This is a genomic window from Shewanella livingstonensis (genome assembly GCF_003855395.1).
Classification (GTDB): domain Bacteria; phylum Pseudomonadota; class Gammaproteobacteria; order Enterobacterales; family Shewanellaceae; genus Shewanella; species Shewanella livingstonensis.
This window is the reverse complement of sequence record NZ_CP034015.1, coordinates 576713-627500: the sequence shown is the minus strand read 5'-3', so window position 1 is coordinate 627500 and position 50788 is coordinate 576713. Positions and strand designations below refer to the sequence as shown.

The 50788-nt window shown below is 42.9% G+C and carries 35 protein-coding genes, 3 tRNA genes and 5 rRNA genes (2 of these 43 cut by a window edge); 7 read left to right on the top strand and 36 right to left on the bottom strand.

Features of this window, described 5'->3' with window-relative positions; all coding sequences use genetic code 11:
- A 16S ribosomal RNA gene (locus EGC82_RS02880) occupies positions 1-299 on the bottom strand; it reaches 1244 nt to the left of the window's first position.
- Positions 300-2866: 2567 nt separating this feature from the next.
- Between EGC82_RS02880 and EGC82_RS02875 the strand changes: the two genes are divergently transcribed.
- The gene (locus EGC82_RS02875; protein ID WP_124729412.1) at positions 2867-3838 is read left to right on the top strand and encodes an IS1595 family transposase; all 972 of its coding nucleotides are present in this window, start codon (positions 2867-2869) and stop codon (positions 3836-3838) included.
- A gap of 88 nt (positions 3839-3926) precedes the next feature.
- Here the strand turns inward: EGC82_RS02875 and rrf (EGC82_RS02870) are convergent.
- From rrf (EGC82_RS02870) to EGC82_RS02830, 9 genes are all read right to left on the bottom strand, one after another.
- Positions 3927-4042: ribosomal RNA gene (gene rrf, locus EGC82_RS02870) — 5S ribosomal RNA — on the bottom strand.
- Between the two features lie 36 nt (positions 4043-4078).
- Positions 4079-4154: transfer RNA gene (locus EGC82_RS02865), tRNA-Thr, on the bottom strand.
- A 30-nt stretch (positions 4155-4184) separates the two neighbouring features.
- A 5S ribosomal RNA gene (rrf, locus tag EGC82_RS02860) occupies positions 4185-4300 on the bottom strand.
- Positions 4301-4447: 147 nt separating this feature from the next.
- A 23S ribosomal RNA gene (locus EGC82_RS02855) occupies positions 4448-7352 on the bottom strand.
- Positions 7353-7715: 363 nt separating this feature from the next.
- Positions 7716-7791 (bottom strand) — tRNA-Ala (locus EGC82_RS02850).
- A 150-nt stretch (positions 7792-7941) separates the two neighbouring features.
- Positions 7942-8018 (bottom strand) — tRNA-Ile (locus EGC82_RS02845).
- Positions 8019-8233: 215 nt separating this feature from the next.
- Positions 8234-9776 (bottom strand): 16S ribosomal RNA (locus EGC82_RS02840).
- The 16S, 23S and 5S rRNA genes sit together here with 3 tRNA genes alongside, the layout of an rRNA operon.
- 629 nt (positions 9777-10405) lie before the next feature.
- Positions 10406-13126: a preprotein translocase subunit SecA gene (secA, locus tag EGC82_RS02835; protein ID WP_124729411.1), complete on the bottom strand. Its 2721-nt coding sequence runs from the start codon at positions 13124-13126 to the stop codon at positions 10406-10408.
- Positions 13127-13184: 58 nt separating this feature from the next.
- The gene (locus EGC82_RS02830; RefSeq protein ID WP_124729410.1) at positions 13185-14084 is read right to left on the bottom strand and encodes a M23 family metallopeptidase; all 900 of its coding nucleotides are present in this window, start codon (positions 14082-14084) and stop codon (positions 13185-13187) included.
- Positions 14085-14111: 27 nt separating this feature from the next.
- On the opposite strand from EGC82_RS02830, the gene EGC82_RS02825 reads away from it, so the two are divergent.
- Positions 14112-14564 (top strand): DUF721 domain-containing protein, encoded by a 453-nt coding sequence (locus EGC82_RS02825; RefSeq protein WP_124729409.1) that lies wholly within the window; start codon positions 14112-14114, stop codon positions 14562-14564.
- Between the two features lie 4 nt (positions 14565-14568).
- On the opposite strand, the gene lpxC is transcribed toward EGC82_RS02825, so the two are convergent.
- From lpxC to mraZ, 15 genes are all read right to left on the bottom strand, one after another.
- Entirely contained in the window at positions 14569-15489 is a 921-nt protein-coding gene (gene lpxC / locus EGC82_RS02820) for a UDP-3-O-acyl-N-acetylglucosamine deacetylase (RefSeq protein ID WP_124729408.1), read from the bottom strand.
- A 211-nt stretch (positions 15490-15700) separates the two neighbouring features.
- On the bottom strand, positions 15701-16867 hold the full coding sequence (gene ftsZ / locus EGC82_RS02815) for a cell division protein FtsZ (protein WP_124729407.1): 1167 nt from the start codon (positions 16865-16867) through the stop codon (positions 15701-15703).
- A gap of 26 nt (positions 16868-16893) precedes the next feature.
- On the bottom strand, positions 16894-18129 hold the full coding sequence (ftsA, locus tag EGC82_RS02810; RefSeq protein WP_011639211.1) for a cell division protein FtsA: 1236 nt from the start codon (positions 18127-18129) through the stop codon (positions 16894-16896).
- A complete protein-coding gene (locus EGC82_RS02805) occupies positions 18126-18896 on the bottom strand; it encodes a cell division protein FtsQ/DivIB (RefSeq protein WP_124729406.1) in 771 nt (256 codons plus the stop codon). The genes ftsA and EGC82_RS02805 overlap by 4 nt, the downstream gene beginning before the upstream one ends.
- A 124-nt stretch (positions 18897-19020) precedes the next feature.
- Positions 19021-20475: a UDP-N-acetylmuramate--L-alanine ligase gene (gene murC / locus EGC82_RS02800; RefSeq protein ID WP_124729405.1), complete on the bottom strand. Its 1455-nt coding sequence runs from the start codon at positions 20473-20475 to the stop codon at positions 19021-19023.
- Between the two features lies 1 nt (position 20476).
- Positions 20477-21580, bottom strand: a complete 1104-nt coding sequence (gene murG, locus EGC82_RS02795) for an undecaprenyldiphospho-muramoylpentapeptide beta-N-acetylglucosaminyltransferase (protein WP_124729404.1) — start codon at positions 21578-21580, stop codon at positions 20477-20479.
- Positions 21580-22794, bottom strand: coding sequence for a cell division protein FtsW (ftsW, locus tag EGC82_RS02790; RefSeq protein WP_124729403.1), 1215 nt, complete (start codon positions 22792-22794; stop codon positions 21580-21582). The genes murG and ftsW overlap by 1 nt, the downstream gene beginning before the upstream one ends.
- Complete coding sequence (murD, locus tag EGC82_RS02785; RefSeq protein ID WP_124729402.1) at positions 22784-24106, bottom strand: UDP-N-acetylmuramoyl-L-alanine--D-glutamate ligase; 1323 nt, start codon at positions 24104-24106, stop codon at positions 22784-22786. Before murD ends, ftsW begins: the two co-directional genes overlap by 11 nt.
- A 22-nt stretch (positions 24107-24128) precedes the next feature.
- Positions 24129-25211, bottom strand: a complete 1083-nt coding sequence (gene mraY, locus EGC82_RS02780; protein WP_124729401.1) for a phospho-N-acetylmuramoyl-pentapeptide-transferase — start codon at positions 25209-25211, stop codon at positions 24129-24131.
- On the bottom strand, positions 25212-26600 hold the full coding sequence (locus EGC82_RS02775; RefSeq protein ID WP_124729400.1) for a UDP-N-acetylmuramoyl-tripeptide--D-alanyl-D-alanine ligase: 1389 nt from the start codon (positions 26598-26600) through the stop codon (positions 25212-25214).
- Positions 26597-28087, bottom strand: a complete 1491-nt coding sequence (gene murE / locus EGC82_RS02770; protein WP_124729399.1) for a UDP-N-acetylmuramoyl-L-alanyl-D-glutamate--2,6-diaminopimelate ligase — start codon at positions 28085-28087, stop codon at positions 26597-26599. Before murE ends, EGC82_RS02775 begins: the two co-directional genes overlap by 4 nt.
- On the bottom strand, positions 28074-29822 hold the full coding sequence (locus EGC82_RS02765) for a penicillin-binding transpeptidase domain-containing protein (RefSeq protein WP_124729398.1): 1749 nt from the start codon (positions 29820-29822) through the stop codon (positions 28074-28076). The genes murE and EGC82_RS02765 overlap by 14 nt, the downstream gene beginning before the upstream one ends.
- An 11-nt stretch (positions 29823-29833) precedes the next feature.
- On the bottom strand, positions 29834-30148 hold the full coding sequence (gene ftsL / locus EGC82_RS02760; RefSeq protein WP_124729397.1) for a cell division protein FtsL: 315 nt from the start codon (positions 30146-30148) through the stop codon (positions 29834-29836).
- 14 nt (positions 30149-30162) lie between these two features.
- Positions 30163-31104 carry a 16S rRNA (cytosine(1402)-N(4))-methyltransferase RsmH gene (gene rsmH / locus EGC82_RS02755; protein ID WP_124729396.1) on the bottom strand — a complete coding sequence of 314 codons (942 nt, stop codon included), beginning with the start codon at positions 31102-31104 and terminating at the stop codon, positions 30163-30165.
- 25 nt (positions 31105-31129) lie between these two features.
- Positions 31130-31588 carry a division/cell wall cluster transcriptional repressor MraZ gene (gene mraZ / locus EGC82_RS02750; RefSeq protein ID WP_124729395.1) on the bottom strand — a complete coding sequence of 153 codons (459 nt, stop codon included), beginning with the start codon at positions 31586-31588 and terminating at the stop codon, positions 31130-31132.
- Between the two features lie 896 nt (positions 31589-32484).
- Here mraZ and EGC82_RS02745 point away from each other — a divergent pair.
- Positions 32485-32805, top strand: coding sequence for a hypothetical protein (locus EGC82_RS02745; protein ID WP_124729394.1), 321 nt, complete (start codon positions 32485-32487; stop codon positions 32803-32805).
- 11 nt (positions 32806-32816) lie between these two features.
- On the opposite strand, the gene glpK is transcribed toward EGC82_RS02745, so the two are convergent.
- The 6 genes from glpK to leuA form a co-directional block, all read right to left on the bottom strand.
- Positions 32817-34313, bottom strand: a complete 1497-nt coding sequence (glpK, locus tag EGC82_RS02740) for a glycerol kinase GlpK (protein ID WP_124729393.1) — start codon at positions 34311-34313, stop codon at positions 32817-32819.
- A 202-nt stretch (positions 34314-34515) separates the two neighbouring features.
- Positions 34516-35868 carry an outer membrane protein transport protein gene (locus EGC82_RS02735; protein ID WP_124729392.1) on the bottom strand — a complete coding sequence of 451 codons (1353 nt, stop codon included), beginning with the start codon at positions 35866-35868 and terminating at the stop codon, positions 34516-34518.
- 478 nt (positions 35869-36346) lie between these two features.
- Positions 36347-36952, bottom strand: a complete 606-nt coding sequence (gene leuD / locus EGC82_RS02730; protein ID WP_124729391.1) for a 3-isopropylmalate dehydratase small subunit — start codon at positions 36950-36952, stop codon at positions 36347-36349.
- A gap of 19 nt (positions 36953-36971) precedes the next feature.
- The gene (gene leuC / locus EGC82_RS02725) at positions 36972-38372 is read right to left on the bottom strand and encodes a 3-isopropylmalate dehydratase large subunit (RefSeq protein ID WP_164839188.1); all 1401 of its coding nucleotides are present in this window, start codon (positions 38370-38372) and stop codon (positions 36972-36974) included.
- 11 nt (positions 38373-38383) lie between these two features.
- Positions 38384-39478, bottom strand: a complete 1095-nt coding sequence (gene leuB, locus EGC82_RS02720; protein ID WP_124729389.1) for a 3-isopropylmalate dehydrogenase — start codon at positions 39476-39478, stop codon at positions 38384-38386.
- Complete coding sequence (gene leuA, locus EGC82_RS02715) at positions 39475-41043, bottom strand: 2-isopropylmalate synthase (RefSeq protein WP_124729388.1); 1569 nt, start codon at positions 41041-41043, stop codon at positions 39475-39477. Before leuA ends, leuB begins: the two co-directional genes overlap by 4 nt.
- 523 nt (positions 41044-41566) lie before the next feature.
- Here leuA and EGC82_RS02710 point away from each other — a divergent pair.
- Complete coding sequence (locus EGC82_RS02710; RefSeq protein WP_124729387.1) at positions 41567-43414, top strand: hypothetical protein; 1848 nt, start codon at positions 41567-41569, stop codon at positions 43412-43414.
- A gap of 4 nt (positions 43415-43418) precedes the next feature.
- On the opposite strand, the gene recQ is transcribed toward EGC82_RS02710, so the two are convergent.
- On the bottom strand, positions 43419-45266 hold the full coding sequence (gene recQ, locus EGC82_RS02705) for a DNA helicase RecQ (RefSeq protein ID WP_164839080.1): 1848 nt from the start codon (positions 45264-45266) through the stop codon (positions 43419-43421).
- Between the two features lie 200 nt (positions 45267-45466).
- On the opposite strand from recQ, the gene EGC82_RS02700 reads away from it, so the two are divergent.
- Entirely contained in the window at positions 45467-45931 is a 465-nt protein-coding gene (locus tag EGC82_RS02700; protein WP_124729386.1) for a thioesterase family protein, read from the top strand.
- A gap of 124 nt (positions 45932-46055) precedes the next feature.
- Positions 46056-46964, top strand: coding sequence for an EamA family transporter RarD (rarD, locus tag EGC82_RS02695; protein ID WP_124729385.1), 909 nt, complete (start codon positions 46056-46058; stop codon positions 46962-46964).
- Between the two features lie 313 nt (positions 46965-47277).
- Here rarD and argA read toward each other — a convergent pair whose 3' ends face one another.
- The 4 genes from argA to radC form a co-directional block, all read right to left on the bottom strand.
- A complete protein-coding gene (gene argA / locus EGC82_RS02690) occupies positions 47278-48597 on the bottom strand; it encodes an amino-acid N-acetyltransferase (protein ID WP_124729384.1) in 1320 nt (439 codons plus the stop codon).
- A 490-nt stretch (positions 48598-49087) separates the two neighbouring features.
- On the bottom strand, positions 49088-49261 hold the full coding sequence (gene rpmG, locus EGC82_RS02685; RefSeq protein ID WP_011494790.1) for a 50S ribosomal protein L33: 174 nt from the start codon (positions 49259-49261) through the stop codon (positions 49088-49090).
- 6 nt (positions 49262-49267) lie between these two features.
- Positions 49268-49504, bottom strand: a complete 237-nt coding sequence (gene rpmB, locus EGC82_RS02680; RefSeq protein ID WP_124729383.1) for a 50S ribosomal protein L28 — start codon at positions 49502-49504, stop codon at positions 49268-49270.
- A 121-nt stretch (positions 49505-49625) separates the two neighbouring features.
- Positions 49626-50303 (bottom strand): RadC family protein, encoded by a 678-nt coding sequence (gene radC / locus EGC82_RS02675; RefSeq protein WP_124729382.1) that lies wholly within the window; start codon positions 50301-50303, stop codon positions 49626-49628.
- A 208-nt stretch (positions 50304-50511) separates the two neighbouring features.
- Between radC and coaBC the strand changes: the two genes are divergently transcribed.
- A protein-coding gene (coaBC, locus tag EGC82_RS02670; RefSeq protein WP_208646920.1) for a bifunctional phosphopantothenoylcysteine decarboxylase/phosphopantothenate--cysteine ligase CoaBC crosses the window boundary here: on the top strand, positions 50512-50788 show its 5' portion. Its footprint extends 926 nt past the window's final position; the window shows 277 of its 1203 coding nt (coding positions 1-277); its start codon is at positions 50512-50514; the stop codon falls past the right edge of the window.

Sequence of the window (50788 nt, the reverse complement as noted above, 5' to 3'; positions counted from 1 at the left end):
CTCAGAACAGCTAGGGATCGTCGCCTTGGTGAGCCATTACCTCACCAACTAGCTAATCCCACCTAGGTTCATCCAATCGCGGAAGGCCCGAAGGTCCCCTCCTTTCCCCCGTAGGGCGTATGCGGTATTAGCAGTCGTTTCCAACTGTTATCCCCCTCGACTGGGCAGATCCCTAGGCATTACTCACCCGTCCGCCGCTCGTCACCTCAGAAGCAAGCTCCCTTGTGTTACCGCTCGACTTGCATGTGTTAGGCCTGCCGCCAGCGTTCAATCTGAGCCATGATCAAACTCTTCAATTAAAGTTCTTTTGACACATCCCCTTAAGAATGTATCGGCTCAATGAATTCTGATTTTGTTTTCTAAATCCCGAAGAACCTAGATAACGTTTGTACATATTACTATGAACACTCATCGTTGCATTGAGTTTAAATTTTTTGATTGCCAACATTCCGAAGAACAGAAGACAATTTCGAATAACTCAATACCTGTGAATGTCCACACAGATTTCTTGTTTAGATTGTTAAAGAACGTGATGTCGATTTTTCAGACATCGCCATAAGACGCTAGGTCGTTGGCTTGGGGTGCGTATTCTACGCTTTCCCGTGTCGGCGTCAAGTGTTTTTTCAAACTTTCTTTTCGCCTTGAATTCAGTGTTATTAACCACTTAACTCAACCCAACTCGGTGACCGCTTTCGCTGTCTGCCGTGTCAGTGGATGCGCATTATAGGCAACACAAGATTTTGTGCAAGGCCTTTTTTGACGTATTTATTAATTAGTTTTTATACTCTACTTAACACCATCTTAGGAACACCTTACCCACAGGTTTATCCACAATCATGCATCAACTAATCTGAATTTAACCCATATTAAGATTGGATAATCCTGTTAAAACTCGAGCTTAACTCATTAAAATTATCTAAAAAAACATCATAACATTAAAGGAATAGCCTAAGCCTAATGAAAAATGGATCACAAAACATGTTGAAAGCCTTCCGAACTATAATAGCTGCACCACTTTTGTGTTATTTACTTGGTTAAATAAATTGATTAACAGAGACAACTATTGAATATTGCGACCATATACCTCGATAAGGGTGCAGTAGGCTTTATTATTTTTCCCAATGAAAGCGTTAGCATCATAATTTATTAAGTAACATAGGTTTTGATAGTAACAACCAACTCTAAAACTATATTCAACTCTAATCGTAAGTTTGTGGTGGGACGAATCGAACTATATAGAGATAAATTCGATAGTAAAGACTCCCAATGAGCACTAACCGGTTCTACACTTGAATATAATGACGGAAAATGAGAAATTGGCACTATTAGCAATAAACTCTTCTATGTGATTACGAAATTTAATCTTTAATCGGTAAGCTGACAAATTAAAGCTTTAATAGGATTTGCATTATGTGGACATATCTTCAGAAACTAGATAATAAAGTATATTTAAGAGGAACTTTTAATTTATCCTCATAAACAGATACAGATGGTCATTCAAGATAAATGGAAATACACACTACATTAGTGAATCATACGATATGGAGTTTAGGATGAAAGCTATTGTTAAGAAGGGTGGCAAGGTAAACTCGAAAAATATCTAAAATTTTTCTATGCTTGAACATATATCTCTTCTCTATCTAGACTCATAATGAACAAGGCTCATTAAACTTAATACTTCCCTCTATGATTTAGCTATCAAGAATAGACCGTTAATTTCATTTTCTTTCGGTTAGACATGACTGATACGATAAATTAATACCAACAGTAGCACCGAGAATATCCAGCAAATAAAGATAAACATTATCGACGCTCACAAGTGTCATCAATATTGAAATTATAGTATTGGTTACAGCGTATTTAGCCTTTGGGTTGTGGTTTAAATACTTTACAACAGGAATTTATCCCATAATAAGTCGTCATGATATTGTTACTTAACTTTTGGCTTCATCTATCAATAGATTACCGAAATGAACTATTGCTAAGTACACTGAGTGCCTGAGAGTTAATGTAGGTAAAAATTCTCAAGGTCAATTGACGAATTTAAAGAGATGACTATCGAAATGATGCTCTTGCTTGAGTAAAGCGAACTTGGTGCTGTAATGCTATCTTCTATTAACTGGTTAATAGATGCCGCCAGAACTAGCCTGAATAACGCGATCAAAAGCTAACACTCCGACCATTCTAATGTATTCAATTAAAGTAGGATGTTGAATGATTTTTAAGCTTACTCATTTTCATCGCTAATTATAGGAATTGGCAATATAGAATGATTTTATCGACTAAAACCTTCTATTTTTTATAAGATAGAGGGTTATTCAATTTATTGTTACTGATGCACAGATTTTTGGCATGGTTGTTTACAGATACATAGGTTCGTCACGCTAGAGATGACAGCATGATAACTTAGGTAAATTTACACATAACTAATAAACAACTCGATAATAACGGGCAGTTTCATGACTATTCCAAGTCTGTTATACACCTTGAAATAATCTACTACTAACATAAATAAACGAAGTGTTTATTCTCCAGGATGTATCATACGTTTTTTATCTCGAAGGGGCGCATGTATTAATGGCTCGCACTGCCAGTCATGTTTTCACGCAGTTTATTGCCTCAAATTACAGACTTAAAAAGTTCGTTATGTAATAACAACATGTTTCACAACGCGAGCAAGTCAATTAGGCGCCTAGAAATGATCTACTTTTTTATCTTCGTAAGAGACGCATGGGCAGAACGGCCACACTGCAGTCATATTTCAATCTAGTTTGCACTGGTTGGAATCATCTATGTTTCAGGCGCTGTTGTAGGTAAATGTTGTCTATACTTAATGAGTGAAGCTAACTGATTGAGGGTAAAGGAAATGAAAGCAAAATTATTTGTGAGTAAACTTAACCAGATAACAAAAGCACTTATCTTTATGACTCCAGCTCAGAGAGAGGTAGTTCACCAGTCAATTCAAGCATTAGATACCGAAATCCCTATAGATGAGCTGTTCCAACCACTTTTTGATTCAAAATCGCAGTGTCCACACTGCGATTCAAGCCAGTTCAAAAAGTGGGGGAAAGCAGGTGGAGTACAACGATATCGCTGCAATAGCTGCAGTAAAACGTTTAACAACAAGACTAATACCCCGCTAGCTAGGCTGCATAAGAGCTGCATTTGGGTCGAGTATGCCCACTGTATGGCGTTGCGGTTAACGCTGAGGCAGGCGGCTAGAGTCTGTGGTATTAATCTTAAAACAGCCTTTTTATGGCGACATCGATTTCTTCAGGCTCAGGCAGGGAAAAATGATGACAAACTATCGGGCATTATCGAGGTTGATGAATTCTTTCTTGCCTATTCTGAAAAAGGTAATAAAACACTCGGTTCAGGTCAAAAAGCCAGAAAGCGCGGTGGTGATATTGATAAACGTACTAAAGAAGGCCAAGTTGCGGTGCTTCTTTCCATTGACCGCAGTAAACACATGATAGCGCCAATTTTATCTGCTGATACGTCTTCAGAAATATCCATTAATCTTACTGAAAACATTGAAGAAAATTCAGTGCTTTGCAGCGATGGTGCATGGGCATATGTGAAGATAGCCAAACTAAAGCACTGTGACCATAAGCGATTGATAAATGGGAAAATCAGAGTGATGGATAATATTTATCACATTCAGACTGTCAATGGTGCAATAGCGAATTTTAAAGCCTGGGTAAACGGAAGTATGAAGGGAGTAGCTACAAAATATTTATCGAATTATCTCGCTTGGTTTAAGGAAAGCAGCGCAAAGCTAAATAAACGGCAAATACTGTTGTCCGCTTACGGTAGACAACAGTATTATGGAACATAGCCATGTTTCAATATGCTTAAATTACAGACGTAAAAAAGCCCGCTATATAATAGCGGGCTGTTTTACGACTCTTGCAAGTCAATTATGCGCCTGGAAATGACCTACTCTCGCATGGGGAGACCCCACACTACCATCGGCGATACTGTGTTTCACTTCTGAGTTCGGAATGGGATCAGGTGGTGCCACAGCTCTATGGTTTCCAGACAAACTTTTTTCTAGGACATTACACTAGATTATTCTTGGTGCTGATACCCAGAATCGAACTGGGGACCTCATCCTTACCAAGGATGCGCTCTACCAACTGAGCCATATCAGCAAAACTATCTACTACTTGAGCTTATTAGGCGCCTGGAAATGACCTACTCTCGCATGGGGAGACCCCACACTACCATCGGCGATACTGTGTTTCACTTCTGAGTTCGGAATGGGATCAGGTGGTGCCACAGCTCTATGGTTTCCAGACAAATTTGCATATCTAACACACTAACTCTTCATTAGGCATTAAATAATAATTCGGAAAGCTGATTGCTTCTATCTTACTTTGAGTCTCTTCACACCGTTTAAGCGCTTCATTCTAACACTAAGGTCAGTAAAACCCATCTGGGTTGTATGGTTAAGCCTCACGGGTCATTAGTACAAGTTAGCTCAACGCCTCACAACGCTTACACACCTTGCCTATCAACGTAGTAGTCTCCTACGGCCCTTTAGAGAGCTTAAAGCTCTAGGGATGACTCATCTTGGGGCTCGCTTCCCGCTTAGATGCTTTCAGCGGTTATCGATTCCGAACGTAGCTACCGGGCAATGCCATTGGCATGACAACCCGAACACCAGCGGTTCGTCCACTCCGGTCCTCTCGTACTAGGAGCAGCTCCCCTCAATCATCCAACGCCCACGGCAGATAGGGACCGAACTGTCTCACGACGTTCTGAACCCAGCTCGCGTACCACTTTAAATGGCGAACAGCCATACCCTTGGGACCGACTTCAGCCCCAGGATGTGATGAGCCGACATCGAGGTGCCAAACACCGCCGTCGATATGAACTCTTGGGCGGTATCAGCCTGTTATCCCCGGAGTACCTTTTATCCGTTGAGCGATGGCCCTTCCATTCAGAACCACCGGATCACTATGACCTACTTTCGTACCTGCTCGACGTGTATGTCTCGCAGTTAAGCTGGCTTATGCCATTGCACTAACCGTACGATGTCCGACCGTACTTAGCCAACCTTCGTGCTCCTCCGTTACTCTTTGGGAGGAGACCGCCCCAGTCAAACTACCCACCAGGCACTGTCCTCAACCCCGATAAGGGGCCAGAGTTAGAACATCAAAACTACAAGGGTGGTATTTCAAGATTGACTCCACTCAGACTAGCGTCCAAGCTTCAAAGTCTCCCACCTATCCTACACATGTAGGTTCAATGTTCAGTGCCAAGCTATAGTAAAGGTTCACGGGGTCTTTCCGTCTAGCCGCGGGTATACGGCATCTTCACCGCAATTTCAACTTCACTGAGTCTCGGCTGGAGACAGCGTGGCCATCATTACGCCATTCGTGCAGGTCGGAACTTACCCGACAAGGAATTTCGCTACCTTAGGACCGTTATAGTTACGGCCGCCGTTTACCGGGGCTTCGATCATGAGCTTCTCCGAAGATAACCCAATCAATTAACCTTCCGGCACCGGGCAGGCGTCACACCGTATACGTCATCTTGCGATTTTGCACAGTGCTGTGTTTTTGATAAACAGTTGCAGCCACCTGGTATCTGCGACTGCCGTCAGCTTAGGGAGCAAGTCCCATCACCAACAGCAGCGTACCTTCTCCCGAAGTTACGGTACCATTTTGCCTAGTTCCTTCAGCCGAGTTCTCTCAAGCGCCTTGGTATTCTCTACCCGACCACCTGTGTCGGTTTGGGGTACGATTCCTACTAACCTGAAGCTTAGAAGATTTTCCTGGAAGCATGGCATCAACTACTTCATCACCTTAGTGACTCGTCATCAGCTCTCAGCCTGTACATTAAAGTACGATTTCCCGGATTTGCCTAAGAAATCAACCTACCACCTTAAACGCGGACTACCAACGCCGCGCTAGCCTAGCCTTCTCCGTCTCTCCATCGCAGTTAGCAGAAGTACAGAAATATTAATCTGTTTCCCATCGACTACGCCTTTCGGCCTCGCCTTAGGAGTCGACTCACCCTGCCCCGATTAACGTTGGACAGGAACCCTTGGTCTTTCGGCGAGGGAGTTTTTCACTCCCTTTATCGTTACTCATGTCAGCATTCGCACTTCTGATACCTCCAGCGTGGGTTACCCCTTCACCTTCAACGGCTTACAGAACGCTCCTCTACCGCGCACTTCTAATGAAATGCACCCGTAGCTTCGGTGACTAGCTTAGCCCCGTTAAATCTTCCGCGCAGGCCGACTCGACTAGTGAGCTATTACGCTTTCTTTAAATGATGGCTGCTTCTAAGCCAACATCCTAGCTGTCTAAGCCTTCCCACATCGTTTCCCACTTAGCTAGTACTTTGGGACCTTAGCTGACGGTCTGGGTTGTTTCCCTTTTGACAACGGACGTTAGCACCCGCTGTCTGTCTCCCGAGTAGTACTCATTGGTATTCGGAGTTTGCAAAGGGTTGGTAAGTCGGGATGACCCCCTAGCCTTAACAGTGCTCTACCCCCAATGGTATTCGCTCGAGGCGCTACCTAAATAGCTTTCGAGGAGAACCAGATATCTCCGAGTTTGATTGGCCTTTCACCCCCAGCCACAAGTCATCCGCTCATTTTTCAACATAAGTCGGTTCGGTCCTCCAGTTGATGTTACTCAACCTTCAACCTGCCCATGGCTAGATCACTCGGTTTCGGGTCTACACCTTGCAACTAAACGCGCAGTTAACACTCGGTTTCCCTACGGCTCCGCTATTCGCTTAACCTCGCTACAAAATGTAAGTCGCTGACCCATTATACAAAAGGTACGCAGTCACGGTCTCAAGAACCGCTCCCACTGCTTGTACGTATACGGTTTCAGGTTCTATTTCACTCCCCTCACAGGGGTTCTTTTCGCCTTTCCCTCACGGTACTGGTTCACTATCGGTCAGTCAGGAGTATTTAGCCTTGGAGGATGGTCCCCCCATATTCAAACAGGATGTCACGTGTCCCGCCTTACTCGTTTTCATCTATGGTTAGTTTTCATGTACGGGGCTATCACCCTGTGCCGCTGTGCTTTCCAACACATTCCACTAACACCCCATAGACTTAAGGGCTAATCCCCGTTCGCTCGCCGCTACTAGGGGAATCTCGGTTGATTTCTTTTCCTCCGGGTACTTAGATGTTTCAGTTCCCCGGGTTTGCCTCATAACGCTATGTATTCACGTTATGATGACCACTTATGTGGCCGGGTTTCCCCATTCGGATATCGTTAGCTCAAATGCTTATTACTAGCTCGCCAACGCTTTTCGCAAGTTATTACGTCCTTCATCGCCTCTGACTGCCAAGGCATCCACCGTATACGCTTGGTCACTTAACCATACAACCCAAATGAGTTTCACACCCTTGAATTAACAAGAGAAGAGCTCTGGGTCATATCATGACCAGCTGGTTTTTACTTGTCTCACTCCCGACCAGGAAGTGGACTCGCCTTAGTCTTTTAGAATATTCAAGACACTTAAACAGTGTGTTGAGAACTCAAGTGTTAATGCTTTCGCATTAACGTTTTTCGCACTAACATAATCACACGAATGACAACGAATCATCATCCATGCGCCTTTAGTTAGTACTATCAGCTTTCCAAATTGTTAAAGAGCGGGCTAAAAAAAGCCAAAGATAAAATTTCGTTTATCTTTGGCATCTCTGACCAATGCATATGCTTATCTATCAAGATAAGTGTAAATGGTGGAGCTATGCGGGATCGAACCGCAGACCTCCTGCGTGCAAGGCAGGCGCTCTCCCAGCTGAGCTATAGCCCCATTTACATGCAGTTGAGATAAATATCAAGTATCCAATCATAAGATTGGCGAACCCAAATCGAACTTTAGCAAGTTAATTCAATGCGACGTTTCCTCTCTTATTACAAGAGTCTAAACGAGTATTTAATTAACGCAGATAAAATGAAGATTTGGTGGGTCAGAGTGGACTTGAACCACCGACCTCACCCTTATCAGGGGTGCGCTCTAACCAGCTGAGCTACAGACCCATTCTTTTTGGTCTTTTAACTGTTACTCAGCGTTGCTTTCGTCGCTCGGTCGTCATGTAGTGAACTACACATCCTTCCTCTCTTCTCAAGCGCCTTGATTAACAATCAAAATCCTCAAAAATACCTTTCGATATCTTTCTCTTTCTTCTATCAAGTAATCTGTGTGAACACTCACATGCATCGCTGCACTTTAGGTATTGAGTTAGTCGTATAGGTAAGGAGGTGATCCAGCCCCAGGTTCCCCTAGGGCTACCTTGTTACGACTTCACCCCAGTCATGAACCACAAAGTGGTGAGCGTTCTCCCGAAGGTTAAACTACCCACTTCTTTTGCAGCCCACTCCCATGGTGTGACGGGCGGTGTGTACAAGGCCCGGGAACGTATTCACCGTGGCATTCTGATCCACGATTACTAGCGATTCCGACTTCACGGAGTCGAGTTGCAGACTCCGATCCGGACTACGACGTACTTTGTGAGATTAGCTCCACCTCGCGGCTTTGCAACCCTCTGTATACGCCATTGTAGCACGTGTGTAGCCCTACTCGTAAGGGCCATGATGACTTGACGTCGTCCCCACCTTCCTCCGGTTTATCACCGGCAGTCTCCCTAGAGTTCCCACCATTACGTGCTGGCAAATAAGGATAGGGGTTGCGCTCGTTGCGGGACTTAACCCAACATTTCACAACACGAGCTGACGACAGCCATGCAGCACCTGTCTCACAGTTCCCGAAGGCACAAGTCCATCTCTAGTCTCTTCTGTGGATGTCAAGAGTAGGTAAGGTTCTTCGCGTTGCATCGAATTAAACCACATGCTCCACCGCTTGTGCGGGCCCCCGTCAATTCATTTGAGTTTTAACCTTGCGGCCGTACTCCCCAGGCGGTCTACTTAATGCGTTAGCTTGGGAGCCCAGTGACTAAGTCACCAAACTCCGAGTAGACATCGTTTACGGCGTGGACTACCAGGGTATCTAATCCTGTTTGCTCCCCACGCTTTCGTGCATGAGCGTCAGTCTTTGTCCAGGGGGCCGCCTTCGCCACCGGTATTCCTCCAGATATCTACGCATTTCACCGCTACACCTGGAATTCTACCCCCCTCTACAAGACTCTAGTTCGCCAGTTCCAAATGCAATTCCCAGGTTGAGCCCGGGGATTTCACATCTGGCTTAACAAACCGCCTGCGCACGCTTTACGCCCAGTAATTCCGATTAACGCTCGGACCCTCCGTATTACCGCGGCTGCTGGCACGGAGTTAGCCGGTCCTTCTTCTGTAGGTAACGTCACAGCAATGTGCTATTAACACATCACCTTTCCTCCCTACTGAAAGTGCTTTACAACCCGAAGGCCTTCTTCACACACGCGGCATGGCTGCATCAGGGTTTCCCCCATTGTGCAATATTCCCCACTGCTGCCTCCCGTAGGAGTCTGGGCCGTGTCTCAGTCCCAGTGTGGCTGATCATCCTCTCAGAACAGCTAGGGATCGTCGCCTTGGTGAGCCATTACCTCACCAACTAGCTAATCCCACCTAGGTTCATCCAATCGCGGAAGGCCCGAAGGTCCCCTCCTTTCCCCCGTAGGGCGTATGCGGTATTAGCAGTCGTTTCCAACTGTTATCCCCCTCGACTGGGCAGATCCCTAGGCATTACTCACCCGTCCGCCGCTCGTCACCTCAGGAGCAAGCTCCCTTGTGTTACCGCTCGACTTGCATGTGTTAGGCCTGCCGCCAGCGTTCAATCTGAGCCATGATCAAACTCTTCAATTAAAGTTCTTTTGACACATCCCCTTAAGAATGTATCGGCTCAATGAATTCTGATTTTGTTTTCTAAATCCCGAAGAACCTAGATAACGTTTGTACATATTACTATGAACACTCATCGTTGCATTGAGTTTAAATTTTTTGATTGCCAACATTCCGAAGAACAGAAGACAATTTCGAATAACTCAATACCTGTGAATGTCCACACAGATTACTTGATAAATTGTTAAAGAGCGTGATGTCGATTTTTCAGACATCGCCATAAGACGCTAGGTCGTTGGCTTGGGGTGCGTATTCTACGCATTCCCTTTGTGGCGTCAAGTGTTTTTTCAAACTTCTTTTTGCCGGTTATCAACACCACTAAGTGGTCGGTGATAACCCTAACCGGTTTTCGCTTTCGCTGTATGCCGTGTCAGTGGATGCGCATTATAGGCAGCTTAAGATTTAGTGCAAGCGCTTTTGTGCAAAAAAATGATCTTTTATTCATTTATCGACTTAACAACATGATACCCACCATTTACCCCCAAAGTTATCCACAATAGGTCAATTTATCAATCACTTTTGGAATGGCAGAAACAAAAAAGGTAGCGAATAATCGCTACCTTTTTTAGCTAACATCAATAATATATTGAGGATTAACTGAGTTTACCGTGACATTGTTTGTACTTTTGACCAGAACCACATGGACATGGATCGTTACGGCCAACCTTCTCACCTTCACGGATCACGGTTTGAGGCGCTTTGATAGGTTGTTCATCTTCACTACCTAGGACTTCTGCCGATGCGTGCTGATAAGCAAGTTTGATCTTTTCGTCCTCTTCACGGCGACGTTGTTCCATTTCGTCTACATCAGACTGGGCTTGTATTTGCACTTTAGATAGCACACTGATGACATCATGCTTTAGTGTTTCAAGCAGTTGCTGAAATAGCTCAAACGATTCACGCTTATATTCTTGCTTTGGATTTTTCTGTGCATAACCACGCAAATGGATACCTTGGCGCAGATGATCCATTGCAGCTAAGTGCTCTTTCCATAGTCCGTCAAGTGTTTGTAGCATTACCGCTTTTTCGAATTGACGTAATACTTGCGCACCAACCATTTCTTCTTTAGCTTTATATGATTCAGTCCATGACATTAGAATACGTTCACGCAACGTTTCTTCATGCAGATTATCATCTTTATCTAACCATTCTTGAATCGTTAGCTTTAAACCAAATTCATTACCAAGACGCTGTTCAAGGCCAGTAACATCCCAGAGCTCTTCAAGTGACTGAGGTGGAATATATTGATCAACAATTCCACTAATGACATCTTGTTCAATATTCTGAATAGTATCTTGAATACTTTCAGCATCCATTAACTCATTACGCTGTGCATAAACGACTTGGCGTTGATCGTTAGCGACATCATCGTATTCAAGCAATTGCTTACGAATATCAAAGTTACGCGCTTCTACTTTACGTTGTGCATTTTCAATCGCACGGGATACCCAAGGATGCTCGATAGCCTCACCCTCTTCCATACCGAGCTTTTTCATCATGCCAGATACACGGTCAGATGCGAAAATACGCATTAAACTGTCTTCCATCGACAAGTAGAAACGTGAAGAGCCTGCATCTCCTTGACGACCAGCACGGCCTCGTAACTGATTATCAATACGACGAGATTCGTGACGTTCTGTACCTAAGATGTGTAAACCACCCGCTGCAAGCACTTCATTATGACGTATTTGCCAATCAGCTTTAATTTTAGCTTTCTGATCTGCTGTTGGATTATCTAGCGCTTCAATTTCCATGTTCCAGTTACCGCCTAATACGATATCTGTACCACGACCTGCCATGTTGGTTGCAATAGTCACTGCACCTAAACTGCCGGCCTGAGCAACAATCTCGGCTTCTTTTTCATGAAACTTAGCGTTTAACACACTATGTGGAATATTAGCTTTTTTCAATAATGAATTGAGCAGCTCTGATTGCTCAATAGATACCGTACCGACCAGTACAGGTTGGCCACGTTCACGGCAACCTTCGATATCTTTAATGATAGCGGCATATTTCTCTGGTGCAGTTAGATAGACCAAATCAGCCATATCATTACGTACCATTGGGCGGTTTGTAGGAACAACAACGGTATCTAAACCATAGATATGTTGAAATTCGAATGCTTCAGTATCTGCAGTACCTGTCATGCCAGCAAGCTTTTCATACTGTCTGAAGTAGTTTTGGAAAGTAATTGAAGCTAGTGTTTGGTTTTCGTTCTGAATTTTAGCGCCTTCTTTGGCTTCAACAGCTTGATGCAAGCCTTCAGACCAACGACGACCAGGCATGGTACGGCCAGTATGTTCATCAACAATAATGACTTCATCATCTTTGACAATATAGTCGATATCTTTTTCAAATAAGGTATGTGCGCGCAGTGCAGCATGAACATGGTGCAGTAAAGAAATATTGGTAGCAGAATAAAGCGAGTCACCTTCTGCTAACATGCCTTTTTCAATTAAAAGTAGTTCAACTTTCTCTTGACCACGTTCAGTTAAATGAACCTGCTTACCCTTTTCGTCAATACTGTAATCACCTTCGCCGACATAGTCTTCGGTGTCTTCTTTATCTTGTGGAATTAGACTTGGGATTAATAAATTGATTTTAGCGTACAGCTCAGAGCTGTCTTCAGCAGCACCGGAAATAATCAAAGGTGTACGTGCTTCATCAATTAAAATTGAGTCAACTTCATCAATAAGGGCATAGTGCAATGGTCGTTGAACGCGCTCTTGTGGAGAAAACGCCATGTTATCGCGAAGATAATCAAAACCAAATTCATTATTGGTGCCATAGGTAATATCTGCGTTATAGGCCTCTTTCTTTTCGAATGAACCTAAACCAGCAATGTTAATGCCAACGCTTAATCCTAAGAACTCAAATAGTGGACGGTTGTTCTCTGCATCACGCGTTGCTAGGTAATCGTTCACAGTAATAACGTGAACGCCTTTACCCGTTATGCCGTTAAGATATGCGGGTAAAGTTGCCGTTAGAGTTTTACCTTCACCGGTTCGCATTTCAGCAATACGATTGCTGTCTAGTACCATGCCACCAAGTAATTGAACATCAAATGGACGCATGTCAAAGACACGCTTTGATGCCTCACGTACTACAGCAAATGCTTCTGCCATGATGTTATCTAGGGTTTCGCCATTTTCTAGACGTGCTCTGAACTCTGCTGTTTTAGCTTTAAGTTCTTGATCAGAAAGCTTTTCGTAATCAGCTTCTAATGCATTAATTTGAGTAACAATTTTTCCAAGGTTTTTCAGGGTGCGGTCGTTGCGACTTCCGAATACTTTTGTCAGTAGTTTGCCTAACATCTTAATCACTTATCTGTTGTAGGTTTGGCTCATTTGAGCGCATTAACCGTTAATATTATTAACTTGCTTTGCGGTAGACGTATTTCTGTGGATCTATTTGTTGTTTACCACGCAGCACTTCGTAATGCACATGGGGGCCGGTTGAACGGCCTGTGCTTCCCATACTGGCAATTTTATCGCCTTTGGCAACGACGTCACCTACGTTTACTGACAGAGATTTATTATGTCCATAGCGAGTACGAAGACCATTACCATGATCTATTTCGACTAATTCACCATATCCAAGCATGCTTCCTGACCATGTTACAACGCCTGCTGCAGTCGTGGTAACATCTGCCCCTTCCTTGCCGGCAAAATCAATACCTTTATGCATTGTTCGTCGGCCACTAAAAGGGTCATTTCGTAAACCATAGGGCGAAGATAACCAACCTTTATCGATTGGCCGCCCTGATATATAACGTTCTTCATCTATATGGAGATTAGATGCTACTGTTTCAAGTAGTGATAGCTGAACATTATTGTTATCAATTCTAGATGCCAGCTTATTCATTTCATCGATAAGCTGACTTAATTCGACACCATTGCCTATTTCGCTTAACCCGCCGATACCGACTTCTGTAGAGAAATCGAATTGATCATCAAGGAGGTTATTTTGCGCTACTTGCTGCCCAAGGGCTTCAAGTCGGGTGATTTTGGCCTGCATTTTTGCCACATGAACAACCAAAGTTGCCAGCTGGGTTTCTGTTGCAGTTTTGAGTTCTACCACTTGTTGCTTTTGCTGTTGGCGCAGTTGTTTGTTCTCATCAACTTTCGCTTGTTGGTTAGCAAAACGCTCAGTGCTATATTGATATATTCCTGTGCCTGTGGCCATTAGAATAATAGGTAGGAGTAACCAACGCTTACTTGGTTGCCAGCGCGTTACACCATTTCGACCTTGAATAAAAACTGTTACACTCATAGCCTAATTCAGCCATCTTATTATCATATGAAAAAGCCCCCTCAAGATCTCAGCAATTTAGTTCATTTGTCTGGGAGACTGCCTGAACTGGCCGAAAAAGCAGAACTACTTAATAATCTGAATCGTTATGTTAAACAGACGTTAAATGGTCCTGTGGCTGAGCAGCTAAAAGTTGCAAATCTCCGCCAGGGTGTTCTTGTTATTGAAACTACTTCAGCAGCATGGGCTGCGAGAATAAATTTTCAAAAGCAGAAGCTATTAAAACAGCTTCAAACTGATACGCTTCCGATGCTTACCGCTATTGAGGTAAAAGTCAATCCTGGACTTGCCTTGGCAAAACCACAATCTCAAGTTAATCAAAATGTGATCAGTACCACTGCAGCACAACATATTGAAGCATTAGCAGAACATGTCGATGGTTCTTTAGGTATAAAACTAAAACGGCTGGCTGCATTAGCCAGCCGTAATAGGCAATCTTAACTGGTTAAACGTGCGCTAATGCACCCGGAACCATGAAGCTGACAGGCACATCAGCCTCTTTGTCAAAGCTGACTAACTCCCATGCATCTTGCTGAGCAAGTAATGCACGTACCAGTTGGTTGTTTAACGCATGACCAGTTTTGTAAGCCGAAAACTCACCGACAATAGCATGACCAGCGACATATAAGTCACCGAATGCATCGAGAATTTTATGCTTAACGAATTCGTCTTCATAACGCAGACCATCAGGATTTAATACACGATATTCGTCAAGTACAACGGCATTTTCCATGCTGCCACCCAGTGCAAGATTATTTGCACGTAGGTATTCAATATCCCGCATAAAACCAAACGTTCTGGCACGACTAATGTCTTTCACAAATGCTGATGTCGAAAAGTCCATCACCATGTGTTGCTGACTACGAGCAATTTCTGGGTGAGCAAAGTCAATTTTAAAGTCAACTCTAAAACCTTTAAAAGGTTTTAGCTCGGCCCATTTATCACCATCTTCAACACGCACTGATTTGGTGATTTTTATATACTTTTTCGCTGCGGCTTGTTCTTTTATACCTGCACTTTGCAGTAAGAACACAAATGGGCTTGCACTACCATCCATAATCGGGATTTCTGGTGCATCAACTTCGATAATAGCATTATCGATGCCTAAGCCGGCAAGTGCCGCAAACAGATGTTCAATGGTTGAGATTCTAATACCAGCATCATTAACAAGGGCAGTACACATTGTTGTTTCACGAACCATATCCGCCTTAGCTGGGATCGACACAACTGGGCTAAGATCGGTACGCTTTAGTACAATCCCTGAATTTACCGGTGCGGGCTTAATGCACAGAGTCACCTTGTTGCCAGAATGTAATCCGACACCAGTGCTCTTTACCATCTTTTGAACAGTTCTTTGAAAAATCATTCAGTAGCCCATAAATATCAATATTAAACAAATAGTTGCAATAATAGCTTTAGGCTATCATACATAACTGGTACATCATGCTACCATAAATTTGGTTTTTCACAAAAAAAACGCCAAACAGATAGCAAATCTGTAAACCTGTTTACAAAACAACCATTATTAGCACATCACGCTCATTAGTCACGCTAAAACATCGCGTTTTATCCGTGTATTAATCCGCTTGTTTGCGCAAAAATGCTGGGATATCAAGATAATCAGCATCTGTACGTTGTGCAGGTTGTGGCTGTGGAACAGTATTCCCTTTTGGCGCAGCGTAACTTTGTTGTGATACGACTTCATCAACGGGTTCTGGACGAGTCTCTATTACAACAGGTTCTGGGCGAGCAACAGGCTTAGACACTAACTGAATGTCTGGCTTTTTCTCAGCACCAATACCTGTAGCCACAACAGTTACACGTAATTCATCACTCATTTCAGGGTCGATTACCGCACCAACTACCACTGTTGCATTCTCAGATGCATATGCTTTAACGTGATTACCCACGGTTTCAAGCTCTTCAATGGTGATATCCATACCAGCAGTAATGTTAACTAACACACCGCGGGCGCCGGCTAAATCGATATCTTCAAGTAATGGACTCGCTACGGCAGCTTCAGCAGCTTCTTCAGCGCGATCATCACCACGAGCAACACCGGTACCCATCATGGCATTACCCATTTCAGACATAACGGTTTTCACATCGGCGAAATCGACGTTAATAAGACCAGGGCGAGTAATCAGCTCTGCGATGCCTTGAACGGCACCAAGTAACACGTTGTTAGCTGCAGCAAAGGCATCAAGAAGTGATGTGCCACGGCCAAGTACTTTTAATAACTTTTCGTTTGGAATAGTAATTAACGAGTCAACATGTTTGGCTAATTCTGCAATACCTAGCTCAGCGTACGCCATACGCTTTTTGCCTTCAAATGGGAAAGGCTTAGTCACTACTGCTACCGTTAGAATACCTTCTTCACGTGCAATTTCTGCTACGACTGGAGCTGCACCGGTACCGGTACCACCACCCATGCCAGCAGCGATAAAGATCATGTCAGATCCTTTGATTGCCGCACGAATATTTTCGCGGTCTTCTTCAGCTGCTTGACGGCCGACATCAGGGTTTGCACCTGCACCGAGACCTTTGGTCACGTCGCGACCTAGCTGAATAGTTGAACCCGCACTTGATTTACGTAGTGCTTGTGCATCTGTATTTGTAACGATAAATTCAACACCTTCGATGCTGTGTTTTACCATATGTTCGACAGCATTTCCGCCGCCGCCACCGACGCCGATGACTTTAATCACCGCTTCGTCTGAATGAGTGTCCATGATCTCAAACATTGTCTGATCTCCATTTGTCTGCGTTATTAAAATTCACCTTTAAACCAACTTTTGACCCGATTCAAAAAGCTGGTAACCCCTTGTCGCTCAGGTCGTTCGAACTGTCGTTCGATAACTCGCCTTGCGCCATAATGAAGCAACCCTATTCCTGTAGAATAAATAGGTTGATCCACATATTCGTATAATCCTTTTACTGGTAGCGGTGACGCTACACGAACTGGCATTCCAAAAGTTGCTTCTGCAATCTCAACGGCACCCGAAATCGAGGACGTTCCTCCGGTAAGCACAATCCCTGCTGCTATTTGGTCTTCTAGACCGCTATCTTGTAACTGCTTAAGCACTAACTCAAACAGTTCTTGGTATCTTGGTTCTACCACTTCAGCCAGAGTGTGACGTGACATACTGCGTGATGGACGACCACCCACTGATGGCACTTCAATACTGTCTTCACGACTTACCGTTGAACTTCTGGCACTGGCAAACTGCACTTTAATTTGTTCTGCATGCGTTAACGGTGTTCTGAATATTTTGGCAATGTCACTGGTAACTTGGTTTCCCGCTACTGGGATCACCGCACAATGACGTAATGCGCCGTTGGTGTATACAGCAATATCGGTTGTTCCACCACCAATATCAACAATACATACGCCTAAATCTTTCTCATCATTTGTGAGCACGGAATCTGCAGATGCAATACCAGAAAACACTAAATCGTCGACTTTCAATCCGCAACGTTCGACACTTTTGGTAATATTCTTTGCCATGTCGTTAGCACAAGTCACAATGTGCGCTTTGGCTTCCATACGCATACCAGACATACCAATAGGGCTCTTAATGCCGTCTTGAACATCGATTGAATATTCCTGCGGTAAGACATGCAAAATACGACGTTCTGTCGGGATCTTAACCGAGCGAGCCGTATGGATTACATTGTCAACGTCTTCTTGAGTAACTTCTTCATCGTTAATCGACACCATGCCATTTTCATTTTGACAGGCAATATGTTTACCCGAAATGCTTAAGTACACCGATGACACCTGACAATCAGCCATTAATTCAGCTTGATCTAACGCTCGTTGTACACTGCGTACAATAGAGTCGAGATCATTTACACCGCCTTTATCCATGCCACGGGAAGGATGATTACCTAAACCAATGACACTAATTTCACCATCAGGTAATACTTCGCCAATGATCACTGCGACCTTGGATGTCCCTATATCTAACCCCACAATGAGGTTTCTTTCCTGATTTTTGGTCATTTATTGTCGACTCTCTGTTTTGAATCATCCCAACCTACAGCAAACCCGGTATCGTAACGTAAATCAACGGTCGCAACTGGTTTTTCACTTTGCTTCAAAGAAGGATACACATTAATAAAACGTTGGATCCGTGACATTTTGTCTTCTCGCCCAAGCTCAATTTCAATCCCGTTAGCCAGTATCGCATGCCACGCATGACGTGGACTTAAGCGTAAACTGGCCAACTTAAATTCGTTTATTGTCAATAAATCATCTAATTGCTGATAACTGGTCAATACTTCCATTTCTGTGCCTTCTGGGCCAGACAACTTGGGTAAGGCATCATGTTCTGGATGCGCTGACGCCTCAAAGACCTCACCATTAATATTGAGCCAAGACACGTCATTCCAATGTGCTACAGCTTGCTGCTCTTGCAAGGTAACCTTGAACTTAGCAGGCCATTCTCGCCTTACTGATGCATGATAAACCCACGGCAAAGCCTCTAATGCTTTTTGTACATCCACTACATCTGCGCTAAAAAAACTACTTTGCATTAATGACTGTAATGCGTTTTTAATTTCGTCATCGGTGGTAAAAGATCGCTCACCTTTAATGGCTACCGCTTCAATTGGTAATGCATCTGCATCATTGAGCAGATCATGTAGTTGCACGCCGCCCCATGCTACGGTGCCAAGCACACTGGATAAGAACAGTACGCCAGTGCAAAAATACCAATTAACACGAGCCAATTTATATTTTAGTTGCCGCCCTTTATCGCTCCACGACACCTTAAATCCGCCTCTGACATTGTTCCGGAGTTGACCCCAAAAGATCGGTCATTATATAGACCAATCCACAAGGTTTAAAGCTCGATTTTCACACGCAATTATTGGTGATAAATCAATCACTTTATTAATCTTCTGCACCTACTTCACAACCCAGATTATTCTGAGCTAATTCTTTTGATAATGTACCAATATTACCTGCGCCCTGCGTCATAAATAAATCTCCATGTTGCAATACATCCGGCAATACCGCTGCAAGTTGATCTGGACTGGCAATAAAAATAGGGTCTATTTGGCCACGTAATCGAATTGAACGACATAAAGCTCGTCCATCGGCTCCCGGGATAGGAGCTTCACCGGCGGCATAAACATCTAATAATAATAAACAATCTACTTGCGATAGCACATCAACAAAGTCTTCATATAAGTCACGTGTACGGCTGTAGCGATGCGGCTGATACGCCATAACTAAACGTTTATCTGGCCAACCGGCTCGTGCAGCTTTAATGGTTGCGAGTACTTCACTTGGATGATGACCGTAATCATCTACAAGCATCACACTACCGTTAGGTGTTTTAAACTCACCTAAATGCTGAAAACGACGACCAATACCTTCAAATTGTGCAAGTGCTTGCACAATGGCACTATCATCAATGTCATCTTCACTGGCGACAGCAATCGCCGCTAATGCATTCAGTACGTTATGTTGACCAGGTAAATTAAGTACAATGTCGACATTGTCTTTACCATGGCGTTTAACCGTAAAGCTTGACTCATGGCCATTTTGAGAAAAATTAATCGCCTGTACATCGGCATCATCACGAAAACCATAGGTGACAACTTGTCGACCAATACGCGGCATGATTTCGCGAATAACCTCATCATCAATGCACATAACGGCTACGCCATAAAAAGGCAAATTATGTAAAAAGTCGACAAAGGTGTTTTTCAACTTTTCAAAATCGCCACCATAAGTGTCCATATGATCAGCTTCAATATTAGTGATCACACTCACCATGGGCTGCAAATGTAAAAAGCTTGCATCACTTTCATCAGCTTCAGCAATAAGGTAACGACTGGTACCTAAGCGTGCATTGGTACCAGCACTATTAAGTAGGCCGCCAATCACAAATGTAGGGTCGCGATCAGCTTGACCATACACACTGGCAATAAGGCTAGTGGTGGTGGTTTTACCATGCGTACCCGCAATGGCAACACCATGGCGATAGCGCATTAACTCGGCAAGCATTTCTGCGCGACGCACTATCGGAATACGTAATTCTTTGGCAGCTATAATTTCAGGGTTTTGTGGGTTAATAGCTGTAGAAACAACTACCACATCAACTTCCTCCACACTTTGAGCCTGATGGCCAATAATGATTTTTGCGCCTAAACTGGCTAGACGTTCAGTGACACTATTTATTGCGATATCCGAGCCACTCACTTGGTAACCTTCGTTTACCAACACTTCTGCAATACCGCCCATGCCGGCACCACCAATGCCCACAAAATGAATGCGTTTGATCCGTCTCATTTCAGGGATCATGCTACGAAGCTGCGCGTATCTTTCTGTTTTTGTCATTTCAACCCTTTCTCGCAAATGAGGCACAAATATCGGCTACTCGTTCAGTCGCATCTAATACCGCGACGCCTCTTGCTTTATGACCCATTTGGGCTAGTTCTTGTCTATTTTCAGCAAATAACTGCAATTTCTCTGCTAGATTATCTGCATTTAAAATGGTTTGTGGTAATAAAAAACCCGCGCCGGCATCAACAAGTACCGATGCATTCACGGTTTGATGATCGTCAACGGCGTGAGGATACGGAACTAAAATACTCGGTAAGCCCACGGCAGCTAGTTCTGATACAGTAAGAGCGCCTGAACGACATACCACGACATCTGCCCAACGATAAGCAGCTTCCATATCATCAATAAATTCAGCCACATTGACACTGTCTGATTGTCCGAGTTGTTGATAACTGGCTTTTACAGTGGCTTGATTATTTTTGCCTACTTGGTGCCAAACAGTCAGTGAATGGTATTTGCATAAATGAGCCACTACTGCCGGCATAACATCATTCAACACTTTAGCGCCTAAACTTCCCCCTACCACTAATACTCTTAATGCATCTGCTTGTGGGGTTTTAATTTGTTCACCTAACTCAATCAGTTCTTGGCGAATAGGATTGCCCACAACTTCAACATTAGCCACGTTACTGGCAAAGGTATTTGGGAATGCGCACAATACCTTTTTGGCAATCTTAGATAACAATTTATTAGTTAATCCTGGAATAGCATTTTGCTCATGCAATACCAGTGGAATACCGGATAATTTACCCGCTACGCCACCTGGTCCACTGGCAAATCCACCCATACCTAAAATCACATCAGGCTGAAAATCATCAATCACAGCTTTGGCTTGAATAATTGAACGGATAATTTTAAATGGCGCCGCTAACTTACGCATAAGTCCGTTACCACGCACGCCTTTAATATCGATAAATTCAATATCAAACCCATGCTGTGGAACTAGCCTAGCTTCCATACGATCGGCTGTACCTAACCAACGAATTTGCCAACCTTTCTCAGCTAAGTGTTTTGCCACTGCAAGAGCGGGGAAAACATGACCGCCAGTACCACCTGCCATAATCAATATTTTAGGAGAACTGCCAATATTACTGTTCATTAACTCGTTCTCCCTTGTACGGCTTGCACCAAACTAACTCGACGTTCATGATCAATCCTAACAAGCAACATGACCGCAGCGGTCATAATCCACAAACTACTGCCACCATAACTAATAAATGGTAGGGTTAACCCTTTGGTTGGTAACATACCAATACTGGCACCTACGTTAACGACGGTCTGAAAACACACCCATATGCCAACGCCATACGAAACATAACTTTCAAAAGGGCGCTGCATTTTTAAACATAAATTGCCCAATCTAATGGCACGAATAGCAATAAAAAATAGTGTGCATAACACCACAATAATACCGGTAAACCCAAGTTCCTCACCGATTACCGCGAAGATAAAGTCGGTATGTGCTTCAGGTAAATAAGCCAGCTTCTGGATACTGTTTCCTAAACCTTGACCAAACCAATCACCTCGGCCATAAGCCATTAATGACTGCGTCAACTGGTAACCACTGCCAAACGGGTCTTCCCATGGGTCCATAAACGAGGTGACTCGTCGCATACGATAAGGTTCAAATAATACCAGTAACACAAATGTCGCTACGCCAAGTAACACCAACACCATAAAGTCAGTGAGACGTGCACCCGCTAAAAATAGCAAGCTCACGGTACAAACGAACAGCACCACCACGGTACCCAAGTCAGGTTGTAATAAAATCAACACGGCGAACAAACCGTAAACCCCAATCGGTTTATAAAAACCTTTACGGTTTTCACGTAGTTCACCATGGCGACGAACTAAGTAACCCGCCATGTAAACTATAAACACAAACTTCGCCATTTCCGCGACTTGGATCCTAATAGGACCAATAGACAGCCAACGACGTGCACCATTAACCGACGTACCAATAAACAGTACCGCTATCAATAATATCAACACGGCTAACATCAACATGCCGCTATTTTTTTCCCAATAGCTCACTTCAAACTTAAGTACCACAAATGCAATCACCACACAGCCCACAAGATAAAGCACATGGCGGTACATAAAATAAAGTGGATCGCCAGTCAGCTTAGTCGCTTCAGGCATAGAAGCGGACATCACCATAACGAAGCCAAAACACATCAAGCCGACAATTGCGACTAAAAAACTGCGGTCGTACAGCGGCATACCCGGAGTATGATCATCTGATAATAACGAGGGCAAAGTCCAATTAAGGCCTCGTTTAAACAAGCTAAGTTGCTGCTCGCTATTCGCCATCGACTAATGACTCCACACATTGCCTAAAGTCATCACCGCGAGCCATAAAGCTCTTATACATATCTAAACTGGCACACGCTGGAGACAATAATACGATGTCACCAGATGATGCTAGTTCAGCCGCTTTAGCGACAGCTTCAGCCATCGTTGCCACCTCAATAGTGCCTGGCTTTAACTTAGCTATTTTTCGACCATCTCGCCCCAAGGTAATCAGCTGAGTAATATTGGCTAACGGTTCTGCAAGAGGGCGAAAGTCGCTGCCTTTGCCATCGCCACCGGCTATCAAGTATAAATCACCTAGGTGTGAGTTAAGTCCCTCCAGAGCGGCAACCGTCGCGCCGACATTGGTGGCTTTAGAATCATTGATGTACGACACACCTTGTTTAACAGCCACAAGCTCGCAACGATGGCTTAAACCAACAAAGGTTTTCGCTACGTTAATCATCGGCTCTTTACCCACACCACAAGCATCAGCTAATGCCATTGCGGCTAATAAATTTGCATGGTTGTGACTGCCAATTAACGTCACATCATTTAAGTTAATAATTTCACTGTCACCATGAAAAACCTTGCCATCACTTAATCCCCAGGCGTCACCTTCAGGCACGCCTAAACCAAAATTATTTTGATTCATTGGTTCTATAGGATAAGTGAGCTGATCGTCACGGTTGTACATTACAAAGCGGCTTTGTGGGTATAACCGCAATTTTGCTTCGCGGTAAGAATTCAGATCACTATAACGATCCATATGATCTTCACTAATATTAAGACACGTTGCTGCAATACAATTTAACGAATGAGTAGTTTCTAGTTGAAAACTAGACAGTTCAAGCACGAAAAAGTCAGCATCTTGAGGTAATAAATCTAACGCAGGAGTGCCAATATTGCCGCCAATCGCTACTGACTTACCAGCAGCTAGCAGCATTTCGTACACTAGTGTTGTCACGGTAGACTTACCATTAGATCCCGTGATACCTACAACACATGGTTTTTTGTTGGCAATATCTCGAGCAAACAACTCAACATCACCAATCACCTCAATACCCATATCAAGTGCGGCCCGCACTTCAGGTGTATCAATCGGTACACCTGGACTAATGATAATTTGGCTGGCTTGCACTAAATATCGACAATCAAACCCACCAGTCAATAACTCAATATCGGCAAACTCTTGAGCCAATGCCTCAGCACCTGGAGGATGACGACGACTGTCCATCACTAAAGGTTTAATGCCTTTAGTCGCTAAAAAACGCACGACCGAGAGCCCTGTAGCCCCTAAGCCTAAAACAATGTGCGTGTATTGAGTTTGCATAATACTAACCTTTATTAACTGCTTAGCGTAATTTTAGCGTCGCAAGACCTAATAGGACTAAAAACAATGAGATAATCCAAAAACGTACAATAACTCGCGGCTCTGGCCATCCTTTTAATTCATAATGGTGATGAATAGGCGCCATACGGAAAATACGTTGGCCACGTAACTTATACGAGCCCACCTGTAAGATCACCGATACCGTTTCCATCACAAATACGCCGCCCATAATGACCAACAAAATCTCTTGGCGAACTAGAATCGCAATTACGCCCAATGCTGCGCCCAATGCCAATGAACCCACATCGCCCATAAACACTTGTGCAGGATAAGTGTTAAACCACAGAAAGCCCAAACCAGCCCCGACCATTGCAGTACACACAATCACTAATTCGCCCGCTAAAGGTAAATGTGGGATGTGTAAATAACTGGCAAACTGCGCATGACCAGATAAGTAAGCTATCAATGCAAAAGCTGCTGCAACCATCACCGTTGGCATAATCGCCAAACCATCTAAACCATCGGTTAAGTTCACCGCATTACTCGCACCCACAATGGTGAAGTAAGCTAAAACAACAAACATCATGCCTAATTGAGGCATGATGTCTTTAAAAAATGGCACCACTAATTGGGTTTCCCCACCCATGGTCGATGAACTGTACAAATACACCGCCACTACTAAGGCCGCGATAGACTGTAGGGCATATTTCCAACGTGCAATAAGGCCTTTAGTATCTTTTTTTACCACTTTGCGATAATCATCAATAAAGCCAATAGCACCAAAACTAGCGAGTACAAATAAAGTCACTAATACGTAACGATTGGATAGATCACCCCATAACAACACACTGATAAAAATCCCAGCAAGGATCATTATTCCGCCCATTGTCGGTGTACCACGCTTGCTGAAATGAGACTCTGGGCCGTCACTTCGTACCACTTGACCAATTTGCAATTCTTGCAAACGCTTGATCAAAATAGGTCCCCACCATAAACTAAATACTAATGCAGTTAACAAGCCTAAAATTGCCCGGAACGTTACATACGAAAAAACGTTAAACCCTGAATAAAACTGGGTTAAATACTCGGCTAGATAAACCAGCATCTACACTAACTCCCCACGCCCATAGGCATCTAATAAACTGTCCACAACTCGCTCCATGGCGGCGCTGCGGGAACCTTTAACTAAAACGGTGATATTACCTGTGGTATTTGCTAACTGTTTTTGTAATGCCACAATTAATGCCTCTTGAGCAGAAAAGTGTTCACTACCAAATGCTTCACTGGTATTTTCCGATAACTGGCCACAACAAAATAATGACTCTATGGTTGAATTTTTAACCTGTAACCCAATGCTGGCATGCAAAGGGGCAGCATTGTCGCCTAATTCGCCTAAATCTCCCAGCACTAAACAACGATATCCATCACGTTGTTGCAACCAATTAATGGCTGCACCGACCGACGTTGGATTAGCGTTATAACTATCATCAATTAATAATACTCGGCCAAGATCATGAGGCTGCATACGACCCTTTACAGGTTTCAGTAAAGCAAAGCCTTGTGCAATTTCAGCAAGCGATAGCCCTAGAGCAATTGACATTGATGCCGCAGCAAGCGCATTACTTACTTGATGCATGCCAGCCAATGGCAAATGCACAGGCTTATGTTGATCATTAAAGGTTAATGTAAACTGATAACAACCATTGGCATCAGCCACTATGTCTGTTGCAGTAACATCCGCATCTACATTCTTATCACATGAAAAACGCAACTGCTTATGGCCTTTAGAGCGTTGCAACATAAAATCGGCAAACTTGTCGTCAGCGTTAATAATCGCAGTGCCATTTGATGCCAAATGGTTAAAAATTTCAGATTTTGCTTGAGCAACACCTTCTAGCGAACCAAACCCTTCAAGGTGTGCATTGCCGACGTTATTCACTAACGCGACTTGAGGTTGTACTAACGATGAGGTGTAATCGATCTCTCCACGGTGGTTTGCGCCAAGTTCAAAAACCCCGTATTCATCGCCTTCACTTAACCGCAGCAAAGTTAACGGCACACCAATTTCGTTGTTAAAATTACCGGCGGTAAATAACACTTGGTGATGTTGAGATAAAATAGTAGCCAGCATTTCTTTAACGCTGGTTTTACCGTTGGACCCAGTTAATGCTACGCAAATAGGCGCTACAGTTTGACGCACAAACATGCCTATTTTACCCATAGCCTTTTGGGTATCGCCGACCACAATTTGTGGAATATCGGCTGCAAAAGAATTGTCGACTAATAGATGATCAACCAACAGTGCTACTGCACCATTTTTAATCGCTGTATCGACAAAATCATGACCATCAAAACGTTCGCCTTTTAACGCGATAAACAAGCATTGAGCGGGAATGTTCCGACTATCAGTACTCACACTGGTAATCACACTGTCTTGACCGGTTAACGTACCATTAAGATATTGAGCTAATATCGACAAAGTGACGCTAATCATGATGCCTCCTGAGACAAGGTTAATGCTAAAGCGCGCTCATCATAATCGATGCGTTGACCTGCCACTTCTTGATAGGTTTCATGACCCTTACCAGCAAGCAGCACAATATCGTTAACGTGTGCCAATGAGGTCACTTGGGTAATAGCTTTAATACGATCAACCTGGGTGAGCACATTTTGAGGCTGATTAATTCCCTGTAAAATATCGTTTATAATGGTTTGCGGATCTTCACTGCGGGCATTATCACTAGTGATCATCACTTTATCTGCATATTGTTCAGCTGCACTGGCCATCAAAGCACGCTTACCTTTATCACGATCGCCACCGCAACCAAATACACACCATAACGTCCCTTTGCAGTGAAGTCTTAGTGCTTTTAGCGCTTGCTCAATAGCGTCAGGAGTATGAGCATAATCAACAACTAACGTCGCTTTATTGGCCGATGTAAAACGTTCCATACGTCCTGCAACTGGTATTAATTGTGGGATGACCGCTAATATTGATGCCATCGCAGTTCCTTGTAGATACAGCACCGATATGGCGGCTACAAGATTAGACAAATTAAAGGCACCTAATAACGGTGAACTAAACGATGTACTTACTGGCTGCCCACTGTCAACATCGACAAAATGCAATGTCGCTGTCACGCCTGCATCATAATATTTGATGAAATCACAATAAAAATCGGCCGAGGTATTACCTTGAATACTAAATGATTTATTTTTATTATCAGCCAGTTCAGTTAGCCACTTAGCCCCAACTGCATCATCAATATTAATGACACCATGCTGGACACTCGGAAATTGAAATAAGCGTTTTTTAGCCGCAGCGTAGGCATCCATATCACCATGGTAATCTAGGTGATCACGACTTAAATTGGTAAAGACTGCGATATCAAATGGAGCAGCTTCGACTCGCCCTTGGACTAAACCATGACTTGATACTTCCATGGCACACAGCTCAGCACCCTGGGCAACAAACTCTCCAAGTTGGCGCATAACAGTCACAGCATCGGCTGTGGTATTGCCACTATCAACAAGTTTTCCCCATAAGCCATTGCCTAACGTGCCCATTACGGCTGCTTTATGTCCAAGTAAATGTACAATTTGCGCGATAATCTGGCTTACAGAAGTTTTGCCATTAGTTCCCGTGATCCCAATCAAAGACAACGATTGGCTATTGGGTAAATAAAACTGCGCGGCAACCGCCGATAATTGACGACTTAACTGGCAAAAATACACTAACGGCACAGTATATTGAATCCGGTCGACCTTACCGTGCTCATCTGGATTATCAGTATGCACCAGTATTATTGCTGCTCCCGCTTCAATAGCTTGAGGAATAAAGGCTCGGCCATCAACTTTATAACCCGGCAAGGCCACAAATAAACCGCCCGCTTTAACCTCACGACTATCAAGGGTTAGCCCATTAATAGATTCACGGCCAGAGTAGTGAAACCACGGTGCTAATAAATCATTTAATAACATCGTTCTGCGCTCCTCGTGCAGTGGCCAAATGAACAGCCTCCTGCTCTGAAATCGGTTCAACATTGAGCATTTGTAAGGCACCAGACATTATTTTAGCAAAGGCCGGACCAGCAACGTCGCCACCGTAATATTTATCGCCTTTAGGTTCATTAATCACTACGGAAATAGCCAATCGAGGTTTATGAACAGGAGCAACACCAGCAAATAAAGCAACATAATCATCACCATAACCACCGGCAACAGCTTTACGGCTAGTGCCGGACTTGCCTGCGACTGGGTAGCCATCAATATGAGCTTTAGTACCTGTGCCTCCTGTTTCTGTCACTCCTACAAGCATTTGCATGACTTCATGAGCAACTTTATTTGAAATCACTTGCTCACCCTTAGGAGGCTGTTTCAGTTTTAAAATGGATACAGGATAAAGTACACCACCGCTGCCTAACGTGGCGTACATACGTGCAATTTGTAACGGGGTAGCGGTAAAACCATAACCAAAAGACAGAGTGGCACGCTCAAAGTCAGACCAACGATGGCGATTATGAATTAATCCTGCACTTTCGCCGGTTAAATTAATCCCTGAATAATTACCTAATCCCATGGATTGGTATGTACCGAGTAATTGTTCAACGGGCATAGACAAGGACAACTTACTAATTCCCACGTTACTCGATTTAACTAAAATTTTAGCTAACGTCATATCACCATAGTTATTCGAATCGCGAACTTGACGCCCACCAATTCGCATCCACCCTGGTGATGTCGATATTAATTCATTCACTTTCACAGTGCCTGCATCAAGGGCTGCAGCAACAACAAAAGGTTTAATTGTCGAACCAGGTTCGAATGTGTCAGTTAAGGCGCGGTTGCGCATACGATGAGGTTGTAAATTATCTCGGGCATTAGGATTATATGAAGGAGTATTCACCATCGCTAACACTTCACCCGTAGATACATCGATAACCACCACAGATCCTGAAGTCGCTTGGTATACTTCTGTCGCACGTTTCAATTCACGATAGGCTAACTGTTGAATGCGTTGATCGATACTGAGCACTAAATCGTTAGAACTTTCGCCTTCTTGGACGATATCTAAACGCTCAACCACACTACCGTCGCGAGATTTACGCACCTTTTGCTTCGATGGTGTCCCTGTTAACCAGGTATTGTAGGTATTCTCAATGCCTTCGATACCCACATCGTCGATATTAGTGATACCAATTAACTGAGCGGCAATTTCACCCGCAGGATAGTAACGGCGAGATTCTGATTTAAGATAAATACCGCCAATTTTTAGCTGTTCAATATAGTCAGCTACAGCTGATGTCACTTGACGTTTAAGGTATACAAAGCGTTTTTTAGGGTTGTTTTTAACCTTATTGACCAGTTCATCAACAGGTTCTTGCAGTACATCAGCAAGGGCTTGCCAACGGCGCATATCTTTAAACGCATCTTGATCATAGGCATGTTTTGGGTCAGCCCATACTGCTCTAACCGGGACACTAACCGCTAACATATCGCCATTGCGGTCGGTTATTAAGCCTCGCTGGACTTGATTACTCGTGGTACGTAACGTGCGCATGTCACTTTCATGGCGCAGTTTATCTGGCTCAATAATTTGAATATAAGCGGCACGTGCAACTAGACTACAAAATAATAACAATACGAAACCCACCACAACGTATAAACGCCATGGGATCAGTTCGTGACCTAATTTTTGTTTTGCTTGTCTAGCCATATTCCCTATGCTCACTGGACTCGAATGATAACTTCCTCCTTAGGAAGCGGCCGAGACATATTTAATTCTTTGGTTGCCATCCGAGTCACACGACTGTGTTCAGATTGCGATTGTTCTTCTAATAATAAGTTGCGCCATTCAATATCTAAGCGATCTTGTTCTTGTAGCAACTGATCCCACTGGGTAATCAACTTACGTGTTACATGGCTGGTGTAAACGACGGCGACACCATTTATCACAACCAACAAACTCAACAGCACGACCCACTTGTGGTGCCACATGTCGAGGAACACAATCCGAGGCAAATTTAATGGTGATTGGCTCACATTATCCTCGGCAGTTAGTAATCCAGACGCTCGGCAACTCGTAATACTGAGCTGCGCGCACGTGGATTTAGCTCTAATTCTGCATCAGAAGGCTTTAGTGCCTTACTAACCGCTTTTAATTTACGAGATTTATTCAACTCAGCTTCCATAATAGGTAAACCATGTGGCACGCTTTCACCTTGACTATGGCGACGAATAAAACGCTTAACCATACGATCTTCGAGTGAATGGAAACTGATCACAGAGAGACGTCCCTGAGGTGCCAGCACGGCTAATGCACCTTCTAAAGCTTGATCTATCTGTTCTAATTCACTGTTGATATAAATACGAATAGCTTGAAACACTCGCGTGGCTGGATGCTTATTACGTTCTTTATTTTTGGTAATACGCGCAATTAAATCAGCTAAGTCTTTGGTGCGTAAAAAAGGGGCTTTTTCACGATCAGCAGCAATACAACGGGCAATATGACGCGAATTTTTTTCTTCGCCATAGGTTTTAAATACCCATGCCATGTCTTCAATTTCAGCACGAGCTATCCACTGAGCTGCCGTTTGGCCTTGGCTATTGTCCATACGCATGTCGAGCGGACCATCACGTAAAAAACTAAAACCACGTTCTGCATCATCTAATTGTGGCGACGACACCCCAAGATCAAGTAATACACCATTGATCTTGCCTGTTAACCCAAGCTCTTCAACATACTCAGCTAATTGACCAAAGCCACCGTGGACAATTTGGAATCGAGGGTCATCGGCAAACTGCTTCGCAGCCTCGATGGCTTGCGGATCTCTGTCAATGGCAATTAAACGGCCATTATTACCTAAATGACTAAGTAAATGACGCGAATGCCCACCACGGCCAAAAGTGCCATCGATGTAGATGCCATCACTTTGGATATTGAGACCGTTGACGGTCTCATTGAGTAATACAGATAAATGGGCAAACTCTTGGCTCATTGGGTTCTTCTAACCTTTTTGGTAACTACAGTGAAAAGTGTGCCAGGCGTTCATTGCTGGCTAAATCTTGGCTTTGAATGAGCGTATTGCCATCATCCATTTGTTGCTGCCAAGCAGACTCTTCCCATAATTCAAATTTATTCAGTAGGCCCACCAGCATGGTTTTCTTTTCTAAACTGGCGAAACTTCGCAATGCCGGCGGAATAACAATACGTCCGTGGCTGTCTAGTTCACAATCTTGTGCGTGACCTAGTAATTTTCGTTTAAAGGAGCGTTCAAGTGGATCGGTGTCAGAAAGCAAGCTTAGCTTGGCTTCAATTTGCTCCCATTCGTGTAACGGATAAATCAACAAACAAGCGGCTTCAATATCAACGGTCATAATCACAGTACCGGCATGCTCCACACATAACGCATCACGGTATCTCGCTGGAATAGCGATCCGCCCTTTAGCATCCATGTTGATTGCACTAGCACCTCGAAACACGTTATTTAACCCTTATTGTTATCATTTGATCCACAATGATCCACTTCTCCCCACAAATGCTAAGTTTAGGGACTCTATGCAAGTGTTGTCAAGGGATGGACAGATATATTAAATCCAGACCCCAAGCGGGTTAGCAGCAAATTAATATCAAGCAGGATGAATGACAGAGCTGTCAGTACAAAACAGCTAAAAATCAGGGTAAATGAGTTAAACCAGACACATAACGGTCACTTTATCGGCTAAAATAGACATGCGATCTTTTTAATTAATCTTCTTTTATTGTTCAAATATTCGGTCTTTACCACATAATATTGCTCAGCAACCTCATTTTAACTACATTAAAAATCAACAAATAGTCGACTGAGTCCACTTTTCTCGCTTAAAAAACGCATCATTATTTGCTAATAGTAAAACGCTAGCGCTTAACTTTACGATGTTCATGATTGATAGCGTAATGTTGAGGGCAAGTATTTTATCAATTCATCTTGTAATCACAGTGAATTATTCTTAATGCCTTATTAAGCACATAGGGATGTGACGACATCAATAGCGATTAAAAGCAGTTCGATAACAAACATTAATAATCCAGCACAAGCATCGTTAACGATATCTAATCAGCAATGGCGCCTTAATGATTAGATATGAGTAAGCTGCACGATGTTGACTAGATTCTGTTAACGTTGGTACGTCATTGAGGTTAATATCAAAAATAATAAAATGAATACATTAATAGTGCCAACATGCTGCTGGAAATAGCTGTAATGCCACCATTAACTGTATGAAAATATCGGCCAAATGATCCACAACTTAAAAAAGATTAAATTTTAATCAACTTGAGTCGATAACCAGTTATGATGATTAACATCAATAGCCATTCACTACCGTAGGAGAGCAACATGAGTATTGATAGCATTTATGCCATGTTAGCCAGGCCAGTACAGGCGGTGAGTGAGCGTAAACGTATTGTGGAGCAAGTCAAAAAGGCCAGCGCTATTAGCGCCGATAGTCATGAGGCGCCTCAATCACAGTTACCACCCAGCATTACTCATAAAGTGCTTATTCAACGCCAGGAAACACCACGTCAAGAAAAACGAGCTAAACCTCAAACCGTTAATGAGAAAAAGAATCTTGGTAGCCGGATAAGACGAATGAAAGCAGATAAGCGTTTCTCCACTCGTGGAGAAACTGCCAGCCTGCATATCGATATTGAAGTGTAATGTTGTCTTGATTAAGCAGCATTACCATTAGGGCTTACTTGAGATACTGCTTGCTTCCATCCCTTATACAACTTTGCCCGAGTCTCTATGTCCATTGTGGAGGTAAACTCCCGCTCGGTAGACAGCATAGTTTGTAATTCATCGGTCGACTTCCACACGCCAACGGCTAACCCAGCTAAAAATGCCGCCCCCATCGCCGTCGTTTCGGTAACAAGAGGACGAATAACCGTTGCGCCAGTAATGTCGGCTTGAAATTGCATTAAAAAGTCATTAGCCACCGCTCCACCATCCACTCGAATTTGTGTTAGCGGTACGTTAGAATCTTTACTCATTGCATCAAGCACATCACGAGACTGATACGCAATAGCCTCTAACGCAGCACGAATAATATGATTTCGATTCGCTCCACGAGTTAAACCAATAATTGCACCACGGGCATCCGCATCCCAATAAGGTGCACCTAAACCTACAAATGCAGGCACCAAATACACGCCATTGGTATCATCCACTTTGTCAGCAAAATATTGGGTGTCGCAGGCATCGTCAATTAAGCCTAATTCATCACGTAACCATTGAATAACAGCGCCGCCCATAAATACCGAACCTTCTAAGGCATAACTTACCTTTGCATCAGCACCGATGGCAATGGTTGTTAATAAACCATGAGTTGACTTAACAGCTTTGTCACCCGTGTTCATTAACAAAAAACACCCTGTACCATAGGTATTTTTAGCCATACCAGGCTCAATGCATAGTTGGCCAAATAATGCTGACTGCTGATCACCTGCCATGCCTGCAACAGGAACATGATTGCCAGCCAGTTCGGTATAACCATATATGGCACAAGAAGGCTTCACTTCAGGTAGCATTGCCCTAGGGATATTAAATAGATCGAGTAACTCTTGGTCCCACTGTTGATCGTGAATATTAAATAACATGGTCCGAGATGCATTTGTTGGTTCGGTCACATGAACTTCACCCTGCGTTAGCTTCCATACTAACCAGGTATCAACTGTGCCAAACAACAGATCTCCCGCTTCAGCTTGTTCACGCGCACCTTCAACATTATCTAAAATCCACTCAATCTTTGACGCCGAAAAGTATGGGTCAAGTACCAACCCGGTTTTTTGACGAATCATTTCCTCAACACCTTGTGCTTTATGATGTTGGCATATTGCTTGGCTACGACGACATTGCCATACAATCGCATTACACACCGGCTTACCTGTGTGTTTATTCCAGACTATGGTCGTCTCACGTTGATTAGTAATCCCAATCGCTGCAACATCATGACGGCTGATCCCAGCTCTAGTGAGCACTTCAACGAGTACCGAGCTTTGCGAAGACCATATCTCCATCGGATCATGCTCTACCCAACCCGCTTGCGGATAATGTTGAGTAAATTCACGGTGCGCCACAGCGACAATATTCGCTTGATGATCAAAAACAATGGCACGAGAACTTGTAGTGCCTTGATCCAACGCAACAATGTATTTTTTTGCAACCATCTGATTTCCTATATCATTTTAACATGATTATTTTTATATGATTTATCTGCTTAATTAGCTAATACCACATCGTACATCGACATATAAAATTAATGCAAGCAATTGTCTTCAGTTCACATAAAACCTTATCGTTTTATAATAGGCCAATTAATAAAAAGGCCTCGCAAATGCGAGGCCTTTTTATTAATACCTGCAGAGCTGATTACATCTTATAGCTTAACTGTACACCTGTTAACCATACATCACCTGTTGCTTCACCAGTGAAGCTAACCGATGCAATATTTTGTAGGCTCTGAGTCTCTGTAATGGGTGCATCACCATGAGTGCGAATGTAAGTCACACCCACATCAACATTTAGATTTTTACTCACTTGATAACCGGTACCAACGCTGAACCATAAACGATCAGAATCCGGAATGGTGGTGGTACGGTGTTGATCGTCAACTGCAGTTTTATCTAGCGCCATACCAGCACGTAATGTCCACTGGTCATTAAGTGTATAGGTGGTACCCAGCGCATAACGCCAGTTATCTTTAAAGTTCTCTTCTTTTACCACGTCTGACTCTAGGCCACCGACAGGTTTAACATCACCAGGGAAATACGCCACTAGTTGTTCAAACACACTCCATTCGGTCCAATTAACACTGGCATGCATTGCCCAGTTTTCAGTTAACTGGTGATAAGAAGCCAGTTCCGCAAATGCAGGTAACTCAATCGGTAAGTAGCCCTCAATTTCAATATTTTGACCACCGTTATAAGCCACGCCAGACACATCACCGTCTAATTTAAGATCGACACTACTGTGATAAGCCAAACCGATGCGGTTTGCTGAGTTAATTTGCCAGCTTGCGCCCACTTTCCAACCATAGCCAACATCATCACCTTCCATTGACTTTAGATTGGTACCACCTGAAGGTAAACGTGCATTAATGCTTGCAGGTAAGTTAGGATTAGCTTTAATCGCATCGATCCAACCTGGAGCGGTTGCACTAACTTCACCTTCACCGTACACAACACGTAAGCCAGCACCTACAGTGAATGAGTCATCAACACGAAAAGCAATATTGGGATTAAACTCGACAGTGGTAATTGAGGTTTTACTGCCAAAAATAGCCGCTGCATCCGCTACCGGAATATCAGTTGCTAAACCATAGTTTGAATTAACCGCTAGACCCCAAGTCCATTGATCATTCAACTGGTTTGAATAATAAAAGTTTGGCACAAATGCATTGTCAGCAACATCGTATGCGTCAGCATCAATCACTAATGGCTCTGAGCCTAATAACGGTGAAGAAATACCGACATCACCAACCACATCAACATTTGGCATGACATAAATACCACCCGCTGATACTTGGCGGCCTTCTAGATAAGCTAGCATGGCTGGATTACGCGCTTGAGTTGACGCATTGTCTGCAATAGCAGCTTCACCAGCAAATGCACGGCCTAAACCGGTGGCTGAATATTCTGCAAGTTGAAAACCTGCTGCATTCACTTGAGTTGTTGCCCCAAATACAATGGCGCTAATCGCCAACGTTAACACTGTTTTTTTCATTATGATTCTCGGTGTTTTAGTTTCAAACTGCATAAATCGATTTTTATAGAGCAAAAACTCGATTTAAATGAAGCCGTCAGTGTACTGATCCCAAAAAGCTTTGCAACAACCGAAAAAGACTCAACAACAAGTGAGTCATTCAATTTTAAATTGTGATCGAGATCAAACTTTTGATTTAATGATTTAACAAGGAAGACTAAAACAGTATGGCTGTGCACTTAATTTCCACAGGATTATACATAACTAATTTTATAAGATATTAATCAATATCTTATAAAAAATCTTAATACACAAGAGTGAGCTGAATAATTAAGTGTATTTATCTACACTCAGTATCATCAATATAAGTATACAAAATGGTTACATAAAAATTTTTACAATTAAAAATAAAAAAACCTCTTTATGTTGTCATAAAGAGGTCATTAATTGGTTGCTATCGCAATATAAGTAACACGCTAACACACTCTGTGATAACGGATTATGCGTACCAAGCCGGTATATGCGCTTCGTAATCACTAATTTGTTGCTCAAAAGACAGCGTCAATCCAATTGCATCTAAACCATTAAGCAACTTATGCCTTGCTGACTCCACAATGGTAAAATTAAACACACAACCAGAAGGTGACGTAACCGTGAGCGCTTGTAAATCGACGGTAATTTGTGCCCCTTGTTTGGCTGCTACTTCATCAATTAATTGCTGCACTTCAGTCGACGTCAGTTTTACAGGTAATAAACCATTATTTATCGAGTTACCATAAAAAATATCCGCAAACGACGGCGCAATGATAGCGCTAAAGCCAAAGTCAGCTAATGCCCAAGGCGCGTGTTCTCGCGACGAGCCACAACCAAAGTTTTCTTGGGCTAATAAAATAGAAGCACCTTTATAACGAGACTGATTCAACACAAACTCAGGATTGGGCTGATCACCTGCATCATCCAAATAACGCCAATCATGGAATAAGTGTATTCCAAAACCGTCACGGGTGACTTTTGACAGAAATTGCTTTGGAATAATTTGATCCGTGTCCACGTTGGCGCTATCAATGGCTACCGCTAAACCAGTATGGGCAGTAAATGCTTGCATGTTTCTCTCCTTTTTCGGTTTAGTAAGGTTGACGAATATCGACAAAATGGCCTGCTATCGCAGCGGCAGCTGCCATTGCAGGGCTGACCAAATGAGTACGACTACCGCGGCCTTGACGACCTTCAAAATTACGGTTGCTGGTTGATGCACAGCGATCGCCCGCCTCTAAACGGTCATCATTCATAGCTAAACACATAGAACAACCCGGTAAGCGCCACTCAAAACCGGCTTCAATAAAAATTTTATCCAAGCCTTCCGCTTCCGCTTGCAGTTTTACTGGGCCAGAACCCGGTACCACAATCGCCACTACGCCATCTGCCACTTTACGGTTTTTAGCATGAGCAGCGGCAGAGCGTAAATCTTCAATTCGCGAGTTAGTACAAGAACCAATAAACACTTTATTGATGCTAATGTCTGTCATCTTAGTGCCCGGGGTAAGGCCGATATACTCTAACGCTTTAATCATGCTGGTGCGGTTAGTAACATTAGATTCTTGATCAGGATTAGGTACCTCACCGTCAATAGCAACGACTTGGCCAGGGTTGGTTCCCCAGGTTAGCTGCGGCGCAATGTCATTAGCGTTTAATACCACTTCGGCATCAAATATGGCATCAGCATCGGTCTTTAATTGGGACCATGCCTTAACTGCTTTATCCCACAGGGCACCTTTAGGGGTAAACTCACGCCCCTTAAGATAGTTAAATGTGGTTTCGTCAGGTGCCACCATGCCAGCTTTAGCACCCATTTCGATAGCCATGTTACATAAAGTCATACGACCTTCCATGGTTAATGCTTCAATGGCTTCACCACAAAACTCAACCACATAGCCAGTACCACCGTCCATACCTAGCTTACCGATAATCGCTAACACGATATCTTTGGCGGTTACGCCATCGGTCACTTGGCCGCGCACTTCAACCTTCATATTTTTGGCTTTTAACTGACGTAGCGTTTGGGTTGCCAACACGTGCTCAACCTCTGAGGTGCCAATACCAAACGCCAAAGCACCAAATGCACCATGGGTAGCGGTGTGAGAATCACCACAAACAATCACGGCGCCTGGCAAAGTAATACCCAACTCTGGACCCATTACATGGACAATACCTTGGTTCGGATGATGAATGTCATACAAGCGCACCCCAAACTCTTTACAATTTTGCGCCAGTGTTTCAACTTGAGTACGCGCCATAGGGCTTAACGCATCTAAACTAGCACTGCGGGTAGAAGTGTTGTGATCCATAGTGGCAAAGGTTTTTCCTGGAGCGCGCATTTTGCGGCCTGCCACTTTTAAACCACTAAATGCCTGTGGAGATGTCACTTCATGGACTAAATGACGATCAACATACACAACAGGCGCTTCGCCTTCTGGTGAAGCAACAATATGTGCATCCCACACTTTTTCATATAACGTTTTACCGATCACTTGGACCATTACACACCATCCTTTATTGCCTGACTGATAAAATCACCCATCTGTACTGTCGACTTTGCTTCACTGCGCTTATCTGCAGCAAGTAACTCACCGGTTAAATAGCCACTGGCGAGAGCTTTTGTCACTGCGCGCTCAATAGCATTGGCAGCCTCTTCCTGCTTTAAGCTATGACGTAACATCAATGCTGCAGATAAAATCTGTGCTACTGGGTTCGCGATACCTTGACCCGCTATATCTGGCGCACTGCCACCGGCGGGTTCAAATAAACCAAAGCCTGTGCTGTTCATACTGGCAGAAGACAATAGCCCCATAGAGCCCGTTAACATGGCAATTTCATCGGATAAAATATCACCAAATAAATTAGAACATAACATCACGTCAAACTCATCTGGGCGGCGCAAAAGCTGCATCGTCGCGTTATCAATATAGATGTGTTCTAAAGTAACGTCAGGAAAGTCTTTAGCCACTTCTTCTACTACTTGGCGCCACAGTACTGAACATGCCAGTACGTTAGCTTTATCGACTGAGGTAACCTTATTTTTTCGTCCACGCGCGGCCTCAAAGGCAATACGAGCAATACGAGTTATTTCGCGGCGACTATAACGCATAGTGTCGAAGGCTTCTTCATCATCACCTTCACCTTGACGTCCTTTCGGCTTACCAAAGTAAATACCACCGGTTAATTCACGCACACATAACACATCAAATCCACGGGCTGAAATATCACTTCGTAATGGTGACATATGCTCTAAGCCGTCATGTAATTTAGCTGGGCGTAAATTACAAAATAGCTCAAAGTGTCCACGTAATGGTAATAATGCACCACGTTCAGGTTGATCGTTTGGTGGTAAATTTTCCCACTTAGGGCCACCCACACTACCAAATAAAATCGCATCGGCGGCTTCACAGCCTTTTAAGGTCGCGTCAGGTAAAGGACAACCATGGTTATCAATGGCAATACCGCCAACATCAAATTCGGTATAGCAAATATCTAATCCAAAACGTGCTTCAACTGCAGTAAGTACTTTACGTGCTTCTGCCATCACTTCAGGACCAATACCATCACCCGACAAAACTGCTATTTGATAACTCATACGCCACCTAACTCCCTTTCTTTATGGATCTGTTGTTTAAAGTCAGCCACTTTATCTGCGCGGTACACTAAGTTCATTACATGGACTAACGCTTGTGTTGATGCTTCAACCACATCTGTGGCCAAACCGACACCGTGAAACATTTGTTCGTTATATTTAGCCGTAATATCAACTTGCCCGAGTGCGTTTTGACCTTCACCTTTGGCGCTTAACTTGTAGTTAGTTATGTTAATTTTACGCTCGGTAGCTCGAGCAACGGCATTATAAGCCGCATCTACAGGGCCATTACCCGTTGCAGCCTCAGTAATATCTTTACCATCTACAGCAATACGTACCGTGGCGGTGGCCACACCTTCAGTCGAATCAGAATGCACCATCATGTGCTGAAGCTGATACTTGTCATCGTCTTGTGCTTGTGACTCCATAAAGACTAAAGCTTCAAGATCGTAATCAAATACCTGACCTTTCTTGTCGGCTAAGGTTAAAAATTGCTCGTAAAGACTGTCCATATCATAATCCCTTGGCTGGTAACCCATTTCAGCCATGCGATGCTTAATCACATGGCGGCCAGAGCGTGAAGTCATGTTCATATTATTACGATTCAAACCAATACTTTCTGGAGTCATAATTTCATAAGTATTTTTGGCTTTTAGCATGCCATCTTGATGAATACCCGATGAATGAGAAAATGCATTGGTCCCTACAATCGCTTTATTAGCTTGAATGGGCATGTTACATAATTGACTAACTAACGACGACGTACGATGAATTTCTTTAGCATTAATGCCGCACTCTACACCGAGCAAATCTTTGCGGGTTGCAAGGATCATGGCAATTTCTTCTAACGAGCAGTTACCGGCACGTTCACCAATACCATTAATAGTACATTCAACTTGGCGCGCGCCCATTTCAACGGCTGCGATGGAATTAGCGACCGACAGACCTAAATCGTCATGACAATGAACCGAGATCACTGCTTGATCGATATTCGGAACTCGATTAAATAAGGTTTGAATAATCCCACCAAACTCGCTTGGCACGGTATAACCTACGGTATCAGGAATATTAATGGTACGCGCACCTGCTTTAATCGCTTGCTCAACCATACGACACAAATTGTCTATTGGTGTACGACCAGCATCTTCACATGAAAACTCAACATCGTCAGTAAATCGTCTGGCGTATTTAACCGCATTAACGGCCATTTCTAATACATCATCAAAAGAGCGCTTTAATTTACTCTCAACATGAATAGTCGAGGTAGAAATAAAAGTGTGAATACGAAATTGATCTGCAACCGATAAAGCTTGAGCAGCGGCATCAATGTCTTTTTCAAGTGCACGAGATAGCGCACAAACTCGACTATTCTTGATGGTCTTGGCAATAGTCTGCACTGATTGAAAATCTCCTGGAGAAGAAACCGGAAAACCCACCTCCATTACATCGACTCCTAAACGTTCAAGCGCCAAGGCTATTTGTAGCTTTTCTTTAACGGTTAAACTTGCTGCTAGCGCTTGCTCACCATCACGTAGGGTAGTATCAAAAATTATGACTCTATCGGACATCGAATTTCTCCATCGACCATCATGTATATTTACCTAACTGTAAACATCACAACTAGTACATTTCAAAAGGGCTAGAAACAAAAAACCCCGCGGCTGTTAGCGCGGGGTTTGTGTATGCTTAATGAATTATTTTGCATGTAACACAAAGGACTCCGCGCAGGGTATGCGTGAGAGGAGAAGGAGTCCGAGTAAAATCGATTTTGTGATCATAAAATTAATATTCACTTTTAATAACTAAATATGCTAAACGTGCGACGTATTAAGTATGTCTATATCTAATATGTAACGCGGCAAGCCTTCTGTGTCAACCCTAATTTAACCAAGGTGAAAAAGATGATAGCGTACTAGTGCTTCATTACAGTTAATTAACGACGCCATCAATCAATTTTGAGCCTCTTTAAATTAATATATGTACATCTCAAAGTACAAATAAACATCAATCTAAGTGGCTGCATCAATTATATTTTTATGTATATGGATACAAATAATCGTATACTAGTCTCACCCCATGTTAAGTAGATATATGACGATGACGTTATCGAAAAAGAGTATTGAATATAACTTTAGTCGCATTTTTACTTTAATCTTTGGCCTGACTCTGCATTTAGTCACGACACCTGTTTTTGCTCAGCCCTTACAGCGCTTATTACTCTCGGACGACATCATTGCCCAAACTCAAAAACTAAGTGTTAGTGAGCAACTCAATGTGATCAACAATATCAACTCTCAACGTTCTTTTGAAGCAAAAACACTCATTGATTTACTCGAGCAACAACACGCTAAACAACCATTAGCCAATATCGACCTATTGCGATTAACGCTGTTACATTGTTTTAATTTATTGGAGTTTGGTGAGTTTAATCAAGCTATTGTCTTGGCAAAGCAAGGTGAGAGTAATGCCAGACAGTTTAAATATGACACAGCTCGCCCTTACTTTATGCAATGCCAAGCAGCTGCGCATCAGAGCATTGGCAATTTGCTACAAGAACAACTACTCACAGAAGATGCACTCCGCTTAGCAAAGCGATACTCTGAAAAGCAAGCGATTGTAAATAGTCTTTTTTTAAGTAGTAGCCAGAGCACCAGCCTAGAAAACTATAATCAATCGATTGAGGATTTACGTTTCGCATTAACTCTCTTTGATGAGGCAAAAACACAATTTCAACATTGGTATTTAATCCCTAAATCCTATTTACTATCTGAAATTACTAATGTATTTTTTTCAAAGGGAGATCTTGCTGAAACATTATATTTTGCAGAGCTCGCATATAAGGATCCTTCCACTTTCGGCAAGCTCGAGTTTGCATTTGCAATTAATTTGGCCCGCGTTAATATTACATTAAATGATAAAGCAAAAGTGTTGTACTACCTCGATAAAGCTGAAACTGCAAAGAAAAACAACTTGTCTGAAAGAGATTTAACTACGAGCTATTCCTTACTAGCTAGTATTCATTTGTATGTTGGCGATTATGATATTGCAGAACAACTCTCTTTATCGAGCATAATACTATTAAAGAAATACCAAGAACCAATCAATGTGATGCGCATTAAGCGAACATTAGCCAAAGTGTATTTTGCACAACACAAAGACACACTCGCCTTGTCGCTACTAAATGAGATTATTGAACAAGCCACTGAACTTGAACAATTTTCAGATTTAGAAGAATTTAATCAAATAATCAGCCGATACTACGCTGAACAAAATCAATTCGAGTCGGCTTATCAATTTCAAGTGCAGCGTTTTGACGCGGCTAAACAAGCTGCGGCCAAGTTAAATAATGCTCACTTTATGCAGTATAAGGCCAGAATAACAGCACAAAGTGAAGCCAGCACACCACCAGAGAAACCTGTCAGCAACATCAATCAAAACTTAACCATTACCGCCTTAATTATTTTGTTATTGTCCGTTGGATTAGTCCTATTTTTGGCCCGCAAACCACAACGCCTCAATAGTGTAAATGCTCAAGAAGAAGACCAGCAGCAACGTATCGATAATATGCTCGATAATGCCAAACAAGGACACTACCAACTAAGCATGCTGCTGATTAATATCAACCATAATAATATTGCGGATATACCCTTTATCATTCCGCGGCTCAAAAACACACTTAGAGAGCAAGACCAATTGTTTCGGCATAATACCAATGAGCTCATTATTATCTTGCCACACGCATCGTCAGTGGGGGCGGCAAGAGTCATAACCCAAATAGAGCAAGTACTTGGCGAATGGAAATCAGAGATCAAAGTAAATATTGGTATGGCGAGTTTACAACAACTCGACACCTTTGAAGTGTTAGTAAAAAAAGCAGTTCTGAGTCAGTTGAGTAAGATTAAATCTCAAGAGAAAAGCAATTCTTCTGATGAAAAATAAACCATTAACCTTTAGTTAGATAATCAGTTATCTCATCTAGAAATTCGCCGCCAAAACGGTCGAGCTTAATCTGCCCGACACCATTTACTGCGAGCATCTCGCCAGGGCTTGTGGGCAGCATGGCACACATTTCAGCTAACGTGGCATCGTTAAAGACTAAATAAGGTGGAATGTCATTTTTTTCCGCCAGTTCGCGACGCAGTAATTTTAAACGAGCAAATAATTTACGATCATATTGCTGTGGTGCACGCGAATTAGGTTTGCGCTTAACATCAAGTAACTGGATCCGAGGCTCAGCTAACATTAACGACAACTCAGCTTTTAATATTGGTCTTGCGGCAGAGTTAAGCTTAATTGCAGAGCCGCGGGTAATATCCTGACTCATCAAACCTAAATGAATTAGCTGGCGGATAACACTAAGCCAAAACTCGGTTGATTTATCTTTACCAATACCCCACGTCGATAATCTATCATGACCTCTATCCACTATATTAGCCGCTTTAGAACCGCGTAATACTTCAATTACATGGTGGATACCAAAACGTTGCTGTAAACGATAAATACAAGACAGCACTTTTTGAGCATCTTCAGTACCATCATATCGCTTAGGTGGGTCAAGGCAGATATCGCAGTTTCCACAAGGCTTTGATGCCACTTCATCAAAGTAGTTTAGCAACACTTGGCGACGACACGTCTGCGCTTCAGCAAACGCTGCCATGGTATGCAATTTATGAAATTCGACTTGCTGTTGAGGCCCCGGTTCTGACTGCTCAATTAAATGTCTAACTCGGCCAATATCAGCAGGGTCAAACAACATATAAGCTTCAGCGTCTAAACCATCACGACCAGCTCGGCCTGTTTCTTGGTAATAGGCTTCAATACTTTTGGGAATATCGTAATGCACCACAAAACGTACGTTGGATTTATTAATCCCCATACCAAAGGCCACGGTTGCCACCACAATATCAATTTGATCTTTAAGAAATTTATCTTGAACATTACCACGCTCTTCTTGACTCAACCCAGCGTGATACGCTTGGGCATTAAATCCTTGTAAGCGTAAACGCTCTGCCACCTCATCAACTCGTCGACGGCTACTGCAATAAACAATGCCGCTGGTACCATTTTGAATGGTTAAAAACTGACGTAACTGATTTGTTGCATTAAGTTTTTCAGCCACTGTGTAGCGAATGTTAGGGCGATCAAAACTCGACAGCAATGTATAAGGCGTCACGCCTAAACGTTCGCAAATACTCAAACGAGTAGCGTGATCTGCCGTCGCAGTTAAGGCCATTAAAGGTAAGTAAGGAAAATACTGTTTTAACTGACCTAAGGCAGCATATTCAGGTCTAAAATCATGACCCCATTGACTAATACAATGCGCTTCATCAATAGCAAACATTGAAATATCAACAGATTGAAGGCGCTCGATAAAATCAGGACGTAACAAGCGCTCAGGCGACACATACAACAATTTAATCTCGCCTGCATGAAGCTTACGCAACACCTCTGCACTTTGCTCGCGCGGTAAAGATGAGTTCAGATAAGCTGCTGATACGCCACTTTGCATTAAACTGTCGACTTGATCTTTCATCAACGAAATTAATGGCGACACCACCACCGTCACTCCAGGCAGCACAATTGCAGGTAATTGATAACACATACTTTTGCCGCCACCAGTAGGCATAATAACTAACGTGTCCTGGCCTTGTAAACTTTGCTCAATGACTTCTCGCTGCCCTTCACGAAAGGCACGATAACCAAAAACCTGCTGTAAGCTCGCAGCAAGTACATCTTGCTCTGTCGTCAACACATCTGAAGACGCAATATTGGTCGAAATCGGAGTATCCATTCACACAACATCATCATTCAAGGGGCACTCATTTTAAAGCACTCAGCCGCAGAAGTCTTGAACCAAAACACCTTTGTCTGTTTTCAAACAAGATTGATGATTGAGTCAAGGTCACTTTAGGGTTAGATTAAATACTCTATGGCAGTAAGTTTCCACAATAAACCATAACCATAATAATAATAAAACGACAAGGATTGCTCATGACCACGTCTATTCAAACTCAAGCTTTACAACAAGTTGCTAATATTTTTGATCAACATGTTCCATTTCATAATCTACTCGGTTTAAACATTAAACGTTACGATATCAATGGGGTTGAAGTTGTCATAAATATGAAACCCGAGCTTATTGGCAATATTCATCAAAACATTCTTCATGGTGGTGTCACCGCAACATTACTGGATGTTGTCGGCGGGCTCACGGTATTTGCGGGGCTCGTAGCCAGTAAAGAAGATTGGACTCTTGAAGAGCTACAACAACGCCTAACGACTTTAGGCACTATCGATATGCGAGTCGATTTTTTACGTCCTGGTCGCGGTGAAGTTTTTACTGGTACTGGCACTGTTATTCGTTCAGGTAATCGCGTATCTGTATGCCGGATGGAATTACATAATGAGCAAGGAGTTCATATCGCATTTGGTACTGGCACTTATATGGTCGGATAGAGAAAGCCTGTGCCATGTAAAGCTGACAGCCACCTTATAAAAGAAATAGCGTAATCACTTGTGTCATCCAAAATGGCGACCTACAATCGCCATCTCTTATTGTTCTGCCCATTATTGATACATTATGCCTGATTTAGAATACCGCAAAGGAGTTTTATTGGCAGTGTGCGCTTACACCATTTGGGGTATTGCACCACTGTATTTTAAACTTTTACATCATGTTCCCGCGACAGAAATATTAATGCATCGAGTTATCTGGTCATTTATTTTTATGATCATCATGATGCAATTTATAGGTGGTTTTGGCCGTCTGCGCCTTATTCTTAAACAACCGAAACAGCTTGCGGTTCTGTTTGTTACCTCGGTACTAATTGCCGCTAATTGGCTCATTTTCATTTGGGCAGTTAACAACGACCACATGCTCGATGCTAGCCTAGGTTACTTTATAAACCCGCTATTTAACGTGTTACTTGGAATGGTATTTTTAGGTGAGCGACTACGTAAATTACAATGGCTTGCTGTTGGTTTAGCCAGTGCCGGAGTGTTAGTACAATTAATCTCTTTTGGTTCTATTCCGCTGTTATCATTAGCATTGGCTGCCAGTTTTGGTTTTTATGGTTTATTGCGTAAAAAAGTGAATATCGATGCTAAATCAGGATTATTAGTCGAAACAGCCATTTTACTGCCTATCGCGTTAGGATATTTACTTATTACCCTAGATACCTCATCAGTCAGCATGTTAACCAATAGTATGAACCTAAACTTACTACTAATTGCAGCAGGTATTGTCACTACAATCCCACTATTATGTTTTGCGGGGGCTGCGGTAAGAATTCCCTTTTCGATTTTAGGCTTCTTCCAATATATTGGCCCCAGTATCATGTTTATCCTGGCGGTTAAATTATTTAATGAACCCTTTGATATTGAAAAAGGCATTACTTTTGGCTTTATTTGGGGCGCACTGATTATCTTTGTGGGTGACATGCTAGTACAACGCCAACGACGTAATGCCTTAGCCAAAGCTCAAGCATAATATACTTAACCTGAACTCGGGATAAGGAATGAACTTAGCTATTTAACATCAGCATGTTAACCAAGCTCACTTTCAAGCTTGTCATTTGTTATGCTAACAAGGCGAATTGACGCGTCAATAGCTAGCCTATTGTAAGTCGATTCAACACAGTTAGCAGGACAAAGGGCTGTTTGAAAGGCGTTTATTATCCCGAGCTCAGGTTACTTACAATGGGAAGATGAAGTCACTCAAAGCACTGATGCTTCTCCCACAAAAAAGCCGGATGATTTTATACTCATCCGGCTTTTTTTATCTATTAACTGTCTTGTTACTTCTACAAATCTAACGCAAGAATTTTTGAACGACGCTGATAGTTATACAACTGCTTTTTCTTATTAGGCAGTTCTTCAACATCGACAATATTAAAACCGTGCTCTAAAAACCAATGAATACTGCGAGTTGTTAACGCAAATAAACGAGAATAACCACGCACCCGCGCTTGGCCAATAATATTATTTAATAACAAACTGCCACGGTCGGCATCACGATAATCAGGATGCACCACTAAACACGCAAACTCACCGGCATTATCTTCTTCAAATGGATACAGTGCCGCGCAGCCAATGACTAAATTGTCACGCTCAACGAGCATAAATTGCTCTATTTCCATTTCAAGTTGCTCACGAGAGCGGCGTACCAAGATACCTTGTTCTTCCAAAGGTCGAATAAGATTTAAAATACCGCCTATATCACTAATAGTTGCCCGGCGTAAACGCTCAGCACTTTGGGTGACTATTTGGGTGCCGATACCTTCTCGAGAAAAGAGCTCTTGCAGTAACGCGCCATCTTCTAAATAACTCACTAAATGACAACGTGGCACACCGCGGCGACACGCTTCAACACTGGCCTTTAAGAAAGCGATGGTCCCTACTGAAGTATGATCATCTTCAGACATGGTTTTGAGCATTTCTTCAATATCATCAGGCATGAGTTCGGCTATCACTTCGCCATTAGCACCTAAAATACCGTGACTGTCACTAAAACCAATTATTTTATCCGCTTTAAGCTTAATCGCGACTTGGGTGGCAACTTCTTCAGCCGTTAGGTTAAAGCTTTCGCCAGTAACAGAAGCGGCAATAGGCCCCATCAAAACAATACCATTATTATCTAATTGACGACGTAGACCTTGTGCATCAATACGGCGTACTTTGCCACTCAAACAAAAATCAACACCGTCATCCACCCCTAGAGGTTGGGCAATGACAAAATTGCCACTGACTAGATTAATTTGCGCATTCTGCATTGGCGTATTACCTAGGCTCATCGACAGCCTAGCGGTAATATCAAATTGTGTCGCCCCTGCAACCTGCTTGATAATTTTCAGGGTTTCATCATCAGTAATACGAATACCATTATGATATGCGGGTTCAATTCCAGCAGCTTTTAAACCTGCATCAATCTGGGGCCTAGCGCCATAAACTAATACCACCTCAATTCCAAGTGAGTGCAACAAAGCCACATCATTCAGAATACCGCGGAATTGTGGATGCGCTAATGCTTCGCCACCCAACATGACGACAAAAGTTTTACCTCTATGAGCATTGACATAGGGCGCAGAATGGCGAAATCCATCGACTAATTCAGTGGTTCTCACAGGCAAATTCACCTCGGTATAAGTTTGATGTTCGTTAATGATTATGGCAAAACATGCCACACAGCGATTTGTTATATCAAAAAAGAATGGTATTGCATTTTAATTCACTTTTAAAGCATTTTATTTCACGCCAATTAAGACGCAGTGTCTCATTTCTGTATGAAAAAATCATTACAGCCAAAAAGTTAACGCGTGTTAACTGTTAATCGTTCTTTACTCATTTACTTATAATATTTGCATCACATACGTAAAGCAAGATTACAGCATAATGGCGTAATAATAATGGCGCGACAACAATAGTGGAAAGCTCACGTAAAGTATAAGGACATTGATAGTGTATTAGGTAACGTAAACCGTTGGCATTACCCATAATTCAGCCGTTTACAAAATATTTTTACTTAACATATGATCAGTTGATTCAGTATAGACTATTTTCAAACAGACATAAAAAAAGCCCCAATTAAGGGGCTTTTTTAAGAATCAAAATCAATTACTTGATTTTAGCTTCTTTGTACATAACGTGCTGACGAATGACTGGATCAAATTTCTTGATTTCCATTTTTTCAGGCATGTTACGCTTGTTCTTTTCAGTAGTGTAGAAGTGACCAGTTTTAGCACTAGATACTAATTTGATCTTCTCACGATTACCTTTAGATTTAGCCATTTTCTATTATACCTTCTCGCCACGGGCACGAAGTTCTTTAACAATAACTTCGATACCTTTCTTGTCGATAATACGGATACCTTTAGTAGATACACGTAATTGCACGAAACGCTTTTCTTCTTCTAACCAAAAACGATGGTTTTGTAGGTTAGGTAAAAAACGACGACGAGTCGCGTTTTTTGCGTGCGAACGGTTGTTACCAACCATTGGCTTCTTGCCAGTTACTTGGCATACTCTTGACATGTCAATCTTCTCCAAAACAAATTTTTAACGCTCGAGCATTAATGTGCCTCGTATGGCCGTCGCCCGAGGCACAAAGAGGGCGCATTTTATACACGATTGACCATATAAGATCAAGCAGTGTTTATACTATCCACCCTCGCTCGGCAAAGGAGACTATCTCCTGGTCACCTACAACCATATGATCTAACAAAGAAACATCTATAGTTGCAAGTGCATTTTTTATTCGCTCAGTTATTCGCCGATCAGCCTGACTTGGCTCTGCAATGCCAGACGGGTGATTGTGACACACTATTACTGCAGCTGCTTTTTTCTCCAAAACAAGGCTTACAACCTCGCGTGGATAAACAGAAGCAGAATCGATGGTGCCACGAAATAATTCTACAAATTGAATGACTCTATGTTGGGTATCCAACAATAGTAAGGCGAACACTTCATAGGATCGGTCCGCCAATTGTCTCATTAAATAGTCCCGAGTTAAATCAGGATTTGTCAAAATTTGCCCTCTTTGTAGATTTTCATGCGCAATTCGCTTAGAAATTTCAGCTGCAGCTTGTAATTGAGCATATTTTACCGGCCCAACACCGGCTAATTTGCACACTTGGCTTTTAGAAGCCGAAAGTAAACTTCGCAAACCACCAAACTCACTGATCATATTTCGGGCTAAATCTACCGCATTCTGTCCAGCAAGACCGTTACGCAATAATACCGCAAGCAACTCTGCATCAGAAAGATGCCCTGCACCTTTGAGTAATAACTTTTCTCTAGGTCCTTCTCCTTCTGGCCAATCTTTAATTCCCATGAATGTCCCTTATATTCAATGTGACGATTTCATTACACGCCTTAAATCGATTCTATATCCGATATCAACACCAATAGTGAGCGGTTGTCTTTTTCAGGAACAAGGTTCGAATTGATTACACAGTATGGTTGATATTTTTGAGATTGGATCTACGCAACTTGTCACAGGTTTGTGATATTGTTAGCCGCAATTAGATTTGAGTCGGATAATGTGCATCATGCTGACAAATAAAAAAGTATTACTCGGAATTGGTGGCGGCATTGCCGCGTATAAAAGTGCGGATCTTATTCGTCGCTTAAAAGAGCGTGGCGCCGATGTGCGTGTCATTATGACCCAAAGCGCCATGGCGTTTATTACCCCGTTAACCATACAAGCGCTTTCAGGCAACCCCGTGGCCTCAGACTTACTTGATCCAGCTGCAGAAGCCGCTATGGGTCATATTGAACTTGCTCGTTGGGCAGACGTAGTATTAGTGGCACCAGCAA

Excerpts from the sequence above, each read along its gene's own strand:
- EGC82_RS02875 (WP_124729412.1), top strand. The coding sequence starts at position 2,867 with ATGAAAGCAAAATTATTTGTGAGTAAACTTAACCAGATAACAAAAGCA.
- secA (WP_124729411.1), bottom strand. The coding sequence starts at position 13,126 with ATGTTAGGCAAACTACTGACAAAAGTATTCGGAAGTCGCAACGACCGC.
- EGC82_RS02830 (WP_124729410.1), bottom strand. The coding sequence starts at position 14,084 with ATGAGTGTAACAGTTTTTATTCAAGGTCGAAATGGTGTAACGCGCTGG.
- EGC82_RS02825 (WP_124729409.1), top strand. The coding sequence starts at position 14,112 with ATGAAAAAGCCCCCTCAAGATCTCAGCAATTTAGTTCATTTGTCTGGG.
- lpxC (WP_124729408.1), bottom strand. The coding sequence starts at position 15,489 with ATGATTTTTCAAAGAACTGTTCAAAAGATGGTAAAGAGCACTGGTGTC.
- ftsZ (WP_124729407.1), bottom strand. The coding sequence starts at position 16,867 with ATGTTTGAGATCATGGACACTCATTCAGACGAAGCGGTGATTAAAGTC.
- ftsA (WP_011639211.1), bottom strand. The coding sequence starts at position 18,129 with ATGACCAAAAATCAGGAAAGAAACCTCATTGTGGGGTTAGATATAGGG.
- murC (WP_124729405.1), bottom strand. The coding sequence starts at position 20,475 with ATGACAAAAACAGAAAGATACGCGCAGCTTCGTAGCATGATCCCTGAA.
- murG (WP_124729404.1), bottom strand. The coding sequence starts at position 21,580 with ATGAACAGTAATATTGGCAGTTCTCCTAAAATATTGATTATGGCAGGT.
- ftsW (WP_124729403.1), bottom strand. The coding sequence starts at position 22,794 with ATGGCGAATAGCGAGCAGCAACTTAGCTTGTTTAAACGAGGCCTTAAT.
- murD (WP_124729402.1), bottom strand. The coding sequence starts at position 24,106 with ATGCAAACTCAATACACGCACATTGTTTTAGGCTTAGGGGCTACAGGG.
- mraY (WP_124729401.1), bottom strand. The coding sequence starts at position 25,211 with ATGCTGGTTTATCTAGCCGAGTATTTAACCCAGTTTTATTCAGGGTTT.
- EGC82_RS02775 (WP_124729400.1), bottom strand. The coding sequence starts at position 26,600 with ATGATTAGCGTCACTTTGTCGATATTAGCTCAATATCTTAATGGTACG.
- murE (WP_124729399.1), bottom strand. The coding sequence starts at position 28,087 with ATGTTATTAAATGATTTATTAGCACCGTGGTTTCACTACTCTGGCCGT.
- EGC82_RS02765 (WP_124729398.1), bottom strand. The coding sequence starts at position 29,822 with ATGGCTAGACAAGCAAAACAAAAATTAGGTCACGAACTGATCCCATGG.
- rsmH (WP_124729396.1), bottom strand. The coding sequence starts at position 31,104 with ATGAGCCAAGAGTTTGCCCATTTATCTGTATTACTCAATGAGACCGTC.
- EGC82_RS02745 (WP_124729394.1), top strand. The coding sequence starts at position 32,485 with ATGAGTATTGATAGCATTTATGCCATGTTAGCCAGGCCAGTACAGGCG.
- glpK (WP_124729393.1), bottom strand. The coding sequence starts at position 34,313 with ATGGTTGCAAAAAAATACATTGTTGCGTTGGATCAAGGCACTACAAGT.
- EGC82_RS02735 (WP_124729392.1), bottom strand. The coding sequence starts at position 35,868 with ATGAAAAAAACAGTGTTAACGTTGGCGATTAGCGCCATTGTATTTGGG.
- leuD (WP_124729391.1), bottom strand. The coding sequence starts at position 36,952 with ATGCAAGCATTTACTGCCCATACTGGTTTAGCGGTAGCCATTGATAGC.
- leuB (WP_124729389.1), bottom strand. The coding sequence starts at position 39,478 with ATGAGTTATCAAATAGCAGTTTTGTCGGGTGATGGTATTGGTCCTGAA.
- leuA (WP_124729388.1), bottom strand. The coding sequence starts at position 41,043 with ATGTCCGATAGAGTCATAATTTTTGATACTACCCTACGTGATGGTGAG.
- EGC82_RS02710 (WP_124729387.1), top strand. The coding sequence starts at position 41,567 with ATGACGATGACGTTATCGAAAAAGAGTATTGAATATAACTTTAGTCGC.
- recQ (WP_164839080.1), bottom strand. The coding sequence starts at position 45,266 with ATGGATACTCCGATTTCGACCAATATTGCGTCTTCAGATGTGTTGACG.
- EGC82_RS02700 (WP_124729386.1), top strand. The coding sequence starts at position 45,467 with ATGACCACGTCTATTCAAACTCAAGCTTTACAACAAGTTGCTAATATT.
- rarD (WP_124729385.1), top strand. The coding sequence starts at position 46,056 with ATGCCTGATTTAGAATACCGCAAAGGAGTTTTATTGGCAGTGTGCGCT.
- rpmG (WP_011494790.1), bottom strand. The coding sequence starts at position 49,261 with ATGGCTAAATCTAAAGGTAATCGTGAGAAGATCAAATTAGTATCTAGT.
- rpmB (WP_124729383.1), bottom strand. The coding sequence starts at position 49,504 with ATGTCAAGAGTATGCCAAGTAACTGGCAAGAAGCCAATGGTTGGTAAC.
- radC (WP_124729382.1), bottom strand. The coding sequence starts at position 50,303 with ATGGGAATTAAAGATTGGCCAGAAGGAGAAGGACCTAGAGAAAAGTTA.